The 56419-nt window shown below is 71.3% G+C and carries 51 protein-coding genes (1 of these 51 cut by a window edge); 19 read left to right on the forward strand and 32 right to left on the reverse strand.

Translation table 11 applies throughout. The features are described from left to right. Nucleotides 1-98: 98 nt before the first annotated feature. Genes AB0K28_RS32510 through AB0K28_RS32520 form a run of 3 tightly spaced genes read right to left on the reverse strand, consistent with a single transcriptional unit; the run spans nucleotide 99 to nucleotide 2034 of the window. Nucleotides 99-572: a hypothetical protein gene (locus AB0K28_RS32510; protein ID WP_355420417.1), complete on the reverse strand. Its 474-nt coding sequence runs from the start codon at nucleotides 570-572 to the stop codon at nucleotides 99-101. Next, nucleotides 569-1846, reverse strand: coding sequence for a hypothetical protein (locus AB0K28_RS32515; RefSeq protein ID WP_364377536.1), 1278 nt, complete (start codon nucleotides 1844-1846; stop codon nucleotides 569-571). Before AB0K28_RS32515 ends, AB0K28_RS32510 begins: the two co-directional genes overlap by 4 nt. 29 nt (nucleotides 1847-1875) lie before the next feature. Next, the gene (locus tag AB0K28_RS32520; protein ID WP_345399440.1) at nucleotides 1876-2034 is read right to left on the reverse strand and encodes a hypothetical protein; all 159 of its coding nucleotides are present in this window, start codon (nucleotides 2032-2034) and stop codon (nucleotides 1876-1878) included. Between the two features lie 176 nt (nucleotides 2035-2210). On the opposite strand from AB0K28_RS32520, the gene AB0K28_RS32525 reads away from it, so the two are divergent. After that, nucleotides 2211-3386: a hypothetical protein gene (locus tag AB0K28_RS32525; protein WP_364377538.1), complete on the forward strand. Its 1176-nt coding sequence runs from the start codon at nucleotides 2211-2213 to the stop codon at nucleotides 3384-3386. A 46-nt stretch (nucleotides 3387-3432) separates the two neighbouring features. Here AB0K28_RS32525 and AB0K28_RS32530 read toward each other — a convergent pair whose 3' ends face one another. Beyond that, nucleotides 3433-3576, reverse strand: coding sequence for a hypothetical protein (locus AB0K28_RS32530; RefSeq protein ID WP_345399434.1), 144 nt, complete (start codon nucleotides 3574-3576; stop codon nucleotides 3433-3435). Here AB0K28_RS32530 and AB0K28_RS32535 point away from each other — a divergent pair. From AB0K28_RS32535 to AB0K28_RS32560, 6 genes are read left to right on the forward strand one after another with little or no spacing between them, the layout of a single operon-like run. Continuing rightward, nucleotides 3566-5512: a tetratricopeptide repeat protein gene (locus AB0K28_RS32535; protein ID WP_364377540.1), complete on the forward strand. Its 1947-nt coding sequence runs from the start codon at nucleotides 3566-3568 to the stop codon at nucleotides 5510-5512. The genes AB0K28_RS32530 and AB0K28_RS32535 overlap by 11 nt on opposite strands. Continuing rightward, entirely contained in the window at nucleotides 5512-6351 is an 840-nt protein-coding gene (locus AB0K28_RS32540; protein WP_364377542.1) for a protein phosphatase 2C domain-containing protein, read from the forward strand. Before AB0K28_RS32535 ends, AB0K28_RS32540 begins: the two co-directional genes overlap by 1 nt. After that, entirely contained in the window at nucleotides 6344-7630 is a 1287-nt protein-coding gene (locus AB0K28_RS32545) for a VWA domain-containing protein (RefSeq protein WP_364377544.1), read from the forward strand. The genes AB0K28_RS32540 and AB0K28_RS32545 overlap by 8 nt, the downstream gene beginning before the upstream one ends. Beyond that, on the forward strand, nucleotides 7630-8292 hold the full coding sequence (locus tag AB0K28_RS32550) for an FHA domain-containing protein (RefSeq protein WP_364377546.1): 663 nt from the start codon (nucleotides 7630-7632) through the stop codon (nucleotides 8290-8292). The genes AB0K28_RS32545 and AB0K28_RS32550 overlap by 1 nt, the downstream gene beginning before the upstream one ends. Further along, nucleotides 8289-9671, forward strand: coding sequence for a hypothetical protein (locus AB0K28_RS32555; protein ID WP_364377548.1), 1383 nt, complete (start codon nucleotides 8289-8291; stop codon nucleotides 9669-9671). The genes AB0K28_RS32550 and AB0K28_RS32555 overlap by 4 nt, the downstream gene beginning before the upstream one ends. Next, entirely contained in the window at nucleotides 9668-10474 is an 807-nt protein-coding gene (locus AB0K28_RS32560; protein WP_364377550.1) for a transporter substrate-binding domain-containing protein, read from the forward strand. Before AB0K28_RS32555 ends, AB0K28_RS32560 begins: the two co-directional genes overlap by 4 nt. Nucleotides 10475-10518: 44 nt before the next feature. Here AB0K28_RS32560 and rpoD read toward each other — a convergent pair whose 3' ends face one another. Continuing rightward, on the reverse strand, nucleotides 10519-11655 hold the full coding sequence (gene rpoD, locus AB0K28_RS32565; RefSeq protein WP_043627522.1) for an RNA polymerase sigma factor RpoD: 1137 nt from the start codon (nucleotides 11653-11655) through the stop codon (nucleotides 10519-10521). A gap of 321 nt (nucleotides 11656-11976) precedes the next feature. Next, nucleotides 11977-13818 carry a DNA primase gene (dnaG, locus tag AB0K28_RS32570; RefSeq protein ID WP_345399407.1) on the reverse strand — a complete coding sequence of 614 codons (1842 nt, stop codon included), beginning with the start codon at nucleotides 13816-13818 and terminating at the stop codon, nucleotides 11977-11979. A 183-nt stretch (nucleotides 13819-14001) separates the two neighbouring features. Between dnaG and AB0K28_RS32575 the strand changes: the two genes are divergently transcribed. Next, complete coding sequence (locus AB0K28_RS32575; RefSeq protein WP_345399404.1) at nucleotides 14002-14925, forward strand: M23 family metallopeptidase; 924 nt, start codon at nucleotides 14002-14004, stop codon at nucleotides 14923-14925. Here the strand turns inward: AB0K28_RS32575 and AB0K28_RS32580 are convergent. Beyond that, complete coding sequence (locus AB0K28_RS32580) at nucleotides 14891-16048, reverse strand: FAD-dependent oxidoreductase (RefSeq protein WP_364377553.1); 1158 nt, start codon at nucleotides 16046-16048, stop codon at nucleotides 14891-14893. The genes AB0K28_RS32575 and AB0K28_RS32580 overlap by 35 nt on opposite strands. Nucleotides 16049-16103: 55 nt before the next feature. Beyond that, nucleotides 16104-17324 (reverse strand): deoxyguanosinetriphosphate triphosphohydrolase, encoded by a 1221-nt coding sequence (locus AB0K28_RS32585; RefSeq protein ID WP_364377555.1) that lies wholly within the window; start codon nucleotides 17322-17324, stop codon nucleotides 16104-16106. A gap of 80 nt (nucleotides 17325-17404) precedes the next feature. On the opposite strand from AB0K28_RS32585, the gene AB0K28_RS32590 reads away from it, so the two are divergent. From AB0K28_RS32590 to AB0K28_RS32605, 4 genes are all read left to right on the forward strand, one after another. Then, nucleotides 17405-18904, forward strand: a complete 1500-nt coding sequence (locus AB0K28_RS32590; protein ID WP_364377557.1) for a M48 family metallopeptidase — start codon at nucleotides 17405-17407, stop codon at nucleotides 18902-18904. Between the two features lie 115 nt (nucleotides 18905-19019). Beyond that, nucleotides 19020-19697 carry a hypothetical protein gene (locus tag AB0K28_RS32595; RefSeq protein WP_345399398.1) on the forward strand — a complete coding sequence of 226 codons (678 nt, stop codon included), beginning with the start codon at nucleotides 19020-19022 and terminating at the stop codon, nucleotides 19695-19697. Nucleotides 19698-19838: 141 nt separating this feature from the next. Next, nucleotides 19839-21206, forward strand: a complete 1368-nt coding sequence (locus AB0K28_RS32600) for a DUF4832 domain-containing protein (protein WP_364377559.1) — start codon at nucleotides 19839-19841, stop codon at nucleotides 21204-21206. A 74-nt stretch (nucleotides 21207-21280) separates the two neighbouring features. Next, the gene (locus AB0K28_RS32605) at nucleotides 21281-21823 is read left to right on the forward strand and encodes a GNAT family N-acetyltransferase (RefSeq protein WP_345399392.1); all 543 of its coding nucleotides are present in this window, start codon (nucleotides 21281-21283) and stop codon (nucleotides 21821-21823) included. Nucleotides 21824-21909: 86 nt separating this feature from the next. On the opposite strand, the gene AB0K28_RS32610 is transcribed toward AB0K28_RS32605, so the two are convergent. After that, the gene (locus tag AB0K28_RS32610; protein ID WP_345399388.1) at nucleotides 21910-22371 is read right to left on the reverse strand and encodes a MarR family transcriptional regulator; all 462 of its coding nucleotides are present in this window, start codon (nucleotides 22369-22371) and stop codon (nucleotides 21910-21912) included. A gap of 57 nt (nucleotides 22372-22428) precedes the next feature. Between AB0K28_RS32610 and AB0K28_RS32615 the strand changes: the two genes are divergently transcribed. Beyond that, the gene (locus AB0K28_RS32615) at nucleotides 22429-23205 is read left to right on the forward strand and encodes an alpha/beta hydrolase (RefSeq protein WP_364377562.1); all 777 of its coding nucleotides are present in this window, start codon (nucleotides 22429-22431) and stop codon (nucleotides 23203-23205) included. A 242-nt stretch (nucleotides 23206-23447) separates the two neighbouring features. Here the strand turns inward: AB0K28_RS32615 and ppdK are convergent, their stop codons facing one another. The 10 genes from ppdK to AB0K28_RS32665 form a co-directional block, all read right to left on the reverse strand. Beyond that, nucleotides 23448-26084, reverse strand: a complete 2637-nt coding sequence (gene ppdK / locus AB0K28_RS32620) for a pyruvate, phosphate dikinase (RefSeq protein ID WP_364377564.1) — start codon at nucleotides 26082-26084, stop codon at nucleotides 23448-23450. Between the two features lie 485 nt (nucleotides 26085-26569). Continuing rightward, entirely contained in the window at nucleotides 26570-27760 is a 1191-nt protein-coding gene (locus tag AB0K28_RS32625; RefSeq protein WP_364377566.1) for a HAMP domain-containing sensor histidine kinase, read from the reverse strand. Beyond that, nucleotides 27757-28425: a response regulator transcription factor gene (locus tag AB0K28_RS32630; RefSeq protein WP_364377568.1), complete on the reverse strand. Its 669-nt coding sequence runs from the start codon at nucleotides 28423-28425 to the stop codon at nucleotides 27757-27759. Before AB0K28_RS32630 ends, AB0K28_RS32625 begins: the two co-directional genes overlap by 4 nt. A gap of 10 nt (nucleotides 28426-28435) precedes the next feature. After that, complete coding sequence (locus AB0K28_RS32635) at nucleotides 28436-29083, reverse strand: trypsin-like peptidase domain-containing protein (protein WP_345399376.1); 648 nt, start codon at nucleotides 29081-29083, stop codon at nucleotides 28436-28438. Nucleotides 29084-29787: 704 nt separating this feature from the next. After that, complete coding sequence (locus tag AB0K28_RS32640; RefSeq protein WP_364377570.1) at nucleotides 29788-30732, reverse strand: VWA domain-containing protein; 945 nt, start codon at nucleotides 30730-30732, stop codon at nucleotides 29788-29790. Further along, nucleotides 30729-31682: a DUF58 domain-containing protein gene (locus tag AB0K28_RS32645; RefSeq protein ID WP_364377572.1), complete on the reverse strand. Its 954-nt coding sequence runs from the start codon at nucleotides 31680-31682 to the stop codon at nucleotides 30729-30731. The genes AB0K28_RS32640 and AB0K28_RS32645 overlap by 4 nt, the downstream gene beginning before the upstream one ends. Then, nucleotides 31679-32662, reverse strand: a complete 984-nt coding sequence (locus AB0K28_RS32650; protein ID WP_364377574.1) for a MoxR family ATPase — start codon at nucleotides 32660-32662, stop codon at nucleotides 31679-31681. Before AB0K28_RS32650 ends, AB0K28_RS32645 begins: the two co-directional genes overlap by 4 nt. Beyond that, nucleotides 32659-32805 carry a hypothetical protein gene (locus tag AB0K28_RS32655; protein ID WP_345399367.1) on the reverse strand — a complete coding sequence of 49 codons (147 nt, stop codon included), beginning with the start codon at nucleotides 32803-32805 and terminating at the stop codon, nucleotides 32659-32661. The genes AB0K28_RS32650 and AB0K28_RS32655 overlap by 4 nt, the downstream gene beginning before the upstream one ends. Before the next feature lie 184 nt (nucleotides 32806-32989). After that, a complete protein-coding gene (locus AB0K28_RS32660; protein WP_345399364.1) occupies nucleotides 32990-34375 on the reverse strand; it encodes a glycine--tRNA ligase in 1386 nt (461 codons plus the stop codon). 97 nt (nucleotides 34376-34472) lie between these two features. After that, a complete protein-coding gene (locus AB0K28_RS32665; RefSeq protein ID WP_364377577.1) occupies nucleotides 34473-34796 on the reverse strand; it encodes an antibiotic biosynthesis monooxygenase in 324 nt (107 codons plus the stop codon). A gap of 59 nt (nucleotides 34797-34855) precedes the next feature. Between AB0K28_RS32665 and AB0K28_RS32670 the strand changes: the two genes are divergently transcribed. Beyond that, the gene (locus AB0K28_RS32670; RefSeq protein ID WP_364377579.1) at nucleotides 34856-35236 is read left to right on the forward strand and encodes a DUF6703 family protein; all 381 of its coding nucleotides are present in this window, start codon (nucleotides 34856-34858) and stop codon (nucleotides 35234-35236) included. Here the strand turns inward: AB0K28_RS32670 and AB0K28_RS32675 are convergent. From AB0K28_RS32675 to sucC, 6 genes are all read right to left on the reverse strand, one after another. Then, nucleotides 35233-36786: an aldehyde dehydrogenase family protein gene (locus AB0K28_RS32675; RefSeq protein ID WP_364377581.1), complete on the reverse strand. Its 1554-nt coding sequence runs from the start codon at nucleotides 36784-36786 to the stop codon at nucleotides 35233-35235. The two genes, AB0K28_RS32670 and AB0K28_RS32675, sit on opposite strands and share 4 nt — an antisense overlap. A gap of 6 nt (nucleotides 36787-36792) precedes the next feature. Next, nucleotides 36793-38514, reverse strand: a complete 1722-nt coding sequence (gcl, locus tag AB0K28_RS32680) for a glyoxylate carboligase (RefSeq protein WP_364377583.1) — start codon at nucleotides 38512-38514, stop codon at nucleotides 36793-36795. A gap of 317 nt (nucleotides 38515-38831) precedes the next feature. Beyond that, nucleotides 38832-39695 (reverse strand): NAD(P)-dependent oxidoreductase, encoded by an 864-nt coding sequence (locus tag AB0K28_RS32685; protein WP_364377585.1) that lies wholly within the window; start codon nucleotides 39693-39695, stop codon nucleotides 38832-38834. Further along, nucleotides 39692-40477 carry a TIM barrel protein gene (locus tag AB0K28_RS32690; RefSeq protein WP_364377587.1) on the reverse strand — a complete coding sequence of 262 codons (786 nt, stop codon included), beginning with the start codon at nucleotides 40475-40477 and terminating at the stop codon, nucleotides 39692-39694. The genes AB0K28_RS32685 and AB0K28_RS32690 overlap by 4 nt, the downstream gene beginning before the upstream one ends. Continuing rightward, the gene (gene sucD, locus AB0K28_RS32695) at nucleotides 40474-41361 is read right to left on the reverse strand and encodes a succinate--CoA ligase subunit alpha (protein ID WP_364377589.1); all 888 of its coding nucleotides are present in this window, start codon (nucleotides 41359-41361) and stop codon (nucleotides 40474-40476) included. The genes AB0K28_RS32690 and sucD overlap by 4 nt, the downstream gene beginning before the upstream one ends. Next, nucleotides 41362-42495, reverse strand: a complete 1134-nt coding sequence (gene sucC, locus AB0K28_RS32700) for an ADP-forming succinate--CoA ligase subunit beta (RefSeq protein WP_364377591.1) — start codon at nucleotides 42493-42495, stop codon at nucleotides 41362-41364. Nucleotides 42496-42584: 89 nt separating this feature from the next. Here sucC and AB0K28_RS32705 point away from each other — a divergent pair, with 89 nt between their 5' ends. The 3 genes from AB0K28_RS32705 to AB0K28_RS32715 all read left to right on the forward strand — a co-directional run bounded on the left by AB0K28_RS32705 (nucleotide 42585) and on the right by AB0K28_RS32715 (nucleotide 45068). Next, a complete protein-coding gene (locus AB0K28_RS32705; RefSeq protein WP_364377593.1) occupies nucleotides 42585-43862 on the forward strand; it encodes a hypothetical protein in 1278 nt (425 codons plus the stop codon). Between the two features lie 109 nt (nucleotides 43863-43971). Next, the gene (locus AB0K28_RS32710; RefSeq protein ID WP_345409626.1) at nucleotides 43972-44709 is read left to right on the forward strand and encodes a GntR family transcriptional regulator; all 738 of its coding nucleotides are present in this window, start codon (nucleotides 43972-43974) and stop codon (nucleotides 44707-44709) included. Between the two features lie 182 nt (nucleotides 44710-44891). Beyond that, nucleotides 44892-45068 (forward strand): hypothetical protein, encoded by a 177-nt coding sequence (locus AB0K28_RS32715; protein WP_364377595.1) that lies wholly within the window; start codon nucleotides 44892-44894, stop codon nucleotides 45066-45068. Nucleotides 45069-45140: 72 nt separating this feature from the next. Here AB0K28_RS32715 and AB0K28_RS32720 read toward each other — a convergent pair whose 3' ends face one another. The 7 genes from AB0K28_RS32720 to AB0K28_RS32750 form a co-directional block, all read right to left on the reverse strand. Then, nucleotides 45141-46205, reverse strand: a complete 1065-nt coding sequence (locus tag AB0K28_RS32720; protein ID WP_364377597.1) for a TerC/Alx family metal homeostasis membrane protein — start codon at nucleotides 46203-46205, stop codon at nucleotides 45141-45143. Then, nucleotides 46202-46690 (reverse strand): hypothetical protein, encoded by a 489-nt coding sequence (locus AB0K28_RS32725; protein WP_364377599.1) that lies wholly within the window; start codon nucleotides 46688-46690, stop codon nucleotides 46202-46204. The genes AB0K28_RS32720 and AB0K28_RS32725 overlap by 4 nt, the downstream gene beginning before the upstream one ends. Then, nucleotides 46690-48180, reverse strand: a complete 1491-nt coding sequence (locus AB0K28_RS32730) for an Nramp family divalent metal transporter (RefSeq protein ID WP_345399328.1) — start codon at nucleotides 48178-48180, stop codon at nucleotides 46690-46692. The genes AB0K28_RS32725 and AB0K28_RS32730 overlap by 1 nt, the downstream gene beginning before the upstream one ends. A gap of 79 nt (nucleotides 48181-48259) precedes the next feature. Further along, nucleotides 48260-50374 (reverse strand): acetate--CoA ligase family protein, encoded by a 2115-nt coding sequence (locus tag AB0K28_RS32735; RefSeq protein ID WP_364377601.1) that lies wholly within the window; start codon nucleotides 50372-50374, stop codon nucleotides 48260-48262. Further along, the gene (gene frc, locus AB0K28_RS32740) at nucleotides 50374-51597 is read right to left on the reverse strand and encodes a formyl-CoA transferase (protein ID WP_345399321.1); all 1224 of its coding nucleotides are present in this window, start codon (nucleotides 51595-51597) and stop codon (nucleotides 50374-50376) included. The genes AB0K28_RS32735 and frc overlap by 1 nt, the downstream gene beginning before the upstream one ends. A 16-nt stretch (nucleotides 51598-51613) precedes the next feature. Beyond that, complete coding sequence (locus AB0K28_RS32745; protein WP_345399318.1) at nucleotides 51614-53287, reverse strand: thiamine pyrophosphate-binding protein; 1674 nt, start codon at nucleotides 53285-53287, stop codon at nucleotides 51614-51616. A gap of 93 nt (nucleotides 53288-53380) precedes the next feature. Next, nucleotides 53381-54685 carry a molybdopterin molybdotransferase MoeA gene (locus AB0K28_RS32750; protein WP_364377604.1) on the reverse strand — a complete coding sequence of 435 codons (1305 nt, stop codon included), beginning with the start codon at nucleotides 54683-54685 and terminating at the stop codon, nucleotides 53381-53383. A 199-nt stretch (nucleotides 54686-54884) separates the two neighbouring features. Between AB0K28_RS32750 and AB0K28_RS32755 the strand changes: the two genes are divergently transcribed. Then, nucleotides 54885-55862, forward strand: coding sequence for a 2-dehydropantoate 2-reductase (locus AB0K28_RS32755; protein ID WP_364377606.1), 978 nt, complete (start codon nucleotides 54885-54887; stop codon nucleotides 55860-55862). Between the two features lie 38 nt (nucleotides 55863-55900). Further along, a protein-coding gene (locus AB0K28_RS32760; RefSeq protein ID WP_364377608.1) for a molybdopterin-dependent oxidoreductase crosses the window boundary here: on the forward strand, nucleotides 55901-56419 show its beginning. It continues 1383 nt past the right edge of the window; the window shows 519 of its 1902 coding nt (coding positions 1-519); the start codon lies at nucleotides 55901-55903; the stop codon falls past the right edge of the window.

Genomic DNA, 56419 nt, shown 5'->3' on the forward strand with positions numbered 1-56419 from the left:
GGTTCGACAAGCTGGCCGTGCGCTACGAAGCGACCGTCCACATCGCCGTGATCGACACCTGGCTATGAGCCCACCACTTCTGAAACGCGCCCTAGGGGTCAGACGCCCATGCTCCGCCGTACGCCCTCCAGCGCCTGCTCGGCCTGGGCGCGCAAGCCGGGGTCGGTGGGGTCGAGGCCGTCGTCGAAGACGAGCGTCCAGCCGAGCACCTCACCGCCGGGCGGACGCCGGGCCACCAGCCGCACCCCTCCCCTGCCCGGCAGGCTGACGTGCTTGTTGACCACGATCGTGGAGTTGACCCGCTCGCGCACGGTCTCGGGCAGCAGCCGCGGCTCGGCGATGTGCTCGACGTGGCGTTCGCCGCCGGTGGTGAGGACGCTGACGCCCGTCTCGTCCCACGACGCCCGGTCGATCTCCTCGTACGGCACCCGCGTGCCGTCGGACAGGTGGAGGGCGAGGTTGGTGGCGACGACGTGGCCGTCGGCGGAGGCGGCGAAGGTCAGCACCCGCTCGCCGCGCTCCGTCTTCAGCGAGGTGCGCACGTCGGCGGGCAGCCGGCGGAAAAGGCTCATTGCACCACGTTATCCGCGAGCAGGTCGAGGGTGAGCGCCGCACTCCAGGAGAAGTCGCGGCAGCCGCGCCCGCTGCCGTCGAAGGGGTCGAAGCATTCGCGGAACCCGGCCTGGCGGACGAGGCGGAGGGTGCCGTGGGCGAGCTGGCGGCCGAGGTGGTCGAGCGAGTGCACGGTGGCCGCCCTGCGCAGCAGCCAGTTGGTGTTCACCCAGGAGGGGCCGCGCCAGTAGCGGGTGCGGTCGAACTGGGCGGCGCGGATCTCGCAGCTCGGCACGGGATAGCCGGTGGCCCCCATGAACCGGGCCGATTCGAGCACCTCGACGGCCGCCTGGACATGCTCGGCGGACAGCCCTGGATCGAGCAGCGGGCCGAACGCGCCGACCGTGCACACCCTGATGAGCCGGTCGGCGCGCAGGTCCCTGGCGAAGAAGCAGCCGTCCCAGAGCCGGTCGAGCAGCGCGTGCCTGATGCGTTCCGCCCGTTCGAGCTGCGGCGCGGGGTCGGCGCCGGCGAGCGGCGCCAGCTCGGCCATGGCCTGGCAGGAGGCCAGCCAGATGCCGTTGAACATCGGGTCCTCGACCGCGAACGGATGCTCGTCGCGCAGGTAGCCGGGGCTGTAGCCGGCGTCGCGGTAGTGCAGGGCGAGCCAGACGTAGCGGTCGTGGTCGCTGCCGGGGTGGCGCTCCTCCATCTCGACGGGGCGGTTGCCGTACCGGATGGCGGGCACGGCGGCGAGCGGCTCGTCCCAGGCCGGGCTGTCGTCCATGCCCGACTCCCACGGGTGCACGATCGCGGCCAGGCCCGCGCCGCCGAGGTCGCGGGTGGCGGCGAGGTAGTCGTGCTGGGCGGCGATCGCCGGGTACGTCGCCCGGACGAACGCGGCGTCGCCGGTGTGCCGGTAGAGCCACCACAGCGCCAGCCCGTGCAGGGGCGGCGCGGTGAGCCCCGAGGTGAGCACGCCCGGCGCGGCGTCGTGCTCCTGGGAGCGCCAGACGGAGGGCCCGGGGAAGTACGCCTCGCGGGTGTGGAACACGATGTGCGGCACCATGCCGGTCGCCCACTGGCCGCGCAGCAGGCTGAGCAGCTCGTCTCGGGCGCGGTCCGGCCGGTGCCTGGCCAGACCGATCACGATGAACGCGGAGTCCCAGCTCCACTGGTGGGGATAGAGCCCCGGTGCGGGCACGGTGCCGGCGCCCGTCCAGTTCGCCTCGAGCACGCCCAGGGCCTCGCGCCCGAGCGCGGCGTCGTCGACTGCCGGCCGCGCCTCCATCATCCAACTATGACCGCGGAAACCCGCTGACGCTATGTCCTCTTGAGCACCTTCGACAGGAAGGCGACGCCGAAGAGGACGGCGGCGATGACGAGCGCCCACTTGAGCAGGGTGAAGACGAAGCCCACGAGGGGGCCGAGCAGCAGGAGCGCGGCGACGACGGCCGCGATGATCAGAAGTACACGTCCCATGCCTGAAACGCTAAGAGATCGTTAAGTCAATTGCAGGCGACATGGGGTTAGATCAGGGACAAGTCAGGGGTCCCCCTAGCTAAACGACCTAAAGCCGTCGAACCCGCCGTTGTGGCGGTATAAACGGGGCATCGGGGGGCCTCCTCACGGGGAGCGTGATGAGCCTGGGACCACCAATGAGCCGCGAGGGCGCCGATCATGCCCTGCGGGCCCGCGCGGACGAACGCGACCGCATCTCCGGCGACCTGCTCGACCTCGAATCCCACACCACCTACCGGCTGCTCAAGGACGCGTCGTTACGCGGCGCCACCGAGCGGCGCTGGGCCGCTGCGCGGGAGTCGCTGGCCGATCTGTGGTCCCTGTACGACGCCTACCGCGCCGTGCTGCGCGAGGCGGAGCAGGTCAGGGCGAGCCGCGGCCGGCTGGGAACGGACCAGCTCGCGCGACTCACCGAGCTGCTGGCGGGCGAGTCGGTGGTGCTGCGCGCGGCGGCCAAGCCGGTCGAGCGGCGCTCGCTGCGTCCCGAGGCCGACGAGCGGCTGACGCTCGACGCGACCGTGAGCCGGATGGACACCGCCTTCCAGGAGGTCACGGGCGCGCTCAACGACATCGACGCGGTGTGGAACGCGTTACTCCCCCGGCTCGACGAGGCCGCCGCCGACCTGCGCCGGGTCAGGGAGCTGGCCCGCGAGCTGGGCGAGAGCGCGGAGCCCGAGACGGTGTTCGCCGCCGAGGAGGCGGAGCTGGCGCGGTTGCGGGCGGCGGTCGTCGAGGACCCGCTGGGCTCCGCCGCCGGTCCTGAGCTCGACCGGATAGCGGGACTGCTGGCCGCCGGCCGGGCGGAGCACGAGCAGGCGATCGTGGTCAAGGCCGAGTACGCCGTGCGCCGCGAGAACCTGGTGGCGGCGCTCGACCACGTACGCGCGGCGGAGAGCGAGGAGCGGCTGGCCCACGGCGCGGTCGTCGTGAAGATCGCCCTGCCGCCGCAGGCTCAGCCGCGCAGCAGGGTCGAGGCGCTGGCGGCTGAGCTGGCCGCGCTGGACGTCTCGGCCGACCCCTGGGTGCTGCGGGCCAAGCGACTGACGGCCCTGGAGAGCGATGTCCGTGCCGCCGAGGAGCGGGCGCGGACCACTGCCAAGGCCCTGTACGGCCTGGTGGGCCGGCGTGACGAGCTGCGCGGGCGGCTCGGCGCGTGCCAGGCGATGGCCGTACGGAAGGGGCTGGCCGAGGACCCAGCGGCGGCAGAGCGGTACGAGCGGGCGCGCGCCCTGCTCTGGAGCGCCCCGTGCGATCTCACGAGGGCGGCCGCGGCCGTCGACGACTACCAGCGCGCGATCCACGGAGGTAAGTGATGAGCCGCTGCGCGCAGCCCGGCTGCACTGGAACGATCGAGGAGGGCTACTGCGACCTCTGCGGCACCGCGGAGAGCCCGGCTCCCCTTCCCACCGGCCCCGCGTCCGTCCCCTTACAGACGAGGCCGGTGAGCAGGTCGGTCAGCTCGCCGTCGAGCAGCGGCAGGTCGCGGGCGGGCGTGCTGGCCACGATCGCGGACCTGCCGTCGATCCCCTACCGCGACCCCGCGACGGCGGTGATGGCCGACCCGCAGGTGCCGGAGGAGAAGCGGTATTGCGCGAACCCGGCGTGCGGCAAGCCGGTGGGCCGCTCCCGCGAGGGACGTCCAGGGCTGACGGACGGGTTCTGCCCGCACTGCCGCACGCAGTTCTCCTTCACCCCGAAGCTGGCCAAGGGCGACCTGGTGGCGGGCCAGTACCGCGTGCTGGGCTGCCTGGCGCACGGCGGGCTCGGCTGGATCTACCTCGCCTCCGACGAGAACCTGGACGGCCGCTGGGTGGTGCTCAAGGGCCTGCTCAACACCATGGACGCGGAGGCGCTGGCGGCGGCGGAGGCCGAGCGGAAGTTCCTCACCACGGTCGACCACCCGAACATCGTCAAGATCTTCAACTTCCAGCGCTCGGCCGGCCTCGGCTACATCGTCATGGAGTACGTCGGCGGCCAGTCCCTGCACGAGCTGCGCCGCCAGGGCCCGCTGCCGCTGCGCGAGGTCCTGATGTACGGCAGGGAGCTCCTGCACGCCTTCGGCTACCTGCACGAGCAGGGACTGGTCTACTGCGACCTCAAGCCGGCGAACGTGATCAGGGTCGGCAAGCGGCTCAAGCTCATCGACCTGGGCGCGGTGCAGCCGTTCGGCTCGCCGGTGGGCTCGTCGTGGGTGACGCCCGGCTACCACGCGCCCGAGCTGGAGTCGCGGCCGTCGTCGGTGGCCTCCGACCTCTACACGGTGGCGCGGACGCTGGCGGTGCTGACGATCTCGGGGTTCAGCCCGGCGTCGGGCGGCGTGCCGAACCCGCTGCCCGAGGACTGCGGGCATCCGTCGTTCACCCGGCTGCTGCGGCGGGCGACGGCGGCGGATCCGGCCGCCAGGTTCCAGAGCGCGTGGGAGATGGAGGAGCAGCTCGTCGGCGTGCTGCGGGAGGTCAGCGCGCTGGAGGACGGGGTGCCGTACCCGGCGCCTTCCACGCTGTTCGGGCCTGAGCGCACGGCGGTCGGCACGGCGCTGTCGGAGTCGGATGAGCGGGTGTTCGGGCCGCTCGACCCGATGGCGGCAGCGGCGGCGCTGCCGGTGCCGCTGACGGACCCCGGCGACCCGGCGGCGGGCGCGCTGGCCGGCCTGCTCGGCAGCGAGGGGCCTGAGCTGATCGCGCAGCTCGCCGGCATGCCGCAGACGCCGGAGACGAAGCTGATGCGGGTGCGGCTGCTGGCCGAGGAGGCGTCCGCCGAGGCCCCCGCGGTGCTGGACGAGCTGGAGCGCGAGCTGCCCGGCGACTGGCGGGTCACCTGGTACCGCGGGGCGCTGGCGCTGGCCGCCGGCCAGGCGGACCTGGCGGTGGCGTGCTTCGACGCGTGCTTGTCCGCGCTGCCCGGCGAGCTTGCGCCGAAGCTGGCGCTGGCCTTCGCGCTGGAGTGCGCGGGCCGGCCGGCGGCCACCTGGTACGACGTCGTCTGGCGCACCGACCGCGCCTACGTCAGCGCGGCCTTCGGGCTGGCCAGGTCGGGCCGGATGGAGGTGCTGGACGAGGTGCCCGCGACGTCGGTCTACCGGGTGGCGGCCCAGGTGGCGCTGGCGGCCTCGGTCGTACGACGGCCGGACCTGACCGGGCTGCAGCCCTCCGACCTGGTGGCCGCGGTCGACCGGGTGAGCAACCAGAAGGGCCTGGACGCGCGGCACCGCGACGTGCTCACCGCCGAGTTGCTGGGCGGCGCGCTGTCCTGGCTGGAGACCGATCCACCGGCACCGCCGAAGGGCATGCGGCTCGGCGGGGCGCCGTTCACCGCGCAGGGGCTGCGCAGGCGGCTGGAGTCGATCTACCGCAGGCTGGCCGTGCAGGCCGACTCCCGGCAGGAGCGGCACGCCTTCATCGACCTGGCCAACTCCGTGCGGCCGAGGACGTGGTGGTGATGGGCGCGATGTGTCCGGTCTGCGAGCGGCCCGTGGTGGCCGGCGACACGTACTGCGAGGCGTGCGGGCATCCGCTGGGCGCGCCCGCCTGCGCGGCGTGCGGGGCGGCGGCGGTGGACGCCGACGGCTACTGCGAGCGGTGCGGGGTGCGCCAGCCGACCGGACGCGACCACGCCGAGCTGGTGCTGCCCGGCGGCGCGGCGGCGGTGACCGACCGGGGGCTGCGGCGGGCCCGCAACGAGGACGCGATGGCGCTGCGTGAAGCCGGCGCTTCGATCGTGAGCGTGGTGTGCGACGGCGTCGGCAGCTCGCCCAGGGCCGACGAGGCGTCCGCGGTGGCCGTCGAGACAGCGGCGGCGGCCCTGGCCAGGGGGCTGCCGGACGAGGAGGCGTTCGCGCTGGCCGGGCGCGCGGTGACCAAGCTCGCGACCTCCCTGGACGACGCCCCGGCCTGTACGTACGTCTCGGTCGTGGCCGAGCCCGGCGGCAGGGTGCGGCTGGCGTGGGCCGGGGACACGCGGGCGTACCTGCTGCCCGGCGGCGAGCTGCTGACCGAGGACGACGTGGTGCCGACCGGCGAGATCACCGCCTGGCTCGGAGCCGACGCCGACACGGCGGCGCCGCACATGCGCACGTTCACCCCCCGGAGCACCCCGCAGGGGCCCGGCCTGCTGCTGGTGTGCAGCGACGGCCTGTGGCGCTATCTGGACGGCTACGCCTTCCCCACGTCCGGCACCCCGGCCGAGATGGCGCGCGAGATGCTGCGCCACGCGCTCGACTCCGGCGGCCAGGACAACGTGACCATTGTCGTGATCCCCCTAGGAGACCCCCATGAGTGACCAGCCGGCCTTCACGCTGACCATCGACCAGAACAAGTACCTGTCCCTTGACGGCCGCGAGGTGCACGCGATCCTGACCGTCGGCGCGACCGGCACGGCGACCGTGCGGACGTCGGCGACGGAGGCGGCCGAGGTCATCATCGTGGACACGTCGGGTTCGATGAGCGGCAGCAAGATCCGCGAAGCGCGGATGGCGGCGGTGACGGCGGTGCAGACGCTGCGCGACGGGGTGCACTTCGCCGTGGTGTCCGGGACGAACCGGGCCAAGGTCGTCTATCCCCCGTCCGGTGACCACCTGGCCATGGCGAGCCCGGCGACCAGGGCCGAGGCGGAGCGGGCCATCGCCCGGCTGAGCGCCCACGGCGGCACCGCGATCGGCGAGTGGATCAAGCTGGCCGGTCACCTGCTGACCGCGCACCCCTCGGCGATCAAGCACGCGCTGCTGATGACCGACGGGCAGAACAACCAGAGCGACGACACGTTCGCCGACGTGCTGGCGGCGTGGAGCGGCAAGTTCGTGGTCGACAGCCTGGGCGTCGGCGACGACTGGGTGCCGGCCGAGCTGCGCAAGGTGGCCGAGGCGATGCTGGGCACCTTCGACTTCGTACGCAACCAGGGGGACCTGCCGGAGTACTTCCGCAGGCTCACGCAGACCTCGATGAGCAAGACCGTGCCCGACCTGGCGCTGCGCGTGTGGGTGCCGCAGGCGGCGCGGCTGAAGTTCGTCAAACAGGTCTCGCCCACGCTGCTCGACCTGACCGGCAAGCGCACCGACGTCAACCCGCTGACCGGCGACTACCCGACCGGCTCGTGGGGGCAGGAGGAGCGCGAGTACCACATCTGCGTCGAGGTGCCGCAGGGCCAGATCGGGCAGGAGATCAGGGCGGGCTGGGTCAAGCTGGTACGCCCCGACACGCAGGAGGTCGTGGCCAGCGGCAACGTGCTGGCGCAGTGGACGGACGACCTGGCGCAGTCCACCCGCATCAACGGCAAGGTCGCCCACTACACCGGCCAGGCCGAGCTGCACGACCTGATCCAGGACGGGCTGAGCGCCCGCGCGATGGGCGACACCGACACCGCCACCGCGCGGCTGGCCAAGGCGCACCGGCTGGCCGCCGAGTCGGGCCGCGAGGACACCGCCCGGCTGCTGGAGAAGGTGGTGGAGGTCGATCCGGCCACCGGCACCGCGCGGCTGCGGCGGGCCGTGGACAAGGCGGACGAGATCGAGCTGGACACCGGGTCGGTGCGGACGAGCCGGCTGCGCAAGGAAGGAAGCTGATGGCGACCTGCCCGCAGGGGCACCCGTCGGGGGCCGACGACTACTGCGACGTCTGCGGCATCCAGATGGCAGGACCGGCCCGGCCGGCGTCCCGACCGGCCCCTCAGCCACAATCCCAGCCCCAGCCCCAGTCCCAGCCCCCGTCCCCGCCTGCTGAGGGCTGCCCGGTCTGCCGGACGCCGCGTGCCGGGCAGTTCTGCGAGGTGTGCGGCCACGACTTCACCGGCGCCGCGCCCGTGGCCGCGCCGGTGGCGGGGGTCAGGTGGGAGGCCGTGACCGCCGCCGACCGTACGTACTACGAGAAAGTGGTCGCCGAGGGCGGGCCTGACGCCGCGGTGATGGCGTTCCCGCCGTACTGTCCCGAGCGCTCGTTCCCGCTGCACGGCGACCAGGTACGCATCGGGCGGCGCAGCCGCGCCAGGAACCTCGTGCCCGAGATCGACCTGACCGGGCCGCCCGAGGACCCCGGCGTCTCCCACCTGCACGCGGTGCTGCTGGCGCAGCCCGACGGCTCGTGGCTGCTGGTGGACCCGGGCTCGTCCAACGGCACCCAGGTCAACGGCCGCACGCTGCAGGTCAACGTGCCGACCAGGATCGGTCCCGGCGACCGGATCCATCTGGGCGCGTGGACGGTGATCACCATCAGGGAGGGCACGCCATGACGATGGTGCAGACCCCGCCGAGCGCGCTCGCGGCGGTCACCGTGTCGAAGCCCGTACGGCGGCGCAGCGTGCCCGGCCGCATCCGCGTCATCTCCGGCGTCACCGTCGCCTCGCTGGCGCTGCTGTTCGTCGCGCTCGCCGTCGGCAGCTCCACCGCCCGCGAGGGCCTGCGGGTGATCGGCCGCGACGCCGGCCCGCAGGTCGTCGCCACCGCCGGGCTCTACCTGGCGCTGAGCGACATGGACGCGCAGGTCGCGAACGTGCTGGTGATGGGCAAGGAGTATGCCGAGCAACGCCGGGCGGCGCTGGCCCGCTACGACGCGCGGCGGGCCGAGGCGGGGCAGGCGCTGCTGAAGGCGTTCGAGCTGTCCGGCGACAACGCGGCCGAGCGCACCACCGTGCAGTCGGTACTGGACGGGCTCGGCCGCTACGAGCGGCTCGCCGGGCAGGCGCTGCTGCTCGACCAGCAGGCCGGCCACGCTCCGGGGGCGCCGCCCGAGAACGTGGTTCGCACTTACCGGCAGGCCACCGACCTCATGCGGCAGGTGCTGCTGCCGCAGGCGTACAACCTGACCTTGGAGAGCGGCACGATCGTGCGCGCCACCTACGACGACAAGGCCGTCATGGTGCCGCTGCTGCGCGTCGCGGTCGTGGTGGCCGGGCTGGTCGCGCTGGGCTGCCTGATCTGGATGCAGGTGTTCCTGGCGCGGCGCTTCCGCCGGGTGTTCGGTCCCGCGCTCGTGGTGGCGACCGTGACGACCGCGGTGGCGCTGGGGTTCGGGGTGCACGTGCTGGGCCAGGACGAGCAGGCGCTGCGGACCGCCAAGTCGGCCGGGTTCGACTCGGTGCTGACGCTCGCGAAGGCGCGCGCGATCAGCAACAGCATGCAGGGCGACCAGAGCCGCTTCCTGCTGGACAAGGAGCGGGCCGACACCTACGAGCACACGTATCTGGACAAGTCGCTGACCGTCCTCTACTACGACGTGGGCAACCTGACCGGCTACCACGGCGAGATGCGCACCGGCTCGAAGGACTTCCTCGGTCTGCTGGGGCCCGAGCTGGTCGGCTCCCAGGGGGCGGCGGTCTTCGACGCCTACCGGGCCTTCCAGGCGCAGGACAACAGGTTCCGCACGCTGGCCCGGCACGCCACGCCCAGCGAGGCCGTCGAGGCCCGCATCGGGCCCGTCACGGCCGCGTTCAACGCCTACGACAAGGCGCTGGTCGGCCTGACCGAGACCCATCAGAAGGTGTTCAGGCAGGCCATCGCGGCGGGCGAGGGCGCGCTGGACAACCTGTGGCGGCTGCTCCCCTACGCCATCGGCGCGATCGGGCTGCTGGTGATCGCCGGGGTGTGGCCACGACTCAAGGAGTACCGGTGAAGCGGGCGCTCGCGGTGGTGCTGCTCCTGGCCGCGGTGGCGGTCACGGGCTGCGGGATGAACGGGCAGGAGTCGATCCTCGACAAGGACAAGCTGGTCATCGGGGTGCGCTCCGACCTGCCGTCGGTCGGGTTCAGGACGTCGGAAGGCGGATACGACGGCTTCGACGTGGACGTGGCCCGCTACGTCGCGGGCAAGCTGGGCAAGGAGTTCTCCTTCGTCGGCGTGCTGGCCGCCGACCGGGAGAAGGTGCTGAGCAGCGGTCGGGCCGACATGGTGCTGGCCACGTTCACGATCGACCAGGACCGCAAGCAGCGGGTGCTGTTCGCCGGCCCGTACCACATCTCGTACCAGGACATCCTGAGCAGGAAGGACGAGCGGATCGCGGACGTGCGCGACCTCGAGGGCCGGCGCATCTGCGAGGTGCAGGGCTCGAACGCGGCCCAGCGGGTCGTGACCGAGCGCGGCGTGGCCGCGCGGGTCGTGCCGGTACGCGACTACGCGCAGTGCCTGACGGCGCTCAAGGGCGGCCAGGTGGACGCGGTCACCACCAACGACGTGATCCTCGCCGGGCTGGCCGAGCAGGACGGCTCGGGGCTGCGGCTGAACAACGCGCAGTTCAACGAGCAGCGCACCGGGGTGGGCCTGCCGAAGGGCGACGTACCGGGCTGCGAGGCGGTCAACCGGGCGATCACCGCGATGTACCAGGACGGGACCGCCGCGGAACTGCTGAAGAAGTGGTTCGGCAAGTCCGGGCTCCAGCTGGGCACGGTCGCGGTGCCGCAGTTCGAGGGCTGCTCCTGAGCAGGGGAAAGGGGACGGCCGTGGCCGTCCCCTTTGCCCCGTGATCAATCCAGGTAGTCCCGCAGCATCTGCGCGCGCGTCGGGTGGCGGAGCTTGGCCAGCGTCTTCGACTCGATCTGCCGGATGCGCTCCCGCGTGACGCCGAACTCCCTGCCCACCTCCTCCAGCGTGCGCGGATGGCCGTCGGCCAGGCCGAAGCGGAGCTGGATGATGCGCTGCTCCCGGTCGGAGAGCGTGGCCAGGATGTCGTCGAGCTGGTCCTGCAGCATGATGAAGGCCGCGGCCTCCATCGGCACGACCGCGTCGGCGTCCTCGATGAAGTCACCGAGGTCGGAGTCCTCCTCGCCGATCGGCGACTGCAGCGACACGGGCTCCTGGGCGATGCGCTGGATCTCGACCACCCGGTCGACCGGGAGATCCATCTCCTTGGCGATCTCCTCGGGGATCGGCTCGCGGCCGAGATCCTGGTGGAGCTGCCGCTGCACCCTGACGAGCTTGTTGATGGTCTCCACCATGTGCACGGGGATGCGGATGGTCCGCGCCTGGTCGGCGATGGCCCGCGTGATCGCCTGGCGGATCCACCAGGTGGCGTAGGTGGAGAACTTGTAACCCTTGGTGTAGTCGAACTTCTCGACCGCCCGGATGAGGCCGAGATTTCCCTCCTGGATCAGGTCCAGGAACAACATGCCGCGGCCCACGTACCGCTTGGCGATGGACACCACGAGCCTGAGGTTGGCTTCGATGAGCCGCTGTTTGGCCCGCGTGCCCTGCCAGACGAGCTCCCTGAACTCAGGGAAGGCCAGACGCGAGACCCCGTTGGCCAGTTTGTCCTCGGCGAACAGACCGGCTTCGATCGACTTGGCGAGCTCCACCTCCTCCTCAGCGGTCAGCAGGGGCACCCGGCCGATCTCTCTCAGGTAGATACGGACGAGATCGCTGGTCGGCGCCCGCTTGCCTACGTCCTCCTCATCGGCGCGGGTGGATTCCTCGTCGCCCTGCGGCTCGAGGACCTCCACGCCGTTCTCGGCGAGCATGCGTACGACGCGTTCCAGCGCGTCGGACGGCAACTCGGATCGGTCAAGCGCGGCTGCGACGTCATCGACGGTTACGCTCCCGCGCTCCCTTCCCTTCGCGACGAGGTCCGCCACCTGATCTACGGATGGCGGTCCACTTGGCAGCACCGATGCACCCACGAAGGACAGTCTGCAGTATTGGTTCCATCAAATGGCAGACCCATTTTTGTCACCGAAGGTAAGGCCCTCGTCTTTGCCGAATTGAGATCGCTTTAAGGTTTGGCCCGAGTTTGATCAGGAAAGTAAAGTCAATTACGCGGTCTGGAATCACGCGCCCGACGCCGCCGTCTGGCCGGGCGCATCTCTCTCGCTGCCTTCGTCACGTTGTCCATCTGCTTTGTCCGGCATTGGACCGCGCCACATTCCCTGGTCAACCGCCCTGTTTCGGCGCGTTGATCGCAGCCGAACTGTTACCTGAGTGAGCCGGGCTCAGCCGCCCGCGACGCGGTCGCGCAGCACCCGGCGCTGCTGCTCCAGCGCGACCAGCTCGCCGAACAGCTTGTTGTACTCCTGCTGCTCCTCGACCGGGTTGAGCCGCTGGATGCGGGACTTGACCTGGGCGATCGCCCGATCGACCGGCATCGCCTCGGCCGCGGCCATGATGTCGTTGGCGTAGCGCTGCTCGGCGTGGGCGTCGGCGTGGATGGGCTCGACCGCGAACCTGGTCACCAGCGCGCGCGTGCTCTCCTCGTGGGCCTGCTCCATCAGCCGGTCGACCCACTCGCGCCCGCCGTGACCGGCCGAGACGACGCCGCCCGCGGCCACGATGACCTGGTGCAGCGCCGAGTGCTCAGGGGTGGTGAACGCCTGCGCGTCAAGCGCGTCGAAGCGCGGCCCGAGCAGCGCGGGCCGCTGCACGGCGAGCTTGAGCAGCTCGCCCTCGACCCGGATGCTCGGATCGACCGGAGCCGCCTGCGGGGCGCGCCGGGGGCGGCCCTGCTGGGCGCCCGAGACCTCGGAGATGCGCTGCATGACGAACCGCTCGTCCATGAATCCGAGCCAGCGGTCGAGGTCGATGGCGTAGCGCTTGCGCAGCCCCGGGTCCTTGATGCCGGCCACGATGGGCGCGGCGGCGTCGAGCGCGGCGATCTTGCCTTCGTTGCTGCGCAGGTCGTAGCGGGAGATCGTGCTCCTGATCGCGAACTGGAACAGCGGCTCGCGGCTCGCGATCAGGTCGCGCACGGCCGCGTCGCCCTGCTTGACGCGCAGGTCGCACGGGTCGAGCCCGTCGCCCTGCACGGCGACGTAGGTCTGCGTGACGAACTTCTGCTCGTCGGCGAACGCCCGCAGCGCCGCCTTCTGGCCCGCCGCGTCGCCGTCGAAGGTGAAGATGACCTCGCCGCGGAACTCGGCCTGGTCGAGCAGGAAACGCCGCAGGATCTTGATGTGCTCCTCGCCGAACGAGGTGCCGCAGGTGGCCACGGCGGTGGGCACACCGGCGAGATGGCAGGCCATCACGTCGGTGTAGCCCTCGACGATCACGGCCTGCGCGCGCTTGGAGATCTCGCGCTTCGCAAGATCGATTCCATAAAGGACCTGGCTCTTCTTGTAAAGCGGCGAGTCAGGCGTATTCAGATATTTCGGCCCGTCATCGGAATCAAGCAACTTCCGCGCGCCGAATCCGATCACATCGCCGGTGGCATCCCTGATCGGCCAGATCAGCCGGCCCCTGAACCGGTCGATGGGGCCGCGCCTGCCCTCTCTGGACAGGCCGCCCTTGACCAGCTCGTCGACGGTGAAGCCGCGCCCGAGGAGATGGCGGGTCAGCGCCTCCCACTCGGCCGGCGCGTAGCCCACCCCGAACGTCTCGGCGTCGGCCCGCTCGAACCCGCGCTCGGACAGGAAGCGCCGCCCTGGGGCCGCGTCGGGGCTCATGAGCTTGTCGGCGTAGAACTCGGCGGCCGCCTTGTGCGCCTCGATCAGCCTGGCCCGCTCGCCGTGGTCGCGGCGCGGGGCGTAGCCGCCCTGCTCGTATTGGAGCTGGATGCCGGCCCGCTGGGCGAGCCGCTCGACCGCCTCGCTGAAGGAGAGGTGCTCGATCTTCTCGACGAACGTGATCACGTCGCCGCCCTCGGAGCAGCCGAAGCAGAAGAACATGCCGCGCTCGGGGGTGACGTTGAACGACGGCGTCTTCTCGTCGTGGAACGGGCACAGCCCCTTGAGGTTGCCGCCTCCGGCGTTGCGCAACTGGATGTGCTCGCCGATCACATCGGCGATGGGGGAACGCTCGCGCACGAGCGCGATGTCGACGTCACGGATCCGGCCAGCCACGCCGGTGAGTCTATTCCGCCCCACCGACGGTTCGGCTCACCGCGGGTGTCTCCGGCATGGGGAACGGGGAGGTAGCGGAGGGTATCCGCGCGGCTGCTAAAGGAGGAAAGCGGCAATGCGGGGGCTCCCGGTCGGCTACAAAGGTAAAGGTTGTCGGTGGAAACGGTGACACGGGTGGAGAACATGCGATCGGGGCATATCGGACGATGGGCGGCCGTCACAGGCGCCGTGCTGCTGACCGGTGCCTGCAGCCAGGCCGGCCTGGCGGGAGTCGGCGCGAACCGGCCGGTCGCACCCGCCACTGTGCCCGCGTCGGGCCCCGCGGGCGGCGGCGCGGCCGAGCCGACACCGACCCTCTCCCCGTCGCCCTCGCCCTCGCCCAGCCAGGCGGCCGAGAAGCCCGAGGGCGACGACCCGGTCAAGGTGCCGCCGCCGAAGCTGTCGAAGTACACCTACACCTTCCCGGTGAAGGGCTGTAAGACCACCTACCAGCGCAAGCTGCTGGTGCTGCCCAAGACGACGATCTGGGCCAAGCAGGGCTGCTCGTTCGTGGCGCCCGTGGACGGCGTCGTGGACGAGGTGAACACCTCCGACACGTGGTCGCCGGCCACGGACGCGGGAGCGGCGCGCGAGGGCAGGTTCGTCACGATCATCGGCGCCGACGGCGTGCGCTACCTCGGCGGCCACCTCGACTCCGTCGCCGGCGGGATCAAGCCCGGCACGAAGGTCAAGGGCGGCCAGGTGCTGGGGAAGGTGGGCAGGTCGGGCAATGCCCGCGACACCGGCTCGAACCTGTACTTCGCGATCTCGTGGAAGACCGGCCCCGCCTACTGGTGGGTGCGCAGGGGCATGGTCGAGCCGTGGGACTATCTCGACGCCTGGCGCAAGGGCAACCGCACGCTCTCGCCGCGCGAGGAGACCATGAAGCTGCGCGGCAAGCTGGGCGAGACCCCGCGCTGCACCGTGCAGTGTCTCGGCAAGGTGGCGCCGGCGCAGACGACCAGCAGCACCCCGAAGCCGACCAAGAAGCCCAAGCCGCGCAGGACGACCAGCGAGGAGGACGTCGTCACGCTCAACCCGACGATAGCTCCTTTGCGTCCACAGTGACCCCCGACCTGATCAGCTCCTGGATGTCGGCCACGACGTCCCAGACGTTGACGTTCATGCCGGCGATCACCCGGCCCTCGCGCAGCCAGTACGCGATGAACTCCAGCCCGTCGGGGTCGCCCCGGTAGACGATCTCGTCGTGGCCCGAGACGTCGCCGGAGAACTCCATGCCCAGCTCGTACTGGTCGGTGTAGAAGTACGGGACGCGGTCGTGGACGACCTCCTGGCCGAGCATCGACCTGGCCGCCGCGGGGCCGCCGTGCAGGGCGTTGGCCCAGTGCTCGACGCGGATGTGGCGGCCGTACAGCGGGTGGTAGGACTCGGCGACGTCGCCGGCCGCGTAGATGTCGGGGTGCGAGGTGCGCAGCGCCGCGTCCGTACGGACGCCCTGCCCGACGTCGAGCCCGGCGTCGCGGGCCAGCCAGACCTCCGGGGCCGCGCCGATGCCCGCCACGACGAGGTCGGCGGTGAGCCGCTCGCCCGAGCTGAGCCGCACGCCGGTCTCGGTGACCTCCGCGGCGGCGGTGCCGAAGCGCATGTCGACGCCCTTGCTGACGTGCAGGCGGGCGAACAGCTCGCCCAGCTCGTGGCCAAGCGCCCGGTTGAGCGCCGTCGGCTCGGGCTCGACGACGGTGACCTCGCAGCCGGCCGCCCGCGCCGCCGCGGCGGTCTCCAGGCCGATCCAGGAGGCGCCGACGACCAGCACGGACGCGCCCTCGGCGAAGCGCCGCCTGAGCGCCTCGCTGTCCTCGGCCGTACGCAGGTAGTAGGCGGGGCCCGGCAGCCGCCTGGGGACGGCTCCGGTGGCGATCAGCAGCTTGTCGTAGGGCTGCCTGGAGCCGTCGGCCAGGCGTACGACGTGGTGGCCCGGCTCGATGCGGGTGGCCCGCAGGCCGAGCCGCAGGTCCACGTCATTGTCGGCGTACCAGGCCGGCTCGTGGACGAAGATGCTCTCCCGCTCGCTCCTGCCCTGCAGGTAGTCCTTGGACAGCGGCGGTCGTTCGTAGGGGCGTTCGGCCTCGGCGCCGATCAGCACGATCTCGCCGTCGAAGCCTTCCTCGCGCAGCGTCTGCGCGGCCTTGGCCCCGGCGAGCCCGGCGCCGACGATCACAAATGTGGCCATGGGCGCAGTATCCGCCCGGCGGGGTCCGCGGGAAAGCGGATCCCGCCAGGTGTGCTCACCGGGAGAGGCGGCGGTGCCAGGCGACGGCGGAGGTGTCGGTGAGCGAGGCGATCTGGTCGATCACCACCCGGACGCGGGCGGCGTCGTCGGCCGCCTCCAGGTACGCGGGACGGAAGGCGGGCTCCAGCGTCTCCGGCGCCCCCAGCGTGATCAGGGAGGCCAGCTCGGTGATGAGGTCGCGCTGCCTGGCCTGCTTGGCGTGGTGGTCCTCCGTGGTCATCACGTAGTGCGCGGTGACGCCCTTGAGCAGCGCGCACTCCAGCCGGGTGGCGCGCGGGACGACGAGGTCGGCGCGGTGGCGGGAGCCGTACACCTCCTTGGTGGCGGCCTGCGCCGAGCGGCAGAAGCGGCCGATGAGGCCGCTGGTGAGGGCCTTCAGCCCGGCCAGGTCGGCGAGGGTGGCCGCGAAGTGGCGCGGCCACAGCGGGTCGTCGATCAGCCGGGCGAAGACCTCCTCCAGTTCGCCGAGGCCGGCGCCGGGGGCGTACCAGGTGCGGGTGGTCTCGCAGACGTCCGCGCGCTCGATCGGCGACCGCAGGGCCTCGGGGGTGACGTGGCCCGAGGCGAGGGCGTCCTCCAGGTCGTGCACGGAGTAGGCGACGTCGTCGGCCCAGTCCATGATCTGCGCCTCGAAGCTCACCCGGCCCTCGGGCGCGCCCTCCCTGATCCACGCGAACACCGGCAGGTCGTCGTCGTAGACGCCGAACTTGGGCGAGACGTCGCACGTCCACGGGTACTTGATGGAGGCGTCGAGCGCGGCGCGGGTGAGGTTGAGCCCGGCGCTGCGGCCGTCCTCGGTGAGCACCTTGGCCTCCAGCCTGGTGAGCAGGCGCAGGCTCTGCGCGTTGCCCTCGAAGCCGCCGCAGGAGGCCGACAGCGCGTTGAGCGCCACCTCGCCGTTGTGCCCGAACGGCGGGTGCCCCAGGTCGTGCGCCAGGCAGGCGGTCTCCACCAGGTCGGGATCGACGCCGAGCGTGGCGCCCATCTCGCGGCCCACCTGGGCGCATTCGAGGGAGTGGGTCAGGCGGGTACGCGGAATGTGCTGGCCGCCGCCCGGCGTCTCCCCCGGGCCCACGACCTGCGTCTTCGCGGCCAGCCTGCGCAGGGCGGCGCTGTGCAGCACGCGTGCTCTGTCACGCTCGAACGCGGAACGTTCGGGGTTGCCGGGTGGTTCCGGAACCCAACGCTCCTGATCGTGCTCGTCGTAGTACGGCATCTGTGCGGTGATTTTATCCAGTTTCGTCTCTCCGCTAGTGTCAAGCCTCGCGAGAACCCCTTCCCCGGGAGCCCTCCCCCATGACGACAGCATTCCGAGCGGTGTTGGCCTTCACCCTGCTCGCCGGCTTCTACGTGCTGGTCGGCCTCATTCTGGCAGCCGCGGTCTTCTTCGACGTGCTGCTCGTGGTGGACTTCCACGCCAACCTGGTCAAGTTCGCGGTCGTGTTCACGCTGGCCGCGGGCGCGCTCGTCCGTGCGCTGGTGATGGTCAGCAGGCGCGGCGACGGCGAGCAGCCGGGCGTGGCGGTCGGCCGCGAGCACGAGCCGGTGTTGTGGCAGACGGTGGAGGAGCTGGCCCAGCGCGTCCGTACGGCGCCGCCCGACGAGATCAGGCTGGTGCCCGAGGTGAACGCGGCGGTGTCGGAGGACACCAAGTTCCTCGGCATGAAGGCGACCAGGCGGCGCATGTTCATCGGCCTGCCGCTGCTGCAGACGCTCACGGTCGACGAGTTGCGCGCGGTGCTCGGCCACGAGCTCGGCCACTACAGCGGCGCGCACACCCGGCTGGGCGCGCCGGTCTACCGCGGGCGGGTCTCGCTCATCGCGACCGTCCAGGGGCTGCGCAACCACCCGTTCGTGCAGCGCCTGTTCACCTGGTACGCCAAGCTCTACCTGCGCATCTCGCAGGCCGTCTCGCGCCGGCAGGAGCTGGAGGCCGACCAGTTCGCGGTGGCGATCGGCGGCCGGCAGGCCATGGCGGGCGCACTGCGCAAGATCCACTCGACGGCGGCCGGCTGGGACCTGTACGTCAACAGCTACCTCGTGCTGACCGGCGCGGGCGGCGCCAGGCCCGCGACCGTGTTCGGCGGCTTCCACGCGCTGATGAGCGACCCTGAGCGGCAGTCGCAGCTCGCCAGGCTGGCCGAGCAGCCCGACGAGGTCTCGCCCTACGACTCCCACCCGAGCCTGTCCGAGCGCCTCGCGGCCATCGAGCACCTGCCGGAGCCGCAGCAGGTGCCCGACCCGCGCTCGGCGCTGACGCTGCTCATCGACGCCAACGTGGCGGTGCAGGCCGTGGAGCAGTCGATGTGGAGCCAGGAGGCACTGGCGACACTGCGTCCCGTGCCGTGGGAGGACCTGGTCGCCCACGGCATGTACGCCGGCCGCAACGCCGACGCCCTGCACGACCTGGCGGTGGCGGGCCAGCAGGTGATGGGGGCCTCGCGGCCGTACCTGGACGCGGCCTTCGAGGCGATCGCGCGCGGCAGGCAGGCGGAGCTGGAGGCGAAGCTGCTGGAGCAGGGCTGGAACCCGTCGCCGACGCTGCTGTCGGGCGTGCTCGGGCAGGCGCTGGAGGCGGTGCTGATCCAGCTCGGCCAGGCCAAGTGGACGCTGTCGTGGTCGGGGCCCGCGCGGCTGCTGTTCGACGACGGCGAGGAGGTGGCGCTGACCGAGTACGCCGCCCAGGTCGCGACCAACCCGGCGGCCGTCGCGGGGCTGCGGCAGTGGCTCGGCGACCACGGGATGCGCCACGACTACGTGCCGCTCGACGTGCCCAGCCCGGCCGCCCTGCACTGACGAGCACGCTCGCGCGCAGGGAGAACGCGGACGAAAACATCGGCGATCCCTTGCCAGGTTGCGATCCGTGGCCTTACGGTCACCGTTAGCATACGGACGGCCTGGAGGAGGCCATGTGAGCAGGCAGGACGGCGGGGCCAGGGCGATGCTTCCGCACATCGCCTGGCGGCTGGAGGAGATGCTCGCGGCCATCGCCGAGCGCAGGCCGCGCGCGACGGGCGCGATCGAGCAGGCGCTGCGCAAGGTGCCGCGCCACTGGTTCGTGCCCTCGCGCGGGCTCGTGCTCGAAGATGACGGCGCGCGGCCGATCGACCGCGACGACGATCCCACGGCCTGGTGGGACGCCGTCTACTCCGGGCGGCCGATCGCCACGCCGAGCAGCCGCGACCCGAGCTCCTACCGCTGCGTGGCGCTCGCGCCGAGCTGCGTCGTCGATCTGCTCGAGTTGCTGGACCCGCGTCCCGGGCAGCGGATCCTGGAGGTGGGCACGGGCAGCGGATGGATCACCGCGCTGCTGTGCCGGCTGACGGGCGAGTCGGGCAGCGTGACGTCGGTGGAGGGTGACGCGACCGTGGCCGAGGAGGCGTGGCGGAACCTGGTGGCGGCCGGGGTGCGTCCTCACCTGATCGTCGGTGACACGGCGCGGGGGTGCCCCGAGCGGGCGCCGTACGACCGGGTGCTCGCGCCGGCCGTCATGCCCGACACGTGGGTGGCGCAGGCGCGGCCGGGCGCGGTGATCGTCGGGGGGAACGACCGGGCGGCGATGCGGCTGGTGGTCCCTTCGGACGACTGACACTTACCGGGGACTCCACTGTTAAGCATGGGAGGGCATGGCTTTTTCCTGGGTTCCTGTTGGCGAGGTCTTGACTTAATTCTCATGGACTCCATGATTAGTTGCGCAAGCCCGAGACCCCCGGCATGCCTAGGGAGCCCCATGCCCAAGCTCGCACGCACCCTCGCCCTCCCGCTCCTCCTCTGCGCGTCCTTACTCACCGCGCCCCCGGCCCTGGCCGCCGGCAAGGCGGCCACGGTGACCTACGCACAGAGCGGCGCCGACGTCGCCAACCCCGAGCGCGGCTTCTACCACCACACCGGCGACTGCGACAAGAACGACTTCGACGCCGACACCCTGCGGAGCTACCGCACGAACGAGAACATCTCGCTCGTCATGTGCGTCTTCTACCTCGCCGAGTTCACCGGCCGCCCGCTCAGCCAGGCCGCGCTGGCCCAGCTCCAGCAGCAGTTCGACACCGTACGGCAGGCCGGGCTGAAGATGATCCTGCGCTTCGCCTACACCACCTCGGAGGACGGCGCCGACGCGCCCAAGGACCGCGTGCTGGCCCACCTCGACCAGCTCGCCCCCTACCTGCGGGCCAACCAGGACGTCATCTCCGTCATGCAGGCCGGCTTCATCGGCGCCTGGGGCGAGTGGTACTACACCCAGAACTTCGGCAACGCCGGGAACGTCACCGCCGCCGACTGGGCCAACCGCAAGGCCGTCGTCGACAAGCTGCTGAGCGTCCTGCCCTCGACGCGGATGGTGCAGCTGCGCACCCCCAAGTTCAAGCGCACCCTCTACTCCACCACGCCGGTCACCCCCGGGCAGGCGCACGGGGGCTCCGCCGTGGCGCGGATCGGGCATCACAACGACTGCTTCCTCGCCAGCCCCGACGACTACGGCACCTATGAGGACGCCGCCGTCGAGTACCCGTACCTCTCCTCCGACACCGCCCACGTCGCGATGGGCGGCGAGACCTGCAACCCCAACCCGCCCCGCTCCGACTGCCCCACCGCCCAGGACGAGCTGGCGCGCTTCCACTGGTCGTACCTGAACGCCGACTACCACACCGGCGTGCTCGAGAGCTGGAGCACCGGAGGCTGCCGGGCCGCGGTCAGCCGCAGCCTCGGCTACCGCCTCTCGCTCGTCTCCGGCACCTACCCGGGCACGGCCACCCGCGGCGGGCGGCTCCCCGTCCGCATCACGGTCAGGAACGACGGGTACGCCGCCCCCGTCAACCCGCGCGGCCTGGAGCTGGTGCTGCGCGACACCGCCACCTCCGCCGTCACCCGCATCCCGCTGTCCGCCGACCCGCGTAAGTGGCAGGCGGGTGGCACGACGACTGTCGCGCAGACGGTCACGCTGCCCACGTCCTTGCCGGCCGGCAGCTACGCGCTGCTGCTCGGCCTGCCCGATCCCTTGCAGCCCTCGCGGGCCGAGTACGCGATCCGGCTGGCCAACGACGGCACCTGGGAGGCCACGACCGGCCTGAACAGGCTGCTGCACACCGTCACCGTGCGCTGAGGCCCTCCTGCGACGGGGAGGGCGGCGCGCTTATTCGGTTGACCGGCCGTCCCAGAGGTCAGGACGATGACCGGATGCAGATCGAGTACGTGCGGCTCTCCCCGGACGACACCGAGGCGCTGGTCGCCTTCCTGATGGCCGACCCCTGGCCGTTCCACGCCGGGGTGCAGGATCCCGAGGCGATCAGGAAGCGGGTCGCCGACGGGGTCTACGACGACGCTGACAACCGGACGTTCTGGCAGATCGCCGACGGGGAGCGGGCCGGGCTGGTCAGGCTGACCGACCTCAGCGACGCGACGCCCATGTTCGACCTGCGGATCCTGCCCCGCTTCCGGGGGCGCGGGCTGGGCAAGGACGCGGTGCGCTGGCTCACGGCCTACCTGTTCGACGCCTTCCCGCAGATCCAGCGGGTCGAGGGGCAGACGCGGGGCGACAACGTGACGATGCGGGCCGTCTTCCGCGCGTGCGGCTACGTCAAGGAGGCCCACTACCGCGAGGCGTGGCCGGCGCCCGACGGGTCGGCCCACGACTCGATCGCCTACGCGATCCTGCGCCGCGACTGGGTCTCCGGCACGGTGACCCCGCTCGTCTGGGACGACGAGCCCGTACGCCGCTGACCCGCCTGTCTGGGACGACGACGAGCCGGCCGACCTGCTTGCGGCTCCGCCCGGAGGCCCGCGCGGGCCTCCGGGCGATGGGCGTTTCAGTCCATGTCGATGTCGTCGAGCAGCCTGAGCAGCCGTGACAGGACGTGCAGGCAGGTCTCGATCTCGGCTTCCGTGAGGTCGCCGCCCGCCTGGCGGAGCACCGTACGCTCGCGCTCCATCACCGCCTCGATGGCGGCCCGCCCCTCCTCCGTCAGCCGGATCAGCGACGAACGCTTGTGCGCCGGGTTGGGCGCGGTCTCGACCAGGCCCCGCGCGGCGGCGTCGTTCGTCATGCGCTGGACGAACTGGCGGCTCAGCGCCTGCTCCCTGCCCATCTGCGGCACGGTCATGGGGCCGTGCTCGCGCAGCATGTTGAGCACCGCCCGCACCCCGACCGACAGGCCCTCGATGGGCGCGTCCTGCTCCACCTTGCGCTGGGCGCGCCGGTAGAGGGGGCCCACCAGGTCGAAGACCTCGGTGAGACGGTCGGTCGGTGGCGTTCCTCGTGTCTCGCTCACTCCTCCATCATGACACCTGAGTTGTCATTCTCGCGCCAACATGACACCTTGGTTGTCATGAAGGATCTGTTCTGGACCGAGAACGGCACCGGCAAGCCCGTCGTCCTGCTGCACGGCGGCTTCCTCGACCACACGATGTGGAACGACCAGATCTCGGCGCTCTCCGACCGCTACCGGGTCATCGCGTACGACGCCCGCGGCCACGGCCGCTCCGCCAACGCCACGGGGCCGTACCGGCTCACCGACGACCTCGCCGCCCTGCTGCGGCACCTCGGCACCGGGCCTGCCGTGCTGGTGGGAGTCTCCATGGGGGCGGGACTCGCGGTGGACACGGCCTTGGAGCACCCTGAGCTGGTCAGCGCCCTGGTGGTGACGGGGGCGGGAACGAGCGAGCCGTACTTCGAGGACCCGTGGACCCGGCAGGCGATGACCGCCTGGCACGCCGCGATGGCCGCCGGCGACCTGGAAGGCTCGATCGAGGGCTTCCTGACGGTCGGCTTGGGCCCGTACCGCGACCTCACGGAGCTCGACCCGGAAATACCGCGACGCCTGCGAGCGATGGCGCGAGCCACGATGAGCAAGCACACGGCAGACGAACCCAACCACGTCATCCTGCTGAAGGACACCTGGCACCGCATAAGGGAGATCAAGGTCCCAGTGCTGGCCATCCACGGCGCCGCCGACTCCCCCGACCACGTGGCAATGGCCGAACGCCTCGCCACCACGGTCGTCAACGGCCGCTCGGTGACCATCGACGGCGCCGCCCACTACCCGAACATGGAACGCCCAGACACCTACAACAAGCTCTTGGAGGACTTCCTCACCTCCCTGTGAAGCACCCGCTCACCAGGCGCGACAGTACAGCTCCTTCGGCGGAAGGGGATGGTGAGAGCCCTCACACGGCTCGCTACGACGGCCCGGCCGGCCCTCCCCCGGCCCCCTGAGGTGCGCGCTCGCCCGGTGCGAGGTGCGGCATCTTGGGTGGGGAGGGAGTAGGGGGCCCTTACACGACGTGAGCCGGCGCCTGCCCTTTCCCGGTCGTCGGATGGGGAGGGCGGGCGCCGGTGCCGGTGGGTTCAGCGGGTGTCGGATTCGTTGTCTGCGAGGGCGGCGCGGCCGGCTTCCAATCTGGCCACCGGGATGCGGAACGGGGAGCAGGAGACGTAGTCCAAGCCCACATCGTGGCAGAAGTGGACCGAGTCCGGGTCGCCGCCGTGTTCGCCGCAGATGCCGAGGTGGAGGTCGGGGCGCGCGGCGCGGCCCTCGGCCACCGCGATCTCGATGAGGCGGCCGACGCCCTCCCTGTCGATGCTCTCGAACGGCGAGACGCCGAAGATGCCGAGGTCGAGGTAGCGGTGGAAGAACGAGGACTCCACGTCGTCGCGGGAGAAGCCCCACGCCATCTGGGTCAGGTCGTTGGTGCCGAAGGAGAAGAACTCGGCGGCCTCGGCGATCTGGCCCGCGGTGAGCGCCGCCCTCGGCACCTCGATCATGGTGCCGATCAGCGCCTCCACGCCGGCCTCCGCGAGGATCTTGACGGCCTCCTCGCGTACGGACTCCAGCTCCTGCACCGCCGCCACCAGCGGGATCATGATCTCGGGACGCGCGCCGGGCACCTCGGCGGCGGCCTGGGCGATGGCCTTGACCTGCATCGCGAACAGCCCTGGGATGACCAGGCCGAGCCGCACGCCGCGCAGCCCCAGCATCGGGTTCTGCTCGTGCAGGCGCTTGACGGCGCTCAGCAGCCGCCGGTCCTTGCCGGTGGCCTCCTGGGTGGCGGCCTTGATCGACAGCTCCACCAGGTCGGGCAGGAACTCGTGCAGCGGCGGGTCGATGAGCCGGATCGTCACGGGCACGCCGTCCATCGCCTGGAAGATGCCGATGAAGTCGGACTTCTGCAGCGGCTCCAGGGCGTCCAGCGCGGCCTGACGCTCCTCGTCGGTGGTGGCGAGCACCAGGTCCTCCACGAGCTGCCGCCGCTCCCCGAGGAACATGTGCTCCGTACGGCAGAGCCCGATGCCCTGCGCGCCGAAGCGGCGGGCGCGGGCGGCGTCGTCGGGGGTGTCGGCGTTGGCGCGCACCCCGAGCCGGCGTACGCCGTCGGCGTGCCGCATGATCCGGTCCACGGCCTTGACCAGGTCGTCGGCGGGCTCGGCGGCGCCTTCGAAGTACTCGACCACGGCCGACGGCACGACCGGCACCTCGCCCAGGAAGACCTCGCCGGTGCGGCCGTCGATGGAGATGACCTCGCCCTCGGAGACCTCGACGCCGCCGGGCGCGATGAAGCGCCGCTCGGCGGGGAGCACCTCCAGCTCCTCGGCCCCGCACACGCAGGTCTTGCCCATGCCGCGGGCGACGACGGCGGCGTGCGAGGTCTTGCCGCCGCGGCTGGTCAGGATGCCCCTGGCGGCGATCATGCCGGCCAGGTCGTCGGGGTTGGTCTCGCGGCGGACGAGGATGACGTCCTCGCCCTGCTCGGCCAGCTCGACCGCGCGCTCGGAGGAGAAGACGGCCTTGCCGACGGCGGCGCCCGGGGAGGCGTTCATGCCCTTGGCGATCTTCTTCTTCTCGGCGCCGCCGTCGAAGCGGGGGAACATGAGCTGCGCGAGCTGGTCGCCGGTGACCCGGGTGACGGCCTCGTCCATGGTGATCAGGCCCTGATCGACGAGCTGCGTGGCGATGCGGAACGCCGCCGCGGCGGTGCGCTTGCCGACCCGCGTCTGGAGCATCCACAGCTTGCCGCGCTCGATGGTGAACTCGATGTCACAGAGGTCGCGGTAGTGGTTCTCCAGCGTCTCCATGATGGCGAGCAGCTCGCGGTAGGAGCTCGGGTCGATGCGTTCGAGGTCCTGCAGCGGGATGGTGTTGCGGATGCCGGCGACGACGTCCTCGCCCTGGGCGTTCTGCAGGTAGTCGCCGTAGATGCCCTGCTGGCCCGAGCCGGGGTCGCGGGTGAAGGCGACGCCGGTGCCGGAGTCGTCGCCGTAGTTGCCGAAGACCATGGCCATGATGTTGACGGCGGTGCCGAGGTCGGCGGGGATGCGTTCCTGGCGGCGGTAGAGGATGGCGCGCGGCGCGTTCCACGAGTCGAAGACGGCCATGACGGCCAGGCGCATCTGCTCGCGCGGGTCGGCGGGGAAGTCCGCGCCGGTCTGCTCGCGCACGATCCCCTTGTACGTCTCCACCAGCTGCTGCAGCTCGCCCGCGTCCAGGTCGGTGTCCTGGCGCCGCCCCTTCAGCCGGTCGAGCGCGCCCTCGAACAGGTCACCGTCGATGTCGAGCACGGTCTTGCCGAACATCTGGATGAGCCTGCGGTAGGAGTCCCAGGCGAAGCGGTCGTTGCCGCCCGCCTGCTTGGCGAGGCCGTGCACCGACTCGTCGTTGAGCCCGATGTTGAGCACCGTCTCCATCATCCCGGGCATGGAGAACTTCGCCCCTGAACGTACGCTCACCAGCAGCGGGTCGTCGGCCTGGCCGAGCTTCCTGCCCATCGTCGACTCCAGCGCCGCGAGGTGCCCCGCGACCTCCTGCTCCAGCCCGTCCGGCAGGGAGCCTTCCGCCAGGTAGTGGCGGCACGCGTCGGCGGTGATCGTGAATCCAGGGGGAACCGGCAGCCCGAGGTTCGTCATCTCGGCGAGGTTCGCGCCCTTACCGCCGAGAAGATCTTTGAGATTCCTGTTGCCCTCGGTGAAATCGTAAACGTATTTGGCCACCACAGCTCCAATCGAACGCCTCTGAACCGGACTCTACCGGTGAAATTGATGATGAAACTGCACCCCTCCGTTAAGTCGATGTTTGTGCTGGTGAACACGGTACGACAGGTCTAATCCAATTTTAAGAACCGTGGTCGTAAAATTGGATTAGACCAGTGGTTTACACCAATTCTTGAGAAAGGCGGACAGCCGATGCAGAATCACGTCACACCTCCACCAGGAGGCCCCATGGCACTCCCGCCAGGCCGGGAAAAGGGCAAGGCCCGGCCCGCCGAGCTCGCCCGGCGGGCCGGCGGCTCGGCGATCTTCCTGGATGAGCGGTGACCGTCGCCACGTTCGTAGCGGTCAACCCGGGTGTGGGAGCACGGGGCCTACCCGCAGGGCGCGCCGCCCGCGCTGGCTGACGGTGCCGCAGGACGCCTGCGAGCTGGTCGTCAACGGGCCGCGCATCGTCGTGTTCGTGCTGCCTGTACTGGCCTTCCTTGTCACCCGCGCGCTGTGCGGGCGGTGCTCAGGGGGTTGATCTCCGGGGGCGCGTCGCCGGCGCCTTCTCGGGGCGGCAGCCAGAGCACGAACGTGGCGCCCTGGCCGAGCCTGGAGAAGACCGCCACCCTGCCCCCGTGCGACTCCACGATCTGCCGCACGATGGCCAGGCCCAGGCCCGTGTGGCGGTCGCGGCGGCTGGCCTCGCCGCGCCAGAACCGGTCGAACACCCGCGCCTGGTCCGCCTCGCGCAGCCCGGGGCCGTCGTCGCGGACCGCCGCCCACAACCAGCCGCCCGCACGCCCGGCCGCCACTTTGATCGTGCCGCCCGGGGGCGAGAGGCGGACGGCGTTCGACAGCAGGTTCGCCACCGAGCGGCGCAGCGCGTCGGCGTCGCCGATCATCTCCAGGCCCGTCCCGAGCTCCCTGACGATCGTCACGTCGCGCGCGGCGGCCGGAGCCGCGTACTCCTCGCACGCCTCCCCCGCCACCCAGGCCAGGTCGACCTCCGTGTCCGCGAACGCCGTGCCCTGCCGCCGCGCCGTCGCCAGCAGGTCCTCCACCAGCGTCGTCATCCGGGTCGTCGCGCGGTCCACGATGGCGACCGCCCGCGCCCGTTCCTCCTCGCTGGCGTCGGGGGCGGCAAGGACGGCGTCCACGTTCGCCCTGATGATGGTCAGCGGGTTGCGCAGCTCGTGCGAGGCGTCGTCGATGAGCTGCCGCTGCGCGCTGAACGCCTCCTCCAGCCGGTCGAGCATCGTGTCGATGGTGTCGGCCAGGTCCTTCAGCTCGTCGCGCGGGCCGTCCAGCTTGATGCGCCGCTTCAGGTCGGTGGCCTGGATCTCCTCCGTCGTACGCGTGATCGACCGCACCGGCCGCAGCACCCGGCCCGACAGCACCCAGCCGATGCCGAGGCTGGCGACGTACAGGCCGGCCAGGGTGAGCAGCGAATACTTGCGCAGCGCCGCCATCGTCTCGACGTTGACCGCGTTCTCGACCTCCTCCACGAACACCACCTCGCGCCTGCCGAGGTACTGGTTGCCGCTGTAGGTCTTCGCGAACTCCGTCGAGACGGGGCGCTGCTCCGTCGTCTTCGACACGGCGAAGTAGATGCCGCCGAGCACCAGCGTGGCCAGCACGAACAGCAGGCCCGAGTAGAGCACCGTGAGCCTGAAGCGGATGGTGTGGATCATGACGCCGGCTCCTTGAGCCGGTAGCCCCGGCTGATCACGGTCTCGATCAGGCCGTCCTCCTGGAGCTTGCGGCGCAGGTTGCCGACCGTGACCCGCACGGTGTTGGTGAACGGGTCGGCGTGCTCGTCCCAGACGTGTTCGAGCAGCTCCTCCGTGGAGACGACGTGGCCCGGGCGGGTCATCAGGTAGTGCAGCACGCCGTACTCCTTCGGTGTGAGCGCCAGCGCGCGGCCGTCCAGCGACACCTCCAGCCTGGCCGTGTCGATGCGCAGGCCGCCCACCTCCAGCACCGCCGTGCCGCCCGTCGCGTCCCTGCGCAGCAGCGCGCGCACCCTGGCCAGCAGCTCGGGGAACGCGAACGGCTTGACCAGGTAGTCGTCGGCCCCCTCGTCCAGGCCCCGCACCCGGTCGTCCAGGCGGTCGCGGGCGGTCACCATGATGATCCGCACGCCCTGGCCCGCCGCGCGTACCGACCGGCACAGCTGGAAACCGTCGCCGCCGGGCAGGTTGAGGTCGAGCAGCACCAGGTCGTAGGTGTTGACCTGCAGCTTCTCGTGCGCGGCCGGGGCGTCGAAGGCGACGTCCACCGCGTACCCGGCCCGGACCAGGCCGACGCGCATGGCGTCGACCAGGTCCTCTTCGTCCTCCACCACCAGCAGTCGCATGTCTTGCACCCTAATTTCGGATGATGCGTTCGGCGATGGGCGCCGCCCTGTCGATCGGGATGGCGAAGCCGATGCCGATGTTGCCGCCGCCCCGGCTCGCGGCGATCGCCGTGTTCACGCCGACGACCTCGCCCTGGGCGTTCACCAGGGGGCCGCCCGAGTTGCCGGGGTTGATCGAGGCGTCGGTCTGCACCGCCGTACGGCGGGAGTCGCCCAGGCGTACCTCGCGGTCGAGCGCGCTGACGATGCCGGACGTGACCGTGCCCGACAGGCCCAGCGGCGACCCGATCGCCAGCACCTGGTCGCCCACCGCCAGCTCGGACGACCGGCCCAGCGTGGCGGGCGTCAACTCGCCGGGATGATCCACTTCCAGGACGGCCAGGTCCTCGCCCCGGTCCGCCCCGGCCACCCGCGCGGTGAGCCGGGTCCCGTCGGCGAGCACCACCGTCACCTGCGTACTGCCCGCGACCACGTGCGCGTTGGTGAGGATGTGCCCCTGGCCGTCCACCACGAACCCGGACCCTCCTGAGGTCCCCGTCTCGATGGACACCACGCTCGGCAGCACCCGCGCCGCCGTCGCGCTGAGCCCCGTGAGCGGCGCGGAGGGGGCAGGGGCCACGCGGGGCAACGCCGCCGGCGCAGCGGGTTGCTCACCCATCCGCGCCCCCGCGAGACCCCCCGCCACCCCACCCGCCATGCCGGCCACGGCCCCGGCGACGACAGCGACCAACGCCGCCGCCGCCAGCACCCGCCCCCGAGAGAGGCCGCCTCCAGACGACCCACCCGCCGCCACAGGCGAGCCCCCGGCGGGCAGCGAGCCAGGGGAACCCCTGCCCATGAGCGAGGAGCCCCCCAGGGCCGCGCCGTGGGAAGCCCTGCCCATGGACGAAGAGCCCGCTGAGGGCCCACCTACGGGCGCCGCTCCGGAGGAGGAGCCTCCCTCCGGAAGCGCGCCCCAGGAAGCCGTGCCGCTGAATGCGAAACCGGTCGGCGACGTACCTTCCCCCGAGGCGCGGTGTCTGGACGGGGGCGGCGCGGAGCTGAGGAGGTGCCCCGCACCCAGCCCAGCACCCAGCCCCGCCCGCACACCGGCCCCCGCACCCAGCCCAGGGCCGGCGGCGGACCCCGCTTCCGCGCGGGGTCTCAGGGCGGCTGAGCCGGGCTCTGTGTCCGCTCCGCTCTTCAGGCCCGGTGCGTGAACGGGTCGTGGGGCGGTGTCGCCCGTCCCACCGGCATCTGTGCCGGTGGCGGGGCGGCGGAAGGGGTTGCGGGGGCGTCTTGGGGACGGGGGTGCGGGGGCGGTGGGCTGCTCGGGAGGGGGTGGAGTGGTGAAGGAGGGGCCGTTGGGGGTGCCGAGACCTTTCATGGGAGCCTCGAGAACCAGAGCAGCGACGTCACCGCCGCCATCAGGCCGAAGATCAGGCCCGCTGCCACGAACCACTGCCAGACCTCCTGACGTTCGGTGCGGTAGCCGACCGAGGTGCCGATGTCCTCGTAGACGGCCTGCAGCTCGTCCCCGCTCGCGGCCTCGTAGAAGCCGCCGCCCGCGGACTCGGCGAGGCTCCGCAGGGCGGGCCCGTCCACGGGGACCGGCACGTCGCGGCCGGACAGGCTGATGACGCCGTCCGCGGTGCCGTACGCGATGGTGGTGACGGGGACGCCACGGGAGGACGCCTCGGTGGCGGCGTCACTGACCGTGCGGCCGGTGGTGCTGGAGCCGTCCGACAGCAGCACGATGTGCGCGGGCGGCGCCTCCTCCTCGGTGTCGAGCGCGGCGATGGCCTCAAGCGAGGTGAAGACGGCCTCGCCGATGGCGGTGCCCGAGTCGGTGCCGAGGCGCTCCAGCGCGTACAGGACGGCCTGCCGGTCGGTGGTGGGCGGCACGGCGACGGAGGCCGAGCCGGAGAACGACACCAGCCCGAGGTTGAAGCGTTCGGGCAACCCCTGAACGAACTGGGTGGCCGCCGCCTTGGCCGCCTCGAACCGGTTGGGCGCGACGTCGGTGGCCCCCATGGACGCGGACACGTCGAACGCCACCATGATCGTCGCCCGTTCCCTGGGCACCCGCACCTCGGCTGTCGGCCGGGCGAAGCCGATGACGAGCAGCGCGAACATGAGCAGCAGCGCCGCCGCAGGGACGTGCCTGCGCCAGCCGGGCCGGCGCGGCGCGACCTTGTCGAGCAGGTCGTAGTTGGCGAAGCGGACGGCGTAGGAGGTGCGGCTGCGCAGCGCCATGACGGCGTACGTGACCGCGAGCAGCGCCACCGGGACGAGCAGCAGCAGCCAGAGGGGCGCGATGAGGCTCACGCTACCCCGCCTCCTCCCATGGGTGCCCCGGTGTGCCGGGTGGGGCCGGCGGCGAGCGAGGCCATCCTGCGCTGCCGCATGACGTGCTGGACGAGGTCGCGCACCCAGTCCCGGTCGGTACGCAGCCGCAGATGCGCGGCCCCGGCCCGGCGCAGCGCACCGGAGACGGCGTCCCGCTGCGCGAGCGCGGCCTCGGCGTACCTGCGGCGCAGCCGGGCGCTGCCGGTGGCGACCTCGCGCCGCCGCCCGGACTCGGGGTCGATCAGCGTGAGGATGCCGACGTCCGGCAGGGTCAGCTCGCGCGGGTCGATCACCTCCACGGCCAGCACCTGGTGGCGGGCGGTGAGGCGGCGCAGCGGCGGCTCCCAGGTCTCCGGCGTGTCGAGGAAGTCCGACACGACGACGACCAGCCCGCGCCGCCTGGTGACCCGCCCGAGTTGCTCGGCCGCGACGCCGAGCAGCGGCTCGGCCACGCCCGGCGGGGTGCGCGGCAGCGCGAACGCCGCCTGCAGCAGCGCCATCAGGTGCGGCCTGCCCGTCCTGGCGGGCAGCGTCCTGACCCCGCCGCCATGCAGAAGGTGCACGCCGATGCGGTTGCCGGTGCGCTGGGGGAGGAAGCCGATCGCCGCCAGGGCCGACAGTGCGAGCTCGCGCTTCTCCATGGCGACGGTGCCGAAGTCCATGCTGGCGGTGGCGTCGAGCAGCGCCCAGATCTCCAGCTCGCGGTCCGCGACCAGGTCACGGACGTGGGGCTCGTTCGTACGCGCGGTGACGTTCCAGTCCATGCGCCGCACGTCGTCGCCCGGCCGGTACGCCCGCGACTCCGCCGGCTCGCTGCCAGGACCGGGCACCAGTCCCAGATGCTCGCCTTGGAGCAGCCCATCGAGTCTCCTCGTGATCGTCAGCTCGAGTCTGCGCAGGGCGGGCTCGGCCATCAGGTACGGCTTCATGCGGCGTCCGTCCGCTGCTGGGGCGCGATGACCGGCAGCGGCACGGCGGCCAGCACCCGGTCCACGACCTGGCGGGGCATGACCCCGTCGGCCAGCGCGTCGAAGGAGAGCACGAGCCGGTGGGCCATGACGTCGTGCGCGAGGTCGCGTACGTCCTCGGGCAGCACGTAGTCACGCCCGCGCAGCAGGGCGAGCCCGCGGCCGGCGGCCAGCAGGCCGAGCGTGGCCCTGGGGCTGGCGCCGAAGGCGAGGTGCCGGCCCACGTCGGGGATGCCGTACCGGTCGGGGTCGCGGGTGGCGTAGACGAGGCGGACGGCGTACTCGGCGACCGCGTGGTGCACGAAGACCTCCTGGGCCCTGCGCTGCAGCGCGACGACCTCCTCAGGGCCGAGGACGCTCTGGGGCGCGGGCGGGTCCACGCTCATGCGGTAGACGATCGCCAGCTCCTCCGATTCGCTGGGATAGTCCACGTCGATCTTCATGAGGAAGCGGTCGCGCTGCGCCTCGGGCAGGTGGTAGACGCCCTCGGACTCGATGGGGTTCTGGGTGGCCAGCACCAGGAAGGGCCGGGGCACCTCGTACGTGGTGCCGCCGATGCTGACCTGGTGCTCGGCCATGATCTCCAGCAGCGCCGACTGCACCTTGGCGGGCGCCCGGTTGATCTCGTCGGCGAGCAGCAGGTTGACCATGACGGGCCCGAGCTCGACGTCGAAGGTCTCGCTGGAGGGCCGGTAGATCCTGGTGCCGACGATGTCGGCGGGCACCAGGTCGGGGGTGAACTGGATGCGCGCGAACGTGCCTCCGACGACCGTGGCGGTGGTCTCGGCGGCCAGCGTCTTGGCGATGCCCGGCACGCCTTCGAGCAGGCAGTGTCCCTTGGCGAGGACGGCGACGAGCAGCCGCTCGACCATGTGGTCCTGGCCGACGATGACGCGCTTGATCTCGAACAGGGCGCGTTCGAGGAGTGTGGGGTCGGTCATGGCTGCACGCTTCCGCGCTGGCAGTCGTCCACGACGACGCGCAGTTCCAGGGCGGACGGTTCGGGGTCGGCGAACGCGGCGCCGCCCGTCATCATCAGCGCGGCGGCGGCGAGCAAGACAAGAGCGAAACGTGGTGTACGCATGAATTCCTCGTCCCTCGGATCGGCCGTGATCGGCTTAGGACGAATGTCATCAAGTCACCGCGAAAACCAGCGTAACCGTCGCCTTTATACGATTTTTCGGTGGAAAACCCCAGGTCAGCAGTCCCATGGACAGCGCGAAGGGCCGCCCGCCGAACGGCGAGCGGCCCTTCCGAGACCTCGTGGATCAGTCGTTGAGGTGCTGGCGCAGGTAGGACTCGACCCCGTCGATGGAGATGCGCTCCTGGCGCATCGAGTCGCGCTCGCGGATCGTCACCGCGTTGTCCTCAAGGGTGTCGAAGTCGACCGTGATGCAGAACGGCGTGCCGATCTCGTCCTGGCGGCGGTAGCGGCGGCCGATCGCGCCCGCGTCGTCGAACTCGACGTTCCAGCGGCGGCGCAGCTGCGCGGCGAGGTCGCGGGCCTTCGGCGACAGGTCGGCGTTGCGCGACAGCGGCAGCACCGCGGCCTTGACCGGCGCGAGCCGGTGGTCGAGCCGCATGACCGTGCGCTTCTCCATGACGCCCTTGGCGTTGGGCGCCTCGTCCTCGCTGTAGGCGTCGAGCAGGAACGTCAGCGTGGCGCGGTCGACGCCCGCCGCCGGCTCGATGACGTAGGGGACGTAGCGCTCGCCGCTGTCCTGCTCGAAGAAGCTGAGGTCGACGCCGGAGGCCTTGGCGTGGGCCGACAGGTCGAAGTCGGTGCGGTTGGCGATGCCCTCCAGCTCACCCCACTCCGAGCCGGTGAAGTTGAAGCGGTATTCGACGTCGACCGTGCGCTTGGAGTAGTGGGACAGCTTCTCCTGCGGGTGCTCGTAGAGGCGCAGGTTGTCCTTGTTGATGCCCAGATCGGAGTACCAGCGGAAGCGCTCGTCGATCCAGTATTGGTGCCACTCCTCGTCGGTGCCGGGCTTGACGAAGAACTCCATCTCCATCTGCTCGAACTCGCGGGTGCGGAAGATGAAGTTGCCCGGCGTGATCTCGTTGCGGAACGACTTGCCGATCTGGCCGATGCCGAACGGGATCTTCTTGCGCGCCGACTGCTGCACGTTGAGGTAGTTGATGAAGATGCCCTGCGCGGTCTCGGGCCGCAGCCAGGCCAGGCCCGACTCGTCCTCGACCGGGCCGAGGAAGGTCTTGAGCAGGCCGCTGAACTGCCGGGGCTCGGTGAAGGTGCCCTTGTTGCCGCAGTTGGGGCAGGTGATGTCGGCCAGGCCGCCCTCGGGCTCCTTGCCGTTCTTCTCCTCGTAGGCCTCGAGGAGGTGGTCGGCGCGGAAGCGCTTGTGGCAGGACAGGCATTCGGTCAGCGGGTCGGTGAAGGTGTCGACGTGGCCGCTCGCGCGCCACACCTCGGGCGCCAGGATGACCGAGGAGTCGAGGCCCACCACGTCGTCGCGGGACTGGACCATCGACAGCCACCACTGCCGCTTGACGTTGTTCTTCAGCTCGACGCCCAGTGGACCGTAGTCCCACGACGCGCGCAGTCCGCCGTAGATCTCGCTCGACGGGTAGACGAGCCCGCGGCGCTTGGCGAGGCTGACGATGGTGTCCATGACGTCGGTGCGTCGTGCCATTTTGGTTGGTTCTCTTTCCGGCTGGAGGTCGGCGAAAGAAATTTCGATGAGCTCCCAGCTTAGGGCACGGTCGGCCGCCCTCGCGCGCGTCTGATCGCTACGTCCCGTCCGGGGTGTCACGGGCCTCATGGGCGTCATGGGCGTCCTGGGTGTAGACGTCCTCGAACGCGCTGGGTTCGTTGAGCATGAGGATCATCAGCGGATACATCACCATTTTGGCGGCCGACAGCGCCCTGCGGTAGAAGCCGGCGCCCTCCCATTCCGTGACCAGCGCCCACAGGTTGGGCTCGTCGACCGAGCGGGCCAGCCGGCCGCGCTGGTAGCCCGGCTGCTGTGCGAAGGTGTCGAGAATGGCGTGGCCCTGCTTGACGAAGTCCTGCGACTGGGACTCTGGAACGGTGTATCGGATCACGGCGAGCACCCGACCAGCCTAGAGGCGCGGGCCCCACGAGTCGCGCGAACTCCCGTAGGCTTCGCGGCGTGGCCCCTGAGAAGAGGCGCGCGGACAAGCGCGACGACGTCACCGGCGGCAAGCGCCCGCTCCCGCCGGGCGAGCAGTTCTTCACGCCGGGTGCGACCGGCCTGCGCGAGGCGGTGGAGCGGCGCAGCGCGGTGCCGATGGCCTGGATGTTCACCCAGCTGCCCCGGTGGGTGGCGCCGGCGCTGATGGTGCTCCTGCTGCTGGCCGGCTTCGCGGTGACCAACCCGCTGGGCGGCCTGGCGGTGCTGCCGGTGATCGCGTTCATCGGCTGGCTGGCCTACCTGTCGTGGCCGTCGCTGGGCGCCGGCGGGAAGCTGTTGCGGGTCGCCATGCTGACGTTCCTCGTCCTGCTGGCGGCGACCCGCTTCGGCGCCTTCTAGCCCTCCCCTGGCAGCAGCGTGTAGCCGGGGAAGTTGCCGGGCAGGCGCTCGCCGTCCTGGCCGCTCGTGGCGGCGCGAACGAGCAGCTCGCCGCCGACGAACGCGCCGCGCCACGACGCGCCGAGCCCGCCGAACAGCTCGTCGCGGTCCCCGCGCGAGCGCGGCCGGTTGTGACCGACCTTGAACGCCCGCACCTCGGGGGCCAGCCGCCGGAACGTCGCCTCCTCCTCGCACGACAGGGTGGCGACCAGGGCGCCGTTGCTGGCGTTCATCGCGGCCAGCAGCTCGGCCTCGGTGTCGACCAGCACCATCGTGTCCACGGGGCCGAACGGCTCGGCGTGGTGCAGCGGTGAGGAGGGCGGCGGGTTGAGCAGCGCCGTCGGCGCGAAATACGCCGAAATATCCTGCCCCGGCAGGAAATGTCCGTCGTCAAGCGACGCCCGATACACCGGCACCCCTCCCCTGGCCACCGCCTCGTCCACCTGGTCGGCCAGTTCCTTGGCCTTAGAGGCGTTGATCAGCGGCCCGAAGTCCAGCTCGGGCAGCGGGTCGTCGGCATCGGCCACGGCCAGCGGATGGCCGAAGCGCAGCGACCCCACCGCCTCCAGGTAGGCGGCCAGGAACTCGTGGAAGAGCGAGCGCTGCACGACGAAGCGCGGGTAGGCGGTGCAGCGCTGCTTGCCGTAGTCGAAGGAGGCGCGGATCTGCCTCGTGAGCAGGTCCCAGTCGCCGTACTCCCAGACGCCCCAGCAGTTGAGCCCCTCCTGCTCCAGCACGTGCCGCCGGCCGAGACCCCTGAGCCCGGCCAGCGAGGTCGCCACCTTCGCCCCGGCGTCCCTGCCTCCGACGAACGACACGCACCCCAGCGACGTGGAGCCGACGAGCACCGGCGACAGCTCCGCCCCTCCCCCGCTGACCAGCGTGAACGGCAGCCCCTCCCGCACGGCCAGCGCGCAGGCCAGGGTGAGGCAGCACAGGCCGCCGTCGGTGGGCGTCTTGGCGATCACCGCGTTGCCGGCCAGCGCCTGCACGAGCACGGCGTGCATGAGCACGCTCATCGGGTAGTTCCAGCTCGCGATGTTGCTGACCGGGCCCGGCAGCGGGGTGCGCCCGTCCACCATGCGGTCGATCTCCTCGACGTACCAGCGCACGCCGTCCAGGCAGCGGTCCACGTCGGCGCAGGCCGTCTTCCACGGCTTGCCGATCTCCCAGACCAGCAGCAGGGCGAGCAGGTCGCGGTGGGCGGCCATCGACTCGACGGCCGCCGACACCATGGCCTTGCGCTCGGCGAGCGGCGTGTGCCGCCAGCGCCGGTGCTCCTCCACCGCGCCCGCCACCGCCCGGCCGGCGCCCGCCCTGTCGAGTCTGGGCAGCCCCGCGATGGCGGTGCCGTCGAGGGGCGAGAAGCCGGGCACCGGCCGCCCGTCGCGGTGCCAGATGCCGCCCCAGTGATTCAGCACGCGGTCGTCGTGGAAGGCCTCGGGGGCGGCGGAGCAGCACCGCTCGTACGCCTCCCGCCACGACGTGCCCGGCTTGAGCCGCATGTCCATCCCTCCCTAGTCCGACCAGTCGGCGGTGATGAGCTCGGGCAGCGGCTCGAACTCCTTGATCGCTTCGAGTGAGGGCCCCATGGCGGCGTTCGCCTCGCGTTCCACCATCACCTCCACCAGCACCGGCAGCCGCTCGCGCGCCGCCTCGGCGCTCGCCCAGGCCAGTGCGTCGCGGATGTCGCCGGGCAGCTCCACGCGGCGCGCCGGGCAGCCGAACGCCTCCATCGCCTTGACATGGTCGATGCCGCCCTCCCCGTAGTGCAGATCGACGGCGTAGTTCATCCCGTACGGCAGCTCCGCCTGCCTGATGAGCCCGAGGTACTCGTTGTTGATCATGACGATGACGAACGGCACCCGATACTGCGCCGCCACCGCCACCTCCTCCATGAGGAACTGGAAGGAGTAGTCGCCGACCACGGCCACGACCTGCCGCTCGGGATGGGCGAGCTTGACGCCCATCGCGGCGGGCACCTCCCAGCCGAGCGGCCCCGCCTGCCCGCAGACCAGGTAGCGGCGCGGCAGGTACGTCGTCTGGAACTGGCCCGACCAGATCTGGTAGAGCCCGATCGCGGTGACGAACGTGGTGTCGCGCGGGAAGTACTCGTTGATCTCCCTGAACACCCTGGGCGGCTTGATCGGCACCTCGTCGAAGTCGTCCCTGCGGGTCAGGGTGCCGCGCAGCTCGCCGACCCTGCGCACCCACGCGGACGGCTCGCGCGGCGCTCCGCGGCGGCGCGCCTCGTCGCGTAACGCGGCGAGCACCGGCCTGGCGTGCCCGACGACGCCGAGATCGGGCTCGAAGACCCGGCCGATCTGCAGCGGGTCGATGTCCACGTGCACGAACTTCCGCCCGCGCCGGTAGACGTCGAGGTCGCCGGTGTGCCGGTCGCCGAAGCGGGCGCCGACGGCCAGCACCAGGTCGCTCTCCAGGAACGCGGCGTTGCCCCACCGCGTCTGTGTCTGGATGCCGGCCATCCCGGCGAACAGCGGGTGGTCCTCGGGGAATGCGCCCTTGCCCATGAGCGTCACCTGCACCGGCACCTGAAGGTGCTCGGCCAGCGCGCGCAGCTCGTCGCACGCCTCGGCGATGATCACGCCGCCGCCGGCCAGGATGATCGGCCGCCTGGCCTCCTCGACGAGGTCCATGGCCGCGCGCACGGACTGCGGCAGCGGCTCGGGCACGGGGACGGGCAGCGGCGCGTCCAGCTCGCGGTCGTACAGGCAGGTGCCGCGCTGCACGTCGATCGGCAGGTCGATGAGCACGGGCCCGGGCCGTCCCGAGCGGGCGATCCTGAACGCCTCCCTGAACACCCACGGCGCCTGCGCCGGCTCCTTGAGCTGCACCGCCCACTTGGTCACCGGCTTGGCGATCTCCACGATGTCGACCGCCTGGAACGCCTCCTGGTGCAGCTTGGAGCTGACCGCCTGACCGGTGACGCAGATCAGCGGGATCGAGTCGGCCAGCGCCGTGTAGAGCCCGGTGATCATGTTGGTGCCGGCCGGGCCGGACGTGCCGATGCAGACGCCGACGTTGCCGGTCACCCGCGCCCAGCCGTCGGCCGCGTGGGTGCCGCCCTCCTCGTGCCGTACGGTGACGTGCCGGATCGAGCTGTGCTGGAGCGCGGCGTACAGCGGCAGGATGGCCGCGCCGGGAATGCCGAAGACCGTGTCCACGCCCTCCGACTCCAGCACCGCGACCACGGCCTCCATGCAGGGCATTCGCTTCATCAGATACCTCCGTGGAAACCCCCGCCTTCAGGCGGGGAAGAATCGGACCCCTGCGGAGCAGGACAGGGGCAGCCGATGCGCCGTCAGGTGAAACGGCGTATCGAACACACGCGCGACCTTTGGGTGATCGTTCGGTAGCATGTGAGGCGTGGCGCAGATCGTGAAGCGTGCTCGCCGCCGGGCTCGCGGAGCGCTGAAACGCCTGTGGAGCTGGTGTAAGACCTCAACGAGAGTCCTCTCGGACGGGGCGACCGGCGGTGAAGCAGGAAGCCTCACGGGCGACCGTGGGAATCCCCCTCGTGCACGAGGGGAGGATGTCAAGCAGCGTTCAGCCTTTCGATCACCTTGAGCAGGGCGGAGTGGTCGAGGGAGCCGTGCCCCTGGGCCCTGGCCGCCGCGACGAGCTGGGCGACCTGCCCGGTGAGCGGCAGGCTGACCCCGGCGGCGCGGGCCGCGGCGAGGGCGATGCCCATGTCCTTGTGGTGCAGGTCGATGCGGAAGCCGGGGGCGAACTCCCGCTTGACCATGGTGTGCCGCTTGAGGTCGAGGATCCGCGAGCCGGCCAGGCCGCCCGCGAGCACGTCGAGCCCGGCCGCGGGATCGACGCCCGACGCCTCCAGCAGCACGATCGCCTCGGACACGAGGCCGTAGATGCCGCCCACGACGAGCTGGTTGGCCGCCTTGACGGTCTGTCCCGCCCCCGCCGGGCCCACGTGCACGATGGTCGTGCCGAGGCGCTCCAGGACCGGTCTGGCCGCCTCCACGTCCTCGGGGGCGCCGCCGACCATGATGGACAGGGTGCCGTCCACGGCGCCGCGCTCGCCGCCGCTGACGGGGGCGTCCACCGCCCGTACGCCGACGGCCGCCGCCTTCCTCGCCACCTCGCGGGAGGTCTCCGGCTTGATCGTGCTCATGTCGACGTAGAGCAGGTTCGGTTTGCCGTACTCGACGACGAGCGGCGCGACCTCCTCCACCTGCGGCGAGTCGGGCAGCATGGTGACCACGACGTCGGCGCCCGCCACCGCGTCCACCACGCCCGACGCGCCCTTGCCGCCCAGCTCGCCCAGCCGCCGCACCCGCTCGGCGCTGACGTCGTAGCCGGTCACCGCGAATCCGGCCTTGAGGAGGTTGGCCGCCATCGGGCTGCCCATGATCCCCAAGCCGATGAAGCCGATGTTCATGCTCGCCTCCAGTCGAACGCGCCCGGCCCCTCGTGCCGGTACTCCAGGCCGACGTGCCCGCGGTAGCCCGCCGCCGCCAGCCGCGCGAAGATCTCCCCGTACGGCATCCGCCCGCTGCCCGGCGCTCCCCTGCCGGGGTCGTCGGCGATCTGCACGTGCCCGAACCGGTCCGCGTGCCGGTCGATGAGCGCGAGCACGTCCTCGCCCATCCTGTGCAGGTGGTAGAGGTCGGCGAGGAAGGCCACGTTCGCCCGGTCCACCTGCTCGATGAGCTCGAAGGCGGCCTGTGACGAGGTGATCGGGTAGCGCGGGTTCTCGTGACTGTTGAGGGCTTCGACGACGACGGTCGCGCCGATCCCGGCCGCCGCGTCGGCCGCCCTGCGCAGGTTGACCACGGCCAGGTCCCTGTCGGTGCCGGGGCCGTTGCCGTACAACGCGTTGAGCACCGTGCAGCCCAGCTCGCCGGCCAGGCGGACGGCGGCGTCGACGTTCGCCTGGAAGCGGGCCGAGCCGTCCGGCCTGGCCAGCAGGCCGCGCTCGCCCGCCGCCATGTCGCCGGCGTCGAAGTTGAGTCCCACCAGGCGCACGCCCGCGTCCTCGACGGCTTGGCGCAGCGCGGCCAGCTCGGCCCCGCTGGGGTCGGGCCCGCCGAACGGCCACCACAGCTCGACCGCGTCGAACCCGGCCTTGGCCGCCGCGGCCGGGCGCTCCAGCAGCGGCAGGCCGGTGAACAGGATCGACAGGTTGACGTCGAAGGTCAGCCCTTCGGGAACGCGGGTCACGAGGCGGCCGCCCTGGACAGGGCCGAGCGCAGCAGGCGGGCCGTCTCCGACGGCGTCTTCCCCACCCGTACGCCGACCGCCTCCAGCGCCTCCTTCTTGGCCTGCGCCGTCCCCGACGACCCGGACACGATCGCGCCCGCGTGCCCCATCGTCTTGCCCTCGGGCGCGGTGAACCCGGCCACGTACGCGACGACGGGCTTGGTGACGTTGGCGGCGATGTAGGCGGCGGCCCGCTCCTCGGCGTCGCCGCCGATCTCGCCGATCATGACGATGGCGTCGGTGCCGGGGTCGTCCTGGAACGCCTGGAGGCAGTCGATGTGCGTGGTGCCGACGACCGGATCGCCGCCGATGCCGACGGCGGTGGAGAAGCCGAGGTCGCGCAGCTCGTACATGAGCTGGTACGTCAGCGTGCCCGACTTGGAGACCAGCCCGATGCGGCCGGAGGAGGTGATGTCGGCGGGGATGATCCCGGCCGACGACTGCCCGGGGCTGATGAGCCCGGGGCAGTTGGGCCCGATGATCCTGGTACGCCCGCGCGCCAGCGCACGGAACCGGACCGCGTCGTGCACCGGCACGCCCTCGGTGATGACCACGCAGAGCGGCACACCCGCCTCGACCGCCTCCTCCACGGCGCCGGCCGTGAAGCGCGGCGGCACGAAGACGACCGACACGTCCGCCCCGGTCTCGGCGACGGCCTCGGCCACCGAGCCGAACACCGGCACCGTCCGCTCGCCGAAGTCCACCGCGCTGCCGCCCTTGCCGGGGGTCACGCCGGCCACGACGTCGGTCCCCGCGGCGAGCATGCGGGCCGTGTGCCTGCGGCCCTCCGCGCCGGTCATGCCCTGCACGAGCACCCGGCTGTCCTTGGTGAGAAAGATCGCCATTTACGCACCTGCCGCGAGTCTGGCCGCCATCTCGGCGGCGCCGTCCATGGTGGAGACCTGGCGGACCGCCGGGTGCCGGGCGTCGCTGAGGATGCGCCGGCCCACCTCGGCGTTGTTGCCGTCCAGCCGTACGACGATGGGCCTGCCCTGGCCGCGCTCGCCGAGGAGTTCGAGTGCGGTGACGATGCCGTTGGCCACCGCGTCGCAGGCCGTGATGCCGCCGAAGACGTTGACCAGCACCGACCGTACGTCGGGGTCGGCCAGGATGATCTCCAGTCCGTCGGCCATGACCTGGGCGGAGGCGCCGCCGCCGATGTCGAGGAAGTTGGCCGGGTCCGCGCCCGCGCCCGCCACCACGTCGAGGGTGCTCATGACGAGCCCCGCGCCGTTGCCGATCACGCCGACCGTGCCGTCCAGCTTCACGTAGTTGAGCCCCTTGGCCCTGGCGCGGGCCTCCAGGCTGTCGGACTGCTCGGTGTACCGCTCCCTGTCGTGCCGGAAGGCGGCGTTGTCGTCGAGCGTGACCTTGCCGTCGAGCGCCATGATGCGCTGGTCGGTGGTGCAGATCAGCGGGTTCACCTCGACGAGCAGGGCGTCCTCCGCGACCAGCACGTGCCACAGCTGCTCCAGCACCTCGGCGGTCTGTTCCGGCAGGCCCGCCTTGGCCGCCAGTTGCCGCGCGGTGTCGGCGTCCACCCCTGTCGCCGGGTCGATCGGCAGTTTCACGATGGCGTCGGGGTCGCGGGCCGCCAGTTCCTCGATCTCCATGCCGCCCTGCGCCGACACCATGGCCAGGAACGCCCCTTCGGCACGGTCCACCAGGAAGGCCGCGTAATACTCCTCGAACGGCACGGTCGCGGCCTCCACCAGCACCCGGTGCGCCGTGTGTCCCTTGATGTCCATGCCGATCACGCGCTCGGCCTCCGCCTGGGCCGCGGCCGGCCCCGCCGCCGGTCTGATGCCGCCCGCCTTGCCGCGTCCACCGGTCTTCACCTGGGCCTTGATGACAACGGGCGTGTCCAGCTCGGCCGCGATCGCGCGGGCCTCGGCCGGGGTGGCCGCGACCCGGCCCGCGGGGACCGGGATCCCGTGACGCCCGAAGAGCTCCTTCGCCTGGTACTCGTACAGGTCCATTCGAGCCTCCTTTGTAGACGGTATACCGTATGGAATATTCCTCGTCTAGGGTCTCGACAGGCACCTGTCTTCTGGATATTCCATACAGTATGGAGAATGCAATAAAGGACTGGCGGGGACGTTCGTACCTCCCCGGGCCCGTCCCAGCAGACCGCGTCCGCATGTTCCGGCTGGCCCTGGCCTCGATGGCGGTGATCAGCCCGCTCCAGTACGGCTACGCCGCCCTGCACACGCGTCAGGCCGGCGGCCTGACGCTGCTCGCCGTCTGGATCGCCTGCCAGGCCGCGGGCGCGCTGCCCGCGCTCCACCTCGTACGCCGCCGGCGCCTCGGCGTGCGGACCTGCCTGGCGGCCGGAGCCGCGCTCACCGGCCTCGGCCTGGCCACCGCGGGGCTCACCTCGGGGCTCACCTCGGGGCTCACCTCGGGGCTGTCCCCCGCCGCGCTCGCCGGGTACGCCGTGCTCGGCGGCCTCGGCGCGGGCCTGGTGTACGGCGTCTGCGGCGAGGTCGTCTCCTCCTGGTACCCCGAGCGCCCCGCCGCCCGCGTCGGCCTCATCACCGGCGCCTTCGGCTACGGCGCCGTCCCCCTGCTGCTGTGGGCCGGCGTGTTCCCCGCCATGACAGGACCGGCGTTCCTCATCATGGCCGCGGTCGCGACGGCCGTGCTGGCCACCGCCGCCCGGCACCTGCGGCTGTCCCCCGCGCTGTGGTGGCCGCTGGACGTGGACCCGCGCAGCCACGCCCTCGACGCCTCCCGCCTGCGCACGGCTCCGGAGGCGGTCAAGCAGTTCGGCATCGCGCAGGCGCTGCGCACCCGCACGCTGCCGGCGCTCGCGCTGATGCTGGTCTGCGCGGGCGCGGTGTCGGTGCTCGACGTGATCGTGGTCGCGGGCACCGGCGCGTGGGGCGCGGTGGCCCTGCTCGTCGCGCTGAACGGCGCGGGCAGGTCGGTCGCCATGCGCGCGTCGGAGCTGCACGGCCGCCGGCGGGTGCTGGCCGCCGTGTTCGGCGCGCTCGCGCTCGGCCAGGTGCTGCTCGCGGTCGCCGTCCAGAACGCCCACGAGCGGCCCGGCGGCACGCTGCTGCTGTGGCTCGGCGCGGTCGCGGCGGGGCTCGGCGGCGGCGCGTTCTACCCGCTGCTGGCCAGCCTCGTCCGCGAGCTGTTCGGCGCCGAGCGGGCCACCGAGATCCACGCGGTGGTCTACAGCGCCAAGGCCGTGGCCGGCGCGGTGGCGGCCGGGCTGGCGTTCGTCGCGCTGAGCGCCCCTGGCGCCGCGCTGCTGGCCGCCGCCGCCCTGGCGGCGCTGCCCGCGCTGGCGACCCCCCGCCTGCGCATCCCCGGGCTGCCCGCCACCATCCCCCTGTGACCGTCCCACTGTGACGCACTGTGATGAGACTCACGGACGAGCGGAACCCCAGGACGGTATGCTGTAGGCAGTCGACCAAAAACCGAAAATCAGCCCTGGAGACGTGACCATGTTGCTGTCGGATCAGGCCGGTCAGACGGCGGCCCCCAAGATCCCCCGTCCCGCGACGCTCCGCGAGAGCGTCATCGAGGCTATCCAAGAGCTCATCGTCTCCGGGCAGCTCAAGCCGGGCCAGCACCTCGTCGAGAGCGAGCTGGCCGAGCTGCTCGGCGTCTCCAGGCAGCCGGTCCGCGAGGCGTTGCAGCAGCTCAGCGGTGAGGGCTGGGTCGATCTTTTTCCCGGTCAGGGCGCGTTCGTGCACGTCCCGACCGTGGAGGAGGCCGACCAGCTGCTCGCCGTGCGCACCCTGCTGGAGACCGAGTCCGCGCGCCTGGCCGCCAAGCAGGCCGGCGAGGAGGGCGTCAAGCGGCTGCGCGCCCTGTGCGCCCGCGGCATCGCCGCGGTGCAGTCCGACGACGTCGACGGCGCCGTGGCCACCAACTCCGAGCTGCACGCGCTGGTGACCGACCTGTCGGGCAACAAGGTGCTCGCCGAGCTGGCCGCCCAGGTGGCCAGGCGGGTGCGGTGGTACCACACGCCGGTCGCCCGCCAGCGCGGCATGGCCTCGTGGGACGAGCACGCCGCCCTCATCGACGCCATCGAGGCCGGCGACGAGCGGCGCGCGGCCAAGATCATGCGCGAGCACACCGAGCACACCCGCGCCTCCTACATGGAGCAGCGCGAGAACGAGCCGGCCGAGCCCGCGCCCAAGCCGGTACGCCGCCGCCGTACCCGCCAGGCCGGCTGACCGACCCCCCTCACCGGCACGCCGGCCGATCCCCCTCCAGGGTCGGCCGGGCGGCCGCGTCATGCCGTCACGCCCTCCTGCCTGCGCGAACAGTCAGGGTTGACGTGACGTTCACACAAGCCCACATGCTCCGAAACACCTCGGGTAGAGGATGGAGCCACACCGGACGGAGGTGCACGACCATGAAAGCGTTCTTCCGCTTTCTCCTTGGTGATCCGCTGGGCCAGGCGGCGGACGGACGAGCCATCGGCGTCGGCCTGAGCGCGGCGCTGAAGAAGCACTACTTCGCGGACGACGCCGACCGCCACCTGCGCGAGTGGAGCAAGGACATCGACGTCCGCAAGAGTCCCCGCCCGTAGAGCAGGACGCACAGCAGCCAGACCCGCGACAGGGGGGCGGCCACCCTCGAACAGCAGCCTCCCCCCGCGCGTTCAGCGCTCCGCCGCCGGCTCCGGCTCCCCCTCCTGCTCAGCGGCCTTCTCAGTGGCCTTCTCAGTGGCCTTCTCAGTGGCCTTCTCAGTGGCCTTCTCGGTGCCTCTCTCAGAGGCTTTCTCCGCCTTGGCGTCGCGTGCCGACTTGATCAGGCTGAGCACCGTCGTCACGGCCAGCGTGCCGACGATGACCCCGAGAGACACCAGGATCGGGATCTCCGGCGCCCACGACACGCCGTCGTGGTGCAGCGCCTCGAGGATCAGCTTGACGCCGATGAAGGCCAGCACCACCGACAGGCCCTTGCTGAGATAGACCAGCCGGTCCAGCAGCCCGCCGATCAGGAAGAACAGCTGGCGCAGCCCCATGAGGGCGAAGGCGTTGGCGGTGAAGACCAGGTAGGGCTCCTTCGTCAGCCCGAAGATGGCAGGGATGGAGTCCAGCGCGAACAGCAGATCGGTGGTCCCGATGGCGACCATCACGATCAGCATCGGGGTGACCATCCTGCGGCCGTGATGCACGGTCAGGCGAGCGCCGTGGTAGGTGTCCGTCGTCGGGAGCACCCGGCGTACCGTGCGCAGCGCGATGTTCTCGGAGAACTCCGCGTCGTCCTCCTCGTGCCCGATCAGCTTCCACGCGGTGTAGACGAGGAAGGCGCCGAAGACGTAGAAGAGCCAGTCGAAGCGCGCCACCGCCTCCGCGCCGGCCGCGATGAAGCCGCCCCGCAGGAGCAGCGCCAGCACGATGCCGATGAGCAGCACCTTCTGGCGGTACTCCCGCGGCACCCGGAACCTGCTCATGATCAGCAGGAAGACGAAGAGGTTGTCCACGCTGAGCGAGTACTCGGTGATCCACCCGGCGAAGAACTCCCCGCCGTGCGCCGGGCCCGACAGCACGAGCAGGCCCACCCCGAAGGCCATCGCCAGGCAGACGTAGAGGCTCACCCAGCCCACGCACTCCTTGAACGAAGGTTCGTGGGGGTTGCGGGCGACGAGGTAGAAGTCGACAGCGAGCACGACACAGAAGCCGCCTATCGTGGCCAACCAGATCCACATGGGCAGATTCACCTACGTGCTCCCTTCCTCGTCTGCATCATCTGGGCATAGCGGACGTACTGCTCCAACAGCTCACTGGCGACGGGATTGCCGCCGGCCACCCGCACCAGCCAGTGCGGCATGAGCCGCTCGTGCATCCACAGGAACCCGATCGCGAAGCCGAGGCTGATCATCGCCTGGTACGCCAGGAACAGCGGCACCCCGTCGGCCATGCCGATCCCGGCCACGCTCTCCTGGAGCAGCCGCGAGAGGGGGAAGGCCGCCATCCAGTAGAGGCCGACGGGCCCGAACGTGCCCGGCCGGAACACGCCGTGGCCGAGGAGCACGCCGTACATGCCGCCGAAGAGGGCGAGCGGTGCGGCGAGCGCCAGGGCCGACAGCGCGGCCATCCCGGTGGGCTGCCCCGCGAGCAGGGTCAGCCCACCGGCCATGGCACCGGCGACGGCTCCGATCGACGCCCCTGGCAGGGCGAGTTCGAAACTGTGCCGTCCGATCATCAGCCCACGACCACGCCGTAGGCGAGCAGGCTGTAGAAGAGCATGCCCAGGTAGAACACCGCGCCGAAGCCGATGATGGCGTTCGACCACCACTTGGGCCTGATCGGTTTGGGCAGCATGCGGTTGTTCACCAGCAGCAGGGTCACGCAGTACGCGCCCATGGCGAACGTGGACAGGAACGCCAGCGTGTCCAGGATCCCGCTGGGACCGTCGGCCGGGCCGAACAGCAGGATCAGGATGCCGAAGAGGATCACGCCCCAGAGGAAGATGCCGTACAGGCGGGACATGCCCACCTTCTTCGCGCCGGGGATGAAGTTGTAGGTCATGTCGGCCTGGCCGCGCGAGAACGAGTCGAACAGGCCCAGCGTCGCGTTGAGGCCGATCAGGGCGATGAACCCGAGGAACACGACCCCGAGCACCGAACTGCCCGCCGAGGAGACGGCGTTCGACATCGCGGTCAGCGCCACCTCCCGGTCGTCGCCCTGAATCGCCGTACGCACGGCGGGGTCGATCCGCACCGCGGACTGGGCGATCACCGTGAAGGAGATGGTGACCAGCATGGTGATGCCCCAGAAGAGCAGCAGCGCGTCGAAGGTGACCCAGCGCCGCCAGCCCTTCCACTTGGCCATCTCGGCCGGGTCGGAGGTGTCGAACATGTACCCGCGGGTCGGCCGCTCCTCCTCGGAGGAGGCGTGCCGCAGCCCGACCACCTTCGGCTGGTGCACGCCCATGCCGGCGCCGGAGTCACGCAGGTGCAGCGTGTACCACATCTGCTGCATGCCCGACGGACCGGCGAAGGCGCAGGCGCCGACGATGACGGGGAACCAGGCGGCCGACAGGGCCTCCGCCGGCAGGTAGCCGAAGGAGAACATGCCGCTGATGGTGGTGACCACGTCACCCCAGGAGCCGACCATGGCGGCGACCACGGCGGTGCCGAGCACGAGCGCCCCGATGAGCAGGGAGAGCACGTTCTCCAGCAGGTTGTAGATCACCTTGGCCAGGGTGAAGACCACGCCGACGAGGATCAACCCGGCGATCGCGGTCACCATCCAGGGTATTCCGGTGATCTCCTCGAACGCCGCCGCGCCCGCGGACAGGTGGCCGGGCCAGATGTAGACGGCGATCGCCACCACGAAGAAGAACCACATCAGCGGCTTGAAGACCCTGGCCGCGCCGGAGAAGATGCTCTCCCCCGTGGCCATGGCGTAGCGGGCCATCTCCAGCATCACCACGGCCTGCAGGGTGACGCCGATCAGGAACAGCCACCTGATCTCGGGCCCGAACAGCAGCACCAGCCGGGGCCACATGTACGACTCGCCCATGCCCACGCCGAGCGCGACGAGGAACACCGTCGGCCCGATGAGGTGCACCGAGGGAGGCGCGTCGGGGAGCTTCCTGATGGGCATCGGCTCGAGCCGGCCCGCTTTCCATACTCGTTCGTCCTCGACCGGCGGCGTGGCCGTCGCCGGTGGTGTGTTCGATGTGTCCACCTACGGACCTCCTGGGGGGTTGTTGCCTTCCTCTGCGCCCCGAATTGCCCCCTCGCCTGGTGCTGCTGTGGCTCGGCTCTTAGCCCAGCAGCCCGGCTGCCCTGGCCCAGCGGTACTTCGCACCGAGGACCGCCACGGGCTTTTCCGTCGTGTACGGGTACGCGACCACGCCGTGCTCGAACAGGTACTCGCTGGCCTCCTCAACCTCGGTGTCGCCGGCCAGTGACGCCACGACCGGCTTGGTGTTGCCCTTCGCCCGCTCCTCGGCCACCACACGGGCGATGAGCTCGGCGAAGACCATCGGCGGCGTCACGATCGTGTGCCAGTAGCCGAGGACCAGCGCGTGGATGCGCTCGTCGCTCAGGCCGAGGCGGACCGTGTTCTCGTAGGTCGAGGGTGGTTCGCCGCCGGTGATGTCGATGGGGTTGCCCGCCGCTCCGAACGGCGGGATGTAGGCGCGGAACGCCGCGTCCAGGTCGTCGGGGATGTCCATGAGGGTCAGCCCGGCGTCCACGATGGCGTCGGACAGCAGCACGCCGGAGCCGCCCGCGCCGGTGATGATGACGACGTTCTCGCCCTTGGGGGCGGGCAGGATCGGCAGCGCGCGGGCGTACTCCAGCATGTCGTTCAGCCCGGGGGCGCGCACCACGCCGGCCTGGCGCAGGATGTCGTCGTAGACCTTGTCGTCGCCGGCCAGCGCGCCGGTGTGGGAGCCGGCGGCCCGCGCGCCCATGGCGGTGCGCCCGGCCTTGAGCACGATGACCGGCTTCTCCTTGACCACGCGGCGGGCGGCGTCGACGAAGCCGCGCCCGTCCTTGAGGTCTTCGAGGTGCATGGCGACGGCCTTGGTGTTGTCGTCCTGCTCGAAGAAGGTCAGCAGGTCGTCCTCGTCCACGTCGGCCTTGTTGCCGACGCCGACGATGGCGGACACGCCCATCTTGGTGGTGCGGCTGAAGCCCAGGATGGCCATGCCGATGCCGCCGCTCTGCGAGGTCAGCGCCACGCTGCCGCGCACGTCGTACGGTGTGCAGAAGGTCGCGCAGAGGTTCTCGGGCGTGTAGTAGTAGCCGTAGATGTTGGGGCCGAGCATGCGCACGCCGTGCCTGCGGGCGATCTCGACGATCTCCTTCTGGCCCTCGACGTTGCCGGTCTCGGCGAACCCCGAGGGGATCATCACCGCGCCTGCCACGCCCTTCGCGCCGACCTCCTCCAGCGCCGGCGCCACGAACTTGGCCGGGATGGCGAAGACGGCCACGTCCACCTCGCCCGGCACGTCGCCGACGCTCTTGTACGCCTTGAGCCCCATGATCTCGTCGGCCTTGGGGTTGATCGGGTAGATCTGCCCCTGGTAGCCGCCGTTGATGAGGTTGCGCATGACCGAGTTGCCGATCTTGCCGGTCTCGGCGGAGGCGCCGATGACGGCGACCGAGCGCGGCTTGAAGATGCGGTTCATCTGCCGCAGGATCTCCTCGCGCGGCAGCCGCTCGACCTCGGGGGCCGGCTGGCCGATGATGATCCGCACGTCGGCGGCCACGGCGCCGTTCGCGTCGGCGAAGACGGGGTTGAGGTCCACCTCGACGATCTCGGGGAGGTCGGTGACCAGCCGGCCGACGCGTTCGATGAGCGACGCCAGCGCCTGGCGGTCGGCGGGTTCCGCGCCGCGGGCGCCCTTGAGCACATCCGCCGCTCTGATGTCGTCCAGCATCTTCAGCGCATCATCACCCGAAACCGGGGCAAGCCGGAAGGTCACGTCCTTGAGTACTTCGACGAGCACGCCGCCGAGGCCGAAGGCCACGACCTTGCCGAAGGTGGGGTCGGTGACCGCGCCGACGATGACCTCGTGGCCGCCGCCCACGAGCTGCTGCACCTGGATGCCGTCGATCGTGGCGTCCGGGTTGTAGGCGCGGGCGTTGGCCAGGATCGTGGCGTAGCCCTCGCGTACCTCGTCGGCGTTCTTCAGGCCGACCAGCACGCCGCCGGCGTCCGTCTTGTGCAGGATGTCGGGCGAGACGATCTTCAGCACAACCGGGAACCCGATCTCCCCGGCCAGCCGGGCGGCCTCGTCGGCCGAGCTCGCGAGGCCCTCGCCGGGGGTGGCGATGCCGTACGCCTGGCACAGCTCACGGCCCTCAGGAGCCGTCAGGGCCGTACGCCCCTCGGCCAGCGCCTTGTCGATGACGTCCCTGGCAGGCACTAGATGACTCCGTTCGTCTTGAGTTCGGCCAGCTCCTCGGCGCTCACGCCGATCTGGCGGTAGATCTCCTGGTTGTGCTCGCCGAGCAGCGGCGGCGTGCGGACGTCCACCGGCGAGTCGGACAGCTGCAGCGGGCTGCCCACCGTCACGAACTCGCCGCGCTCCGGATGGTCGACGGTGACGACGATGCCCTCCTCGCGCAGGCTCTCGTCCTCCACCAGCTCCTTGGTGGACAGGATCGGCCCGCACGGGATGTTCTCGGCGTTGAGCCGGTCGAGCACCGTCCACTTGTCGTGGCGGATCGTCCACTCCTCGATGAGCTGGAACATCTTGTCCAGCTTCGGCAGCCGCGCCTCGGGCGTCGCCCACTCGGGGTCGTCGGCCAGCTCGGGACGGCCGATGATGCCGGTGATCGGCTTCCAGCCGACCGGCTGGACGATGACGTAGATGTAGTCGTTCGGCCCGCCGGGCGCGCAGCGCACCGCCCAGCCGGGCTGGCCGCCGCCGCTGGCGTTGCCCGAGCGCGGCACCTCGTCGCCGAACGTCTTGTTCGGGTACTCGCGCAGCGGCCCGTGCGCCAGGCGCTGCTGGTCACGCAGCTTCACGCGGCACAGATTCAGCACGGCGTGCTGCATGGCCACCTGTACGCGCTGGCCGCGTCCGGTCTGGGTGCGCTGGTAGAGGGCGGCCAGGATGCCGGCCACCGCGTGGATGCCGGTGCCCGAGTCGCCGATCTGGGCGCCGGTGGCCAGCGGCGGGCCCTCCTCGAAGCCCGTCGTGCTCATCGAGCCGCCCATCGCCTGCGCGATCACCTCGTACGCCTTGAACTTGGCGTACCTGCCCTGGCCGAAGCCCTTGATCGAGGCGTAGATGAGGCGGGGGTTGAGCTCCTGCAGGCGCTCCCAGGAGAAGCCCATGCGGTCCACCGCTCCTGGACCGAAGTTCTCCACCAGGATGTCGGCGCTCTTCACCAGCTCGGTGAAGATCTCCTTGCCGCGCTCGCTCTTCATGTTGAGGGTGATGCTGCGCTTGTTGCAGTTGAGCATCGTGAAGTACAGGCTGTCGACGCCGGGGACGTCGCGGAGCTGCTGCCGGGTGATGTCGCCGGCCGGGGCCTCCAGCTTGACCACGTCGGCGCCCAGCCACGCGAGCAGCTGGGTGGCCGACGGGCCGGACTGGACATGGGTCATGTCGAGGACGCGGACACCTTCGAGAGCCTTCATCTGCACCGTGATTCCCCTACTTGTACATGGTCTGGTTCATGGTTCCTGGGGCGTACACCTCTGGGTCGACCCAGACGTTGATCAGCGAGGGCTTGCCGGACTCGCGGGCCCGCTCCAGCGCCGGCCGGATCTCGGCGGGGTCGCGGACCTCCTCGCCGTAGCCGCCGAGCAGCTTGGCGAACTCGCCGTAGCGGATGTCGCCGAGGGTGTTGCCGACGCGGGCGCGGTCCTGGCCGTACTTGGCGGCCTGGCCGTACCTGATCTGGTTCATCGAGGAGTTGTTGCCGATGACGCCGATGAAGGGCAGGTCGAAGCGGACCATGGTCTCGAAGTCCCAGCCGGTGAGGCTGAAGGCGCCGTCGCCGAACAGGCACAGCACCTCCTTGTCGCGGCGGGCCTGCTTGGCGGCCATCGCGAAGGCCATGCCGACGCCGAGCGTGCCGAGCGGGCCCGGGTCCATCCAGTGGCCCGGCGACTTGGGCTGCACGACCTGGCCGGAGAAGGTGACGATGTCGCCGCCGTCGCCGATGTAGATCGAGTCCTCGGTGAGGAACTCGTTGATCTCGTGGACCAGGCGGTAGGGGTCGATCGGCTGGGCGCCGGACAGCTGGCGGGGCAGCCGCTTCTCGTACGCCTGGGTCTCGACGTTGCGCAGCTCGTCCAGCCACTCCTTGCGGCGGGCCGCGCTGTTGTCCACCCGGCCGCTCGCGGCCTGCGCCACCGCGGACAGGACGAGCCCGGCGTCGCCGACGATGCCGAGGTCGATGTCGCGGTTCTTGCCGACCGTGCGGTAGTCGAGGTCGATCTGCACGACCTTGGCCGTCGGCGACAGGCGCTTGCCGTAGCCCATGCGGAAGTCGAACGGGGTGCCGACGATGATGATCAGGTCGGCCTCGGTGAAGGCGTAGCGGCGGCTGAGCTGGAAGTGGTGCGGGTCGCCGGGCGGCAGCGTGCCGCGGCCCGAGCCGTTCATGTACGCGGGGACGTTCAGCGTCCGTACGAAGTCGATGGCCGCGTCGGTCGCCCGGCAGGTCCAGACCTGGCTGCCGAGCAGGATGCACGGCTTCTCGGCGTGGGCGAGCAGGTCGGCCAGCTGCTCGATGGCCTCGGGGTCGCCCTGCTGACGGGTGGAGGCGCGGTAGTGGCCGGCCTTGGGGATGCGCGCCTTCTCGACCGGCACCTTCGCGTCGAGCACGTCGCGCGGGATCTCCAGGAACGACGGCCCCGGAGCGCCGTGGTAGCACTCGCGGAAGGCCATGGAGACGATGTCGGCCACCCGCTCGGTGCTCGGCACCGTGGCCGCGAACTTGGTGATCGGGGTCATCATGTCGACGTGCGGGAGGTCCTGCAAGGAGCCCATCTTGTGCTGGCTCAGCGCACCCTGGCCGCCGATGAGCAACATCGGGCTCTCCGCGCGGAAGGCGTTGGCCACGCCGGTCACCGCGTCGGTCGTGCCCGGCCCCGCGGTGACGACCGCGCAGCCCGGCTTGCCGGTGATGCGGGCGTAACCGTCGGCGGCGTGCGCGGCCACCTGCTCGTGGCGTACGTCGATGACCTCGATGCCCTCATCGACGCAGCCGTCGTAGATATCGATGATGTGGCCGCCGCAGAGCGTGTAGATCACGTCCACGCCTTCGGCTTTGAGTGCCTTGGCTACGAGATGACCACCGGAGATCGTTTCCGACATCATGCACCCTTCCTGGCGAACGAGCTCGCTGTCTTCCGCATACTGCATACCGTATGAACGCAATGGTTACTCTCTCCGGAAGGGCGTGTCCAGGCCCTAGGGCAATTCGATCAGCTCGACCTGCTCACCGGACCACCCCGGCGGCACCACTGCCAGCGCGTCCGCCAGGGCCGCGCCCCACAACGATCCCGGCCGGTCATGACCCACGGGGACCGCGCCGCGACCCGACCGCCGGACCGGCACCAGGCGGGTGTCGCGCGGGTGCGGGCGCACCTCGCCCGACAGCGCGCTCGTCTCCCGCGCGGCGGGCACGCCGGACAGCTCGCGCAGGATCGGGGCGAGCAGCGTCAGCGCGGCGGCCAGAGCCGCGAACGGGTTCCCCGGCAGGCCCACCACGAGCCTGCCGTCCGTCAGGCGGGCCAGCGCCTGGGGGTGCCCTGGACGTACGGCGACCCCGTCCACCAGCACGTCGGCGCCCAGCTCCGCCAGCACCGCCCGCAGATGATCGGCCGGCCCCTTCGACGACGCCCCGCACACCACGACCACGTCCTCGCGGCACTCCGGCCACCCGCTCGGCGCGTCCGCGCCCGCCGGCCATCCCCCGCCGGCCCCATGCTCGGCCCACCCGGCCAGGGCGGCGCGCAACGCGGCAGGGCCGTCGGGGAGGCGGGTGGTGGTGGCGACGCGGCCGCCCGCCCACTCCACGAGGCCGGGCAGGAACGGGCCGATCGCGTCGCGAACCCGCCCTGGGGCGGGCAGGCCGGCGTCCACGACCTCGTCGCCGGTCACCAGCACCGCGACGCGCGGCCGTGGACGCACCTCCAGCACGTCGTGGCCGAGCGCGGCGGCCAGGCCGAGCGTCACCGGCGTCACCACCGTCCCCGCGCCCAGCACGACCGCGCCCTCGGCGATGTCCTCGCCCCTGCGCCTGATGTGCCTGCCGGGCACGACGACGCCCCCGACGACCCCGCCCACGACCCCGCCCACGGACCCGCCCACGGGCCCGCCGAGGGGGCCGCCCGCGCCGCCCGCGTGCAGGTCACCGGCCGGGCCGCCCCTGGGCACGTCGCCGTCCGCGTGCTCGTACGGCAGGACCGCCTCGGCGCCCGCCGGCACCGGGGCGCCGGTGGCGATCTCGACGGCCTCGCCCGCCCGCAGCGCACCCCCGTACGGCGCTCCCCCGGCCAGCACCCGGGCCACCACCCGCCAGGGCCCGGAACCCGCGACGGCGTACCCGTCCATCGCCGAGACGTCCACGCCCGGCACCGCCACCAGCGCGCGCAGCGGCGCCGCCAGCCGGCAGCCGAGCGCCTCCCGCAGCGGCACGGATGAAGGCTTCGAAGGGCAGGCCGCGCCCGCCGCGAGGGCCCGGGCGGCGGGCCATGAGATCGCTTCCACCACTGGTCCATGCCACAAAACGGTCACAGGCACACTCCTTGACCCTCGTTTTTCCATACTGTATACCGAATGCACGGTGGGGAGTGTCCAGCGATCCCGCCGCGAGCACGGGGCCCCGTACTTACGGCCGGGTCGCCTTCAAGCGACTGCCGCAGCTACGGGGCTCCGTGCTTACAATCCGACGCAAGAACGGAGCGCAAGCATGAAGGTCGCTGTTCTTGGCGCCGGCGCCATCGGCGCGTACGTGGGGGCCGCACTCCACAAGGCGGGAGTCGAGGTGCACCTCATCGCGAGAGGCGCGCACCTCGAGGCGATACGCCGTGCCGGTGTGCGGGTGCTCACCCCCAGGGGCGACTTCACCGCCCATCCCCATGCCACCGACGATCCCGCCGAGGTCGGCCCGGTGGACCACGTCTTCCTGGGCCTCAAGGCGAACAGCTACGCCGCCGCCGGCCCCATGATCCGGCCGCTCCTGCACGAGACGACCAGCATCATCGCCGCGCAGAACGGCATCCCGTGGTGGTACTTCCACGGGCTCAAGGGCCCGTACGAGGGCTACCGCATCGAGAGCGTCGATCCCGGCGGCGCGGTGACGGCCGCGCTGCCCCTGCACCGCGCCATCGGCTGCGTGGTCTACGCCGCGACGGAGATCGAGGAGCCCGGCGTGATCCGCCACCTGGAGGGCACCCGCTTCTCCATCGGCGAGCCCGACGGCCGGCTGTCGGAGCGCTGCCGCGCCTTCAGCGAAGCCGCCGTCGAGGGCGGGCTGAAGTGCCCGGTCGAGCGCGACCTGCGCAGAGACGTGTGGATCAAGCTGATGGGCAACATCGCCTTCAATCCGATCAGCGCGCTGGCCCGCGCGACGATGGCCGGCATCTGCCGCCACGACGGCGCCAGGGAGCTGGTCGTCGCCATGATGCGGGAGACCGTGGAGGTGGCCCGCCGGGTGGGCTGCGATCCGGGCATCTCGATAGAGCGCCGCCTGCGCGGGGCGGAGAAGGCGGGCGAGCACAAGACGTCCACGCTCCAGGACCTGGAGAAGGGCAAGCCGCTGGAGCTCGACGTGCTGCTGGCGGCGGTGGTCGAGCTGGCCGATCTGACCGGAGCGGAGGTGCCGACGCTGAGGGCGATCCACGCGGTGAGCGACCTGCTGAACGCGAACCTTGTCCGTGCGGTATAGCCCGGAATACCGTAGATTGTATACTGAATGGAGGGATCATGAGCTATGACCGCCTGACCCATCCACTGGTACGCGAAAACGGCGTGCTGCGCAAGGCGTCGTGGGAGGAGGCGCTGGAGCGAGCAGCGGAGGGCTTCCGCCGCAACATAGAACGACACGGGCCCGACAGCTTCGCGATGTTGTCGTGCGCCCGCTCCACCAACGAGATGAACTACGTCGGGCAGAAGTTCACCCGGGTGGTCGTCGGAACCAACAACGTGGACTCCTGCAACCGCACCTGCCACGCCCCCAGCGTGGCCGGCCTGTCGGCGGTGTTCGGCAGCGGTGGCGGCACCTCCTCCTACCAGGAGGTGGAGGACACCGACGTGATAGTGATGTGGGGTTCCGCGGCCAGGAACGCCCACCCCATCTTCTTCCAGCACGTGCTCAAGGGCATCCACAACGGCGCCAAGATGTTCGCCGTCGATCCGCGCCGCACCGGCACCGCCCAGTGGGCCGACCTCTGGCTCGGGCTCAACGTCGGCACCGACATCCCCCTCGCGCACGCGGTCGCCCGC

It is taken from the genome of Nonomuraea sp. NPDC049504 (assembly GCF_040676845.1).
GTDB lineage: Bacteria > Actinomycetota > Actinomycetes > Streptosporangiales > Streptosporangiaceae > Nonomuraea > Nonomuraea salmonea.

Excerpts from the sequence above, each read along its gene's own strand:
- AB0K28_RS32510 (WP_355420417.1), bottom strand. The coding sequence starts at position 572 with ATGAGCCTTTTCCGCCGGCTGCCCGCCGACGTGCGCACCTCGCTGAAG.
- AB0K28_RS32515 (WP_364377536.1), bottom strand. The coding sequence starts at position 1,846 with ATGATGGAGGCGCGGCCGGCAGTCGACGACGCCGCGCTCGGGCGCGAG.
- AB0K28_RS32520 (WP_345399440.1), bottom strand. The coding sequence starts at position 2,034 with ATGGGACGTGTACTTCTGATCATCGCGGCCGTCGTCGCCGCGCTCCTG.
- AB0K28_RS32525 (WP_364377538.1), top strand. The coding sequence starts at position 2,211 with ATGAGCCGCGAGGGCGCCGATCATGCCCTGCGGGCCCGCGCGGACGAA.
- AB0K28_RS32540 (WP_364377542.1), top strand. The coding sequence starts at position 5,512 with ATGGGCGCGATGTGTCCGGTCTGCGAGCGGCCCGTGGTGGCCGGCGAC.
- AB0K28_RS32545 (WP_364377544.1), top strand. The coding sequence starts at position 6,344 with ATGAGTGACCAGCCGGCCTTCACGCTGACCATCGACCAGAACAAGTAC.
- AB0K28_RS32550 (WP_364377546.1), top strand. The coding sequence starts at position 7,630 with ATGGCGACCTGCCCGCAGGGGCACCCGTCGGGGGCCGACGACTACTGC.
- AB0K28_RS32555 (WP_364377548.1), top strand. The coding sequence starts at position 8,289 with ATGACGATGGTGCAGACCCCGCCGAGCGCGCTCGCGGCGGTCACCGTG.
- AB0K28_RS32575 (WP_345399404.1), top strand. The coding sequence starts at position 14,002 with ATGCGATCGGGGCATATCGGACGATGGGCGGCCGTCACAGGCGCCGTG.
- AB0K28_RS32580 (WP_364377553.1), bottom strand. The coding sequence starts at position 16,048 with ATGGCCACATTTGTGATCGTCGGCGCCGGGCTCGCCGGGGCCAAGGCC.
- AB0K28_RS32585 (WP_364377555.1), bottom strand. The coding sequence starts at position 17,324 with ATGCCGTACTACGACGAGCACGATCAGGAGCGTTGGGTTCCGGAACCA.
- AB0K28_RS32590 (WP_364377557.1), top strand. The coding sequence starts at position 17,405 with ATGACGACAGCATTCCGAGCGGTGTTGGCCTTCACCCTGCTCGCCGGC.
- AB0K28_RS32600 (WP_364377559.1), top strand. The coding sequence starts at position 19,839 with ATGCCCAAGCTCGCACGCACCCTCGCCCTCCCGCTCCTCCTCTGCGCG.
- AB0K28_RS32605 (WP_345399392.1), top strand. The coding sequence starts at position 21,281 with ATGCAGATCGAGTACGTGCGGCTCTCCCCGGACGACACCGAGGCGCTG.
- AB0K28_RS32615 (WP_364377562.1), top strand. The coding sequence starts at position 22,429 with ATGAAGGATCTGTTCTGGACCGAGAACGGCACCGGCAAGCCCGTCGTC.
- AB0K28_RS32625 (WP_364377566.1), bottom strand. The coding sequence starts at position 27,760 with ATGATCCACACCATCCGCTTCAGGCTCACGGTGCTCTACTCGGGCCTG.
- AB0K28_RS32630 (WP_364377568.1), bottom strand. The coding sequence starts at position 28,425 with ATGCGACTGCTGGTGGTGGAGGACGAAGAGGACCTGGTCGACGCCATG.
- AB0K28_RS32635 (WP_345399376.1), bottom strand. The coding sequence starts at position 29,083 with ATGGGTGAGCAACCCGCTGCGCCGGCGGCGTTGCCCCGCGTGGCCCCT.
- AB0K28_RS32645 (WP_364377572.1), bottom strand. The coding sequence starts at position 31,682 with ATGAAGCCGTACCTGATGGCCGAGCCCGCCCTGCGCAGACTCGAGCTG.
- AB0K28_RS32650 (WP_364377574.1), bottom strand. The coding sequence starts at position 32,662 with ATGACCGACCCCACACTCCTCGAACGCGCCCTGTTCGAGATCAAGCGC.
- AB0K28_RS32655 (WP_345399367.1), bottom strand. The coding sequence starts at position 32,805 with ATGCGTACACCACGTTTCGCTCTTGTCTTGCTCGCCGCCGCCGCGCTG.
- AB0K28_RS32660 (WP_345399364.1), bottom strand. The coding sequence starts at position 34,375 with ATGGCACGACGCACCGACGTCATGGACACCATCGTCAGCCTCGCCAAG.
- AB0K28_RS32675 (WP_364377581.1), bottom strand. The coding sequence starts at position 36,786 with ATGGACATGCGGCTCAAGCCGGGCACGTCGTGGCGGGAGGCGTACGAG.
- gcl (WP_364377583.1), bottom strand. The coding sequence starts at position 38,514 with ATGAAGCGAATGCCCTGCATGGAGGCCGTGGTCGCGGTGCTGGAGTCG.
- AB0K28_RS32685 (WP_364377585.1), bottom strand. The coding sequence starts at position 39,695 with ATGAACATCGGCTTCATCGGCTTGGGGATCATGGGCAGCCCGATGGCG.
- sucD (WP_364377589.1), bottom strand. The coding sequence starts at position 41,361 with ATGGCGATCTTTCTCACCAAGGACAGCCGGGTGCTCGTGCAGGGCATG.
- sucC (WP_364377591.1), bottom strand. The coding sequence starts at position 42,495 with ATGGACCTGTACGAGTACCAGGCGAAGGAGCTCTTCGGGCGTCACGGG.
- AB0K28_RS32705 (WP_364377593.1), top strand. The coding sequence starts at position 42,585 with ATGGAGAATGCAATAAAGGACTGGCGGGGACGTTCGTACCTCCCCGGG.
- AB0K28_RS32710 (WP_345409626.1), top strand. The coding sequence starts at position 43,972 with ATGTTGCTGTCGGATCAGGCCGGTCAGACGGCGGCCCCCAAGATCCCC.
- AB0K28_RS32715 (WP_364377595.1), top strand. The coding sequence starts at position 44,892 with ATGAAAGCGTTCTTCCGCTTTCTCCTTGGTGATCCGCTGGGCCAGGCG.
- AB0K28_RS32725 (WP_364377599.1), bottom strand. The coding sequence starts at position 46,690 with ATGATCGGACGGCACAGTTTCGAACTCGCCCTGCCAGGGGCGTCGATC.
- frc (WP_345399321.1), bottom strand. The coding sequence starts at position 51,597 with ATGAAGGCTCTCGAAGGTGTCCGCGTCCTCGACATGACCCATGTCCAG.
- AB0K28_RS32745 (WP_345399318.1), bottom strand. The coding sequence starts at position 53,287 with ATGATGTCGGAAACGATCTCCGGTGGTCATCTCGTAGCCAAGGCACTC.
- AB0K28_RS32755 (WP_364377606.1), top strand. The coding sequence starts at position 54,885 with ATGAAGGTCGCTGTTCTTGGCGCCGGCGCCATCGGCGCGTACGTGGGG.